General features: G+C 45.4%; 32 protein-coding genes, 1 tRNA gene, 1 rRNA gene and 1 riboswitch (1 of these 35 cut by a window edge). Of the genes, 6 read left to right on the plus strand and 28 right to left on the minus strand.

Features of this window, described 5'->3' with window-relative positions; all coding sequences use genetic code 11:
* The 24 genes from R7P35_RS16610 to R7P35_RS16725 form a co-directional block, all read right to left on the minus strand.
* Positions 1–1590, minus strand: partial view of a YhdP family protein gene (locus tag R7P35_RS16610; protein ID WP_318092368.1) — the start only. 2292 nt of this gene lie to the left of the window's left edge; only the first 1590 of its 3882 coding nucleotides appear in the window; it begins with the start codon at positions 1588–1590; its stop codon lies beyond the left edge, outside the window.
* A 12-nt stretch (positions 1591–1602) separates the two neighbouring features.
* Positions 1603–3072 (minus strand): ribonuclease G, encoded by a 1470-nt coding sequence (gene rng / locus R7P35_RS16615; RefSeq protein WP_005381138.1) that lies wholly within the window; start codon positions 3070–3072, stop codon positions 1603–1605.
* An 18-nt stretch (positions 3073–3090) separates the two neighbouring features.
* Positions 3091–3660 carry a Maf family protein gene (locus R7P35_RS16620; protein WP_025767607.1) on the minus strand — a complete coding sequence of 190 codons (570 nt, stop codon included), beginning with the start codon at positions 3658–3660 and terminating at the stop codon, positions 3091–3093.
* A 4-nt stretch (positions 3661–3664) separates the two neighbouring features.
* Positions 3665–4153 (minus strand): rod shape-determining protein MreD, encoded by a 489-nt coding sequence (mreD, locus tag R7P35_RS16625; RefSeq protein ID WP_005381141.1) that lies wholly within the window; start codon positions 4151–4153, stop codon positions 3665–3667.
* The gene (mreC, locus tag R7P35_RS16630) at positions 4143–5039 is read right to left on the minus strand and encodes a rod shape-determining protein MreC (protein ID WP_005381142.1); all 897 of its coding nucleotides are present in this window, start codon (positions 5037–5039) and stop codon (positions 4143–4145) included. The genes mreD and mreC overlap by 11 nt, the downstream gene beginning before the upstream one ends.
* Positions 5040–5189: 150 nt before the next feature.
* Positions 5190–6233, minus strand: coding sequence for a rod shape-determining protein (locus R7P35_RS16635; protein ID WP_005381144.1), 1044 nt, complete (start codon positions 6231–6233; stop codon positions 5190–5192).
* A 151-nt stretch (positions 6234–6384) separates the two neighbouring features.
* Complete coding sequence (locus R7P35_RS16640) at positions 6385–10908, minus strand: DUF6701 domain-containing protein (protein WP_318092371.1); 4524 nt, start codon at positions 10906–10908, stop codon at positions 6385–6387.
* Between the two features lie 4 nt (positions 10909–10912).
* Positions 10913–11347, minus strand: a complete 435-nt coding sequence (locus R7P35_RS16645) for a hypothetical protein (RefSeq protein WP_033907414.1) — start codon at positions 11345–11347, stop codon at positions 10913–10915.
* Positions 11337–12050: a PilW family protein gene (locus R7P35_RS16650; RefSeq protein ID WP_213874925.1), complete on the minus strand. Its 714-nt coding sequence runs from the start codon at positions 12048–12050 to the stop codon at positions 11337–11339. The genes R7P35_RS16645 and R7P35_RS16650 overlap by 11 nt, the downstream gene beginning before the upstream one ends.
* Positions 12050–12631: a type II secretion system protein gene (locus R7P35_RS16655; RefSeq protein ID WP_025767603.1), complete on the minus strand. Its 582-nt coding sequence runs from the start codon at positions 12629–12631 to the stop codon at positions 12050–12052. The genes R7P35_RS16650 and R7P35_RS16655 overlap by 1 nt, the downstream gene beginning before the upstream one ends.
* Positions 12628–13107, minus strand: coding sequence for a type II secretion system protein (locus tag R7P35_RS16660; RefSeq protein WP_025767602.1), 480 nt, complete (start codon positions 13105–13107; stop codon positions 12628–12630). The genes R7P35_RS16655 and R7P35_RS16660 overlap by 4 nt, the downstream gene beginning before the upstream one ends.
* 115 nt (positions 13108–13222) lie before the next feature.
* On the minus strand, positions 13223–13456 hold the full coding sequence (locus tag R7P35_RS16665) for a type II secretion system protein (protein ID WP_005388453.1): 234 nt from the start codon (positions 13454–13456) through the stop codon (positions 13223–13225).
* 70 nt (positions 13457–13526) lie between these two features.
* On the minus strand, positions 13527–13988 hold the full coding sequence (locus R7P35_RS16670) for a type II secretion system protein (RefSeq protein ID WP_033907416.1): 462 nt from the start codon (positions 13986–13988) through the stop codon (positions 13527–13529).
* 291 nt (positions 13989–14279) lie between these two features.
* A complete protein-coding gene (locus R7P35_RS16675; RefSeq protein ID WP_033907417.1) occupies positions 14280–14741 on the minus strand; it encodes a hypothetical protein in 462 nt (153 codons plus the stop codon).
* A gap of 3 nt (positions 14742–14744) precedes the next feature.
* The gene (locus R7P35_RS16680) at positions 14745–15968 is read right to left on the minus strand and encodes a type II secretion system F family protein (protein WP_318092373.1); all 1224 of its coding nucleotides are present in this window, start codon (positions 15966–15968) and stop codon (positions 14745–14747) included.
* Between the two features lie 8 nt (positions 15969–15976).
* Positions 15977–17701: a GspE/PulE family protein gene (locus tag R7P35_RS16685; RefSeq protein WP_005381188.1), complete on the minus strand. Its 1725-nt coding sequence runs from the start codon at positions 17699–17701 to the stop codon at positions 15977–15979.
* Positions 17698–18792, minus strand: a complete 1095-nt coding sequence (locus tag R7P35_RS16690) for a tetratricopeptide repeat protein (RefSeq protein ID WP_025767599.1) — start codon at positions 18790–18792, stop codon at positions 17698–17700. Before R7P35_RS16690 ends, R7P35_RS16685 begins: the two co-directional genes overlap by 4 nt.
* Entirely contained in the window at positions 18789–19634 is an 846-nt protein-coding gene (locus R7P35_RS16695; protein ID WP_033907419.1) for an ExeA family protein, read from the minus strand. Before R7P35_RS16695 ends, R7P35_RS16690 begins: the two co-directional genes overlap by 4 nt.
* A gap of 44 nt (positions 19635–19678) precedes the next feature.
* Complete coding sequence (mshL, locus tag R7P35_RS16700) at positions 19679–21319, minus strand: pilus (MSHA type) biogenesis protein MshL (RefSeq protein WP_005388471.1); 1641 nt, start codon at positions 21317–21319, stop codon at positions 19679–19681.
* 20 nt (positions 21320–21339) lie between these two features.
* Positions 21340–21672 carry a hypothetical protein gene (locus R7P35_RS16705; RefSeq protein WP_005381196.1) on the minus strand — a complete coding sequence of 111 codons (333 nt, stop codon included), beginning with the start codon at positions 21670–21672 and terminating at the stop codon, positions 21340–21342.
* Entirely contained in the window at positions 21665–22315 is a 651-nt protein-coding gene (gspM, locus tag R7P35_RS16710; protein WP_005381197.1) for a type II secretion system protein GspM, read from the minus strand. The genes R7P35_RS16705 and gspM overlap by 8 nt, the downstream gene beginning before the upstream one ends.
* Positions 22312–23757, minus strand: coding sequence for a hypothetical protein (locus R7P35_RS16715; protein ID WP_047103665.1), 1446 nt, complete (start codon positions 23755–23757; stop codon positions 22312–22314). Before R7P35_RS16715 ends, gspM begins: the two co-directional genes overlap by 4 nt.
* An 11-nt stretch (positions 23758–23768) precedes the next feature.
* Positions 23769–25778, minus strand: coding sequence for an RNase E specificity factor CsrD (csrD, locus tag R7P35_RS16720; protein ID WP_005381201.1), 2010 nt, complete (start codon positions 25776–25778; stop codon positions 23769–23771).
* A gap of 242 nt (positions 25779–26020) precedes the next feature.
* The gene (locus R7P35_RS16725) at positions 26021–26560 is read right to left on the minus strand and encodes a single-stranded DNA-binding protein (RefSeq protein ID WP_005387798.1); all 540 of its coding nucleotides are present in this window, start codon (positions 26558–26560) and stop codon (positions 26021–26023) included.
* Between the two features lie 277 nt (positions 26561–26837).
* On the opposite strand from R7P35_RS16725, the gene R7P35_RS16730 reads away from it, so the two are divergent.
* The 4 genes from R7P35_RS16730 (at position 26838) to R7P35_RS16745 (ending at position 33335) form a co-directional block, all read left to right on the plus strand.
* Positions 26838–27482, plus strand: coding sequence for a LuxR C-terminal-related transcriptional regulator (locus R7P35_RS16730; RefSeq protein ID WP_005381237.1), 645 nt, complete (start codon positions 26838–26840; stop codon positions 27480–27482).
* Between the two features lie 159 nt (positions 27483–27641).
* Positions 27642–28514, plus strand: coding sequence for a UTP--glucose-1-phosphate uridylyltransferase GalU (gene galU, locus R7P35_RS16735; protein WP_005381239.1), 873 nt, complete (start codon positions 27642–27644; stop codon positions 28512–28514).
* Positions 28515–28663: 149 nt separating this feature from the next.
* Positions 28664–31486, plus strand: coding sequence for an excinuclease ABC subunit UvrA (gene uvrA / locus R7P35_RS16740; RefSeq protein ID WP_025767594.1), 2823 nt, complete (start codon positions 28664–28666; stop codon positions 31484–31486).
* Between the two features lie 67 nt (positions 31487–31553).
* On the plus strand, positions 31554–33335 hold the full coding sequence (locus tag R7P35_RS16745; RefSeq protein WP_042523506.1) for a PglL family O-oligosaccharyltransferase: 1782 nt from the start codon (positions 31554–31556) through the stop codon (positions 33333–33335).
* Positions 33336–33394: 59 nt separating this feature from the next.
* On the opposite strand, the gene R7P35_RS16750 is transcribed toward R7P35_RS16745, so the two are convergent.
* On the minus strand, positions 33395–34516 hold the full coding sequence (locus tag R7P35_RS16750; RefSeq protein ID WP_017821323.1) for a pyridoxal-phosphate-dependent aminotransferase family protein: 1122 nt from the start codon (positions 34514–34516) through the stop codon (positions 33395–33397).
* Positions 34517–34736: 220 nt separating this feature from the next.
* Positions 34737–34915, plus strand: a riboswitch (Lysine riboswitch).
* Positions 34916–35016: 101 nt separating this feature from the next.
* On the opposite strand from R7P35_RS16750, the gene lysC reads away from it, so the two are divergent.
* A complete protein-coding gene (lysC, locus tag R7P35_RS16755) occupies positions 35017–36369 on the plus strand; it encodes a lysine-sensitive aspartokinase 3 (protein ID WP_042523508.1) in 1353 nt (450 codons plus the stop codon).
* Positions 36370–36455: 86 nt separating this feature from the next.
* Here lysC and metH read toward each other — a convergent pair whose 3' ends face one another.
* Positions 36456–40136: a methionine synthase gene (gene metH, locus R7P35_RS16760; protein ID WP_213905005.1), complete on the minus strand. Its 3681-nt coding sequence runs from the start codon at positions 40134–40136 to the stop codon at positions 36456–36458.
* Between the two features lie 191 nt (positions 40137–40327).
* Here metH and R7P35_RS16765 point away from each other — a divergent pair, with 191 nt between their 5' ends.
* Entirely contained in the window at positions 40328–41659 is a 1332-nt protein-coding gene (locus R7P35_RS16765) for a cation:proton antiporter (RefSeq protein ID WP_053306797.1), read from the plus strand.
* A 748-nt stretch (positions 41660–42407) separates the two neighbouring features.
* Here R7P35_RS16765 and R7P35_RS16770 read toward each other — a convergent pair.
* A tRNA-Asp gene (locus R7P35_RS16770) sits at positions 42408–42484 on the minus strand.
* Between the two features lie 77 nt (positions 42485–42561).
* Positions 42562–42678, minus strand: a 5S ribosomal RNA gene (gene rrf / locus R7P35_RS16775).
* Positions 42679–42816 lie beyond the last annotated feature (138 nt).

Here is a 42816-nt window from a genome sequence, read left to right on the forward strand (position 1 = left end):
AGTCGATAGGTAATCCGTTAAGTCTTGTCCAAGTGCCAGAGTCGGCAGGTAACGCCATGTTTCACCTGCGTTATAAAGATCCGCCTCAGCATAAAACGATAAAAATGGGCTTTGTTCTTTTGGAAAATCAAGACGGAATGCTCCTAGTACTTGAAGATCCGGTGTCGCTGCCGTCACTTTATCAGACCACAAGCGCCAGCCACTCTCATCTTGTTGCCAGATAATATCGACTTCACCTTGTTTGATATTCAGCGGAGCTTGAAATACATCACCGTACGGAAATACATCATCAATGACGGTTACTTTCGCTTTTGCCTGATCTAAATCACCAGATACACTGCCCTGTACATGATGGAATCCTGGTAGCAGTTCCCATTGCGTCATCGCAAGTTCATCCAGTTCCGCGGAGTAGCGTAACGTGTCTAAACCACCGTTCATGGACAAGCGAACATCTTCAACTCGGCCTTTCGGTGCCAGTTTGTTGATAAGATCACTGGTCGATTCCGACTCTGGAGCCAATTTGATGAGCGGAATAAGTGCTTCGATATCGAGTTGAGAAAGGTTGAGCGTCCAACCATTCGGTTGCCAATCAAACGCTGCGTCTAGTTCCGGCCAAGGGGTGTTGTCGGTTCGGATCCGAAGTGAGTGACCATTTACTTTCCAACCTTGTTTATCTGGTCGAAGATTGAAAATACCTGACTCGATAAACAGCTCATGACGACCGTTTTCATTCCACACCAGCTCAGAAGGTAATAGTTCAACATACGCATCATTCGGTTGGCTGTGTTTCAGCGTCAGCCAAGTGTTTAAGCTGACCTTACCCGACTCAGCACCCGACTCTTCTTGCATGTAAGTGGTTAACCAAGGCGTCACTGAGACATCTTGGGCACTTACGTAAAACTCACCAGACACATCACGCAGCGAACCATGGTCTTTAAAGTTAGCGCTCACTAACAATGAATTCAGACGAACATCGGCAATGTTCACGGTGCCTTCGGCTAAGTGGTGCTTGCCTTGGTTGCTCCAACGGAGCTGCTCGATATCTAAACGGCGAGTCTCACCAGATACCGATTTATACCAAATCCGTGAGTCGGTAATGGTGAAGTCTTCAAACTGACGTAAAAGAAGTGAGTCGAGTTGGTCGATGAGCTTCACTTCGCTCTTGTCCACACTCGGTTCCTGCTCTTGACGACTAGAGGTCGGCAGAATGTCTACGGTGTGAATATCCAGAGCGAGGTTATGGATGGTGAGGTCTGCGACCACCGGTTTGAGTTGCAAAAGAGATTGAATGAGATCGAATTCAATTTGGATTTCTTCAACGGCAAAGCGTGCATCCTGAATATTCGGCAGGTTCGCTTCTAAACCGAGTAGCGCGATGGAGGGGTGATTATTGCGCCACGTCCCTGCGACGTTGGCGATAGAAAAGTCAAAACCTGTGTCCTGCTTGACCCAGGTTTTGATCTCATCTTGGAAGTGGTTAAGTTGTGGCAATGTGACGCGCAGTGTGGTTACTAATATGGCCAATAACACCAGTACAGTAACTAAACTCCACGCACAAAAACGCCCAAAACGGTTAACACCAGAATTCACAAATGTTCCAAATTACATCATTACGACGTCAAACTGTTCCTGAATGTACAGGGGCTCAGCCTGAACTCGCACTTGCTTGCCAATAAATACTTCGAGCTCAGCCAATGCATGAGACTCATCACCCAACAGCGCTTCAGCAACAAACGGCGATGCGTACACAACAAAATTATCGGCGTCGTAAGCACGGTTTACACGAGTAATCTCGCGTAATATCTCAAAGCACACGGTTTCAACCGTTTTCACGCTACCACGGCCCTCACAAGTAGGACAGCCAGAACACAAGATATGTTCAATACTTTCTCGTGTGCGCTTACGCGTCATCTCGACTAAGCCGAGCTGAGTAAAGCCGTTGATGTTTGTTTTTACTCGGTCTTTAGCCAGTGCGGTTTCCAATGAGGTGAGCACTCGCTGACGGTGCTCTTCAGACGCCATATCGATAAAGTCGATGATGATGATGCCGCCGAGATTGCGCAAACGCAGCTGACGAGCAATAGCCTGAGTTGCCTCAATGTTGGTATTAAAGATGGTCTCTTCAAGATTACGACGACCAACAAATGCACCAGTGTTGATGTCGATAGTTGTCATGGCTTCAGTTTGATCGATGATCAAGTAGCCACCCGACTTTAGCTCAACCTTGCGCTCTAAAGAACGCTGAATTTCATTCTCGGTGTCGTACATGTCAAAGATTGGCTTGTCACCTTCGTAAAGCTCAAGCTTGTCTGTTAACTCAGGTACATACTCAGAAGTGAATTCTTTCAGGTTTTCATATTCGAGGCGGGAGTCGACCATGATTTTATCGAGCTCTGTGCCGACAAAATCACGCAGAATGCGCTGGGCCAAACCAAGCTCACCGTAAAGCGTTGAACGCGTTTTGTATTTTGAACGACGCTCCATGACTTTTAGCCACAAGCGCTTAAGAAATGCCGCATCTTGAGAAAGCTCTTTTTCATCTGCGCCTTCCGCTGCGGTACGAATGATAAAACCACCGTGCTCATCACAGTAATGATTCACCACTTTTTTCAGACGCTCGCGCTCTTTCTCACTCTCAATACGCTGCGAAACACCGACATGACTGGCCCCCGGCATAAAAACAAGATAACGCGAAGGTAAGGTGATATCCGTCGTTAAACGCGCGCCTTTCGTGCCGAGCGGATCTTTGACCACTTGTACAACTATGTCTTGTCCCTGACGTACCAGCTCAGAGATATCACGGACTTGAAACTGCTGTTTTTCGTTCTCTGCCACACATTCGGTATGCGGGACAATATCTGACGCATGTAAAAACGCCGCTTTATCTAAACCGATATCGACGAAAGCCGCTTGCATACCTGGCAGTACTCGGCTGACTTTGCCTTTGTATATATTGCCCACAATGCCGCGACGCGATTCGCGCTCGATATGTATTTCTTGTAGTACTCCACCTTCAATCATGGCCACACGAGTTTCACTCGGGGTCACGTTAAGCAGCAATTCTGCACTCATGTGCACACCTCAAAACAATTATAAAAATTCTTGAATTAGCTGATCGGTTTCGAACAAAGGTAAGCCTACTACAGCGTGATAACTGCCTTCGATTCGGGTGACAAATCGCCCTCCGAGTCCCTGAATACCATAACTTCCAGCTTTATCGCATGGCTCTCCTGACTGCCAATATTGTTCGATTTCTTCGTGAGTCAGTGGTTTGAACCACACGTCAGTGGTAACGACCACTGAATGTTGTTGTTCCGATGATACAACGCTCACCGCAGTCATCACTTGATGACGACGACCCGATAAGCCAGTAAGCATACGCTTTGAATCTTCAAAACTTTTTGGTTTTTCTAGCACACGGTCATCGCATACCACGACCGTATCAGAGCCCAATACAACGGAATCAGGCTTAGCCAACGCTAAGCCTGCCTGAGCTTTTTCCAAAGAAAGACGCAACACGTAATCTCGTGCTTGCTCATGAGCCTGTTTGGCTTCCTCAATATCAGGCAATACGATCTCAAAATCATAACCCAGTTGAGCAAGCAGCTCTTTTCTTCTCGGAGAACCCGATGCGAGAACGAGAGATAAGCTTTTCTTCACCGCTTTACCTTACGTGCCATGCACGACGAACTCGTCGCATTAATAAAAACATCCATGGCCAAAGTATACAGTTTATTGCCGCCGTCCACAGAGATAATGGATTAAATACTACGTCCTGGTTCAAATATTCCCCACAGAATATCAAAACTTCCAATAACGCAGTAAAAAAGGCAATTAAAATCGACTGTTGCCACAATGCCATGTTACGAATCAACAGGAAATTCAGCGCAACGAGGTAGATAACGATCGACATCATCATGCCACGAATTCCAAGCGTTGAGCCGATCAAGATATCCCACAATAAGCCTAGCACTAGCGCAGTTCCGACGTTCACTCGGTGCGGTAGTGCCAACACCCAATAACACGTAACAAGGAACAACCATGAAGGGCGTAACACATCTAACACACCTGGCCATGGAATGGTTTGCAGTACCAGTGCAACGAAGAAACTGACGCCAATCACCATTCGGCTACTCAATACATTATTGGCCATCGGTTACCTCTTGTTCTTGCTCTAACCCTTCATCTACATTGGACCGCAGTACTTTGTGTTGACGGTCTTCATTCGGCCAAATCAGCAGTAAGTAGCGTAAGCGATCAAACTCCACAACCGGCTCAGCCTTGATTGAAGCGAACTCTTGACGCGTATCGTGATCCACATTGGTAACCGTCGCGACTGGGTATCCCTCAGGGTAAATGCCACCTAAACCGGATGTCACCAATAAATCACCAACCTGAATATCTGTGCTGGTTGGAATGTGTTCTAGTTGGATTTCATCCATTTCACCATTGCCCGATGCGATCACTCGGATATCATTGCGGATCACCTGGACAGGAATTGCATTTTTCGCGTCCGTTAGCAGCAGAACACGTGCGTTGTGCGCTGCGACAAACGTGACCTGACCAACGATGCCTTTCTCATTGATAACAGGCTGACCAACGTAAACACCATCAATACGGCCTTTATCGATCACCACTTGATGACGATAAGGTGAAGTATCCACCGCCATTACTTCTGTCACGACTTTCTTTTCATCACGGACAAATGAAGATCCTAACAACTTACGTAAGCGTTGGTTTTCTTCTTTATATTGGTCGAGCAAGATAAGCTCGCTTTTCAGGCGTAGCACTTCTCGCTTTAAGCTGCGATTGCCTTCAACCAATGCCTGATGAGAATTAAAACGTTCAAATACGCCATCGAACATACTACGAGGTAAATTCGCTGCGTACTGAATCGGTGCAACCATACTGTTTAGTAGGTATCGAACGTTGGAAAACGTATCTAGACGACTATCGGCCAGCATTAAGCTCGCCGACACGATGACAGCAAAAAACAGACGTAATTGCAGAGACGGACCTCTGCCGAAAATCGGTTTCATCTTGTTTTTGACCTGATTGCTTCCATAATTATTGAGCCTTACTTGGCAACCTAAAAATACTTAACTAAATACTTTTAGGTATGGAGCATGTTTGAATTACAGAGAGAGCAGAAATGAAGGTGAAGCCCGACATGAGCTTCACCTAAACCTTTATTCTTCAGAGAACAGATCGCCACCGTGCATGTCGATCATTTCTAGTGCTTTACCGCCACCACGCGCAACACACGTTAGTGGATCTTCCGCGATAACCACAGGAATACCAGTTTCTTCCATTAGTAGACGGTCTAGGTCTTTAAGTAGTGCACCACCACCGGTTAGTACCATACCGTTTTCAGAAATGTCTGAAGCAAGCTCTGGTGGACACTGTTCTAGTGCAACCATGACTGCTGATACGATGCCAGATAGCGGCTCTTGAAGCGCTTCTAGGATCTCGTTTGAGTTCAAGCTAAAGCTGCGTGGCACACCCTCTGCAAGGTTACGACCGCGAACTTCAATCTCTTGAACTTCATCACCAGGGTAAGCAGAACCGATTTCGTGTTTGATCTTTTCAGCCGTTGCTTCACCAATCAAGCTGCCGTAGTTACGACGTACGTAGTTGATCACAGCTTCATCAAAGCGGTCACCACCGATACGTACAGACGATGAGTAAACCACACCGTTTAGAGAGATAACGGCAACTTCAGTTGTACCACCACCGATATCGACCACCATTGAACCTGTCGGCTCAGATACACGAAGGCCAGCACCAATTGCCGCCGCCATTGGCTCGTCGATTAGGTAAACTTCACGCGCACCAGCACCAAGTGCTGATTCACGAATTGCGCGACGCTCAACTTGGGTAGAACCACAAGGAACACAAACAAGAACACGTGGGCTTGGCTTTAGGATGCTGTTATCGTGCACTTGCTTGATAAAGTGCTGAAGCATTTTTTCGGTTACGTAGAAGTCAGCGATTACGCCGTCTTTCATTGGGCGAATAGCGGAAATGTTGCCAGGTGTACGACCAAGCATCTGTTTTGCTGCGTGACCGACTGCAGCAACGCTTTTTGCAGAACCTACACGATCTTGACGAATAGCAACTACAGAAGGTTCATCAAGGACAATTCCTTGCCCTTTTACGTAAATTAGAGTGTTGGCTGTACCTAAATCGATAGATAGATCGTTAGAAAACATGCCACGAAGTTTCTTAAACATACTCTTCGCTCATCCTGCAAAAATATAGAAGACAAAAATTGCTCTAAATGTACCAATGCCTCGCTGTCACAGCAAGGTATTGGTACACAAACATGAGCAGAAAGCCTCAATTTCTTGCAGTTTCCTAACTTAAGGGCAAAAACCTAAGTTGTTACTGTCCGGTTAACCCTGGCTCACCACGGTAAATCACGCGATCGTTACCACGATGAATACCAAAGGTGACGACGGATGATGGGTTTTCTTCGGAGCCATCATTGTCCCAATCATATTTGAGCCATGGTAAACCATTTTCAGAGTCATCAAGATCTAACCAAACGCGTGTTTGCTGACGGTATGGTTCTGCTTGAGTTGCAGTAATAGAACGAGAAGAACCAGAAGCAACTTCTCCACCAGCTCCTAACGTGACTGCTTTGGGAGTGGCTCCAGCACCTGTTGGCCAAATATGCGTTTCAGCGGCAGTGACACCTTTCACATCGGTTTGATTGTCATTAGGGTTGGCGATAAAGCGGCTACCATTCCAGTATTCGATTCTTAGAGGAATATGTAAGGTCGCCCCCTGATTTCCACCAACATCATCAAGAGCGATGCGACCAAAGCGCACATCCGGTTGTGCCAGCAACACTTGTGCCACGCTGGTAGTCAATTGTTCATTGCCGTTAACGCTACTTTTAAACCTGAATAATGTCGGGTCAACATAGCTACTGGTTTTACCACCAGAATTGCTCAGTGATAGGCTAATCGTGGTACTGGTAGATTTGTCCGCCACCACTTTCGAGTTAAACGGCCCATCGGGCAAAATTGGTTTGCTCCATTGAACCGAATTATCCCACTGCTTACGCCACACCGCGCCGCTCCAGTTTTTATCGCCGAGATCCGCATTCGCGATATTCAAGCGATCCGAATGTTCACCGGACAGATAGAAATCGGCTTTTAATCCACTAGCAAACAAACCGTAGTTTTGTGTCGCGCCGCCACTGGCATTATAGGCGGTCACAGCAAAGCTTACCGAATCGAAAGCCTGCCCCATGTAGGCCGACTCGCCCTGGTTATCCGGATAGTCCCAGTTGGTTTCCGTAACGTTAAAGTAAGCCGGATAGAAGCGACCTATTGTCGCTATTGCATCCTTAATTTTGAACGCGCTACTACCTAAATAGCTTGAGGTACCCAGCGGTTTGCCGTTTTCATCACTCGCAACTGGTGCAGCTACGCTAAATTCAAATGCGCCGACTTCCGAGACCGACTGCGGCAGCATCACCTTACCATTGGCCCATTTGCTCCCCTCCGGCAATGAGGTATTCAACAGCGTGGCTGACGCCCCCTCAGCCGGGTATTTCACGCTGTTGGCGATGGTAATGGCCGGCTCCTGGTAGTTTTTGGCGACCTTTTCTGTATTTTCATCCGCCGCCTGATAGGCGGTCACGGTCAGGTCAAACAACTCACCAGCGGCAACAAAACTGTTGCTACAGCCAGAAATGGCCTTGGTGCAGGTACCGTTTTTATCCGCTTTGGTTGCTGTTAGCTTCAGATACTCAGGGAAGCTGACAAAGCTGGCAAAGCCAGCAGAATCGCCCACACCATCGACGCTCGCATTGAGCTTCACTTTACCTGCTTCCGGATACTTAATTTTAAAGTACGCCTTGCCCTGCGAGTCAAAATACACATTTTTCAACACTATACTTTGTGTCTTAAGTAAAGTTGGCTCACTTGTCCAGTCGACCGTGTTGTTGCCGACCTTTCTCTTGTACCAGATCGACACCGGCTGAGTTTTATCAACCGGTGCAACTTCATACGCCATCGACATTCTCACGTTGCGCGACTCACCGTCCGCATCTGCCTGAGCAGAACAGAACGACAAGTGATCCTCACCCTGGCTCTGGCGGTTGGCCACCACATCGGCCACGTTGACCGCTAAAACATTCTTAACGAAAGTCACCTCACAGTTCTCTGCCAAGAGCTCGCCGCCATTAATACGACAGCGTGCACCTTCAAAACCAAACTGCGGTACCGAGCTGCTGGCCACGCCCATGGTAATAGTGCCAGATTCCGAAGCCTGTAGCGCTAATTCCTTCTGGTTTTGAACAGTTACCTGTGTACCACCGACCCAGTTAGCAATGTCATGCCCCGCCGAAGGCGTCAGCGTCACATTGAGTGGCTTAAGCATCCCGTTATTGTATGCGTCGCGCGGATAGCGCTTGCTACAGTCCGCATTCATGCACGCTCGCAGCTCCACTTGAGAGGCCTGACAAGTGCTGCCTGAGCCCGAATAATCAAACTCAAAGTGGTGGATGCCTTCGGTCAGTGGGATGGCCTCATCGGCACATACCTGGAAGTTATCAATCTCATGAGTATTGGTCGACCAACCGGTTGATGCGGTGACAGAAAGGCGGAAGTTCTCTGGCACCGTATTAAAGCTGCCCTGCTGAAGTACATCAAACTTCTCGATTAGTGTTTTCCATTCTCCTGTATCTATTTTTCTTTCGACCGTGAGATAATATTTACCTGACTCACGTGAGTTGAGCACGATTCTGTATTTATGTAAGCCACTGCGGGGACCATCAATATCTTCAACTGGCAGATCTTTTCGACTAGGTTCATAGCCCTTAATGTATTTATAGCCCTTAAGCCACTGACCATTTGAGTCCGTGGAGCCGGGACCACGAACACCTATCAAGTTCTGTTTTCGTGGTGAATATTTATCAACAACCTCTCCACCAGTACGGTAATAGTTACCGTATTCATCAAGACCGATTCCTAGCCAACCTCCAGCAAAGCCTTCAATGTCTTTAGTCACTTCTTCGCTGTGGTTTTTCTGCAGCTTCATCCCGTAGCCCAGCGGGCCGCCAAAGGCACCGGTTTTCGGCAGCACATTGGCATCCGACAGCACCAGAGCTATACCATCAGCACCATCACCACCAAAGGCGTAATGATCAAACTCAATCTGCAAATAGTTTTGTGCCGATGGAAAGACATAATTGTAGGCCGACGCCGTGGCCTGACGACGTATACTTTCATTCAGCCTGAAACGCCCATTGTTCGTCTGCGGCTGGGTACTGCTTTCAAAGCCCATCACTGACCAGTTGGCCAGGCTGCCGTTATCGAAGTTTTCGGGTGGTAATGGCTTACACTGCTTAGGCTGAGGAGGCGTCCAGCACGGCTGCGGATAGTCCGGTTTGACAACTTGAGTTGAGCCTCGCATATCAAGCCAACGGCTTGTGACTGCACCATAAATTTGTTCGCCGGTATCCAGCACCAGGCTCTTGGCAAGAATAAAGCCTTTAAACTGTTGTGACGTGGCGGTTTTGAAATGCACACTCGCCTGTGGCCCATAGATCACCGGCAATACCAAATCACTTTGTGTGGTACGGTAATCAAAATAGGCATCTTCGAGTTTAAAATCAGCATTGTTGCCGGTATACGAGCCGGGCGTCTGATTCGTACCCACCACATTCCAGGTAACGTTGCTACCAAAAATCAGCTTCGGCTTGGCGCCTATATTTTTGAAAGTTTTCACTGTCAGGTTGGTGTTATCGGCCAAATATAGTGAGAGATTGGACTTAGACTCGTAAACCAACTCTTCTATTTTGCGTTCACCAGCGATCTTCAGCTCAACCTTTTGACTGTTTGCACTTTCAATAATCTTTAGTCGTTTAAGGTCGCGCTTCAAGCTGATGACAACGCGATCGCCGAATTCTTGGTAACTACAAACATCTGAACCATTACCACAAACCTTGCCATAGTATTTTTTTGCACTTGGATTCGTACGAATAACCTGTTGTTTAGTGGCGTTAAAGGTTGCGTTCAGAGCACTCGGTTTTTCCGCTTTGCGTCGCTCTGTCAGGCCATCACCACCCGCCAAACTGCCATCTCCCGCCAAACCATCTTTCGGGAAACAGCCAAACTCGTTATTACAGATATAAGGGGTTTTGTCCTTGTACAACTGTGAGGCCTGCTCACCGCTATCAAAGCCCACGCGCAGGTTGCGCCACTCGCTGCCGCTGTCCCAGTTCTGTTTGTAGGTGTAGAAGTTGCGGCTGTCCGCCAGATATTCGTCAGACCAGCCCAACGCCCTGACAGTTGAATTAGTCACAATCAGTTTGCTTTCTTCCTGCTGCCAGCCTTGGACAGGTTCAGGGAAAAGTTGACACACGTGATCCGGTACAGCAAAGCTTGATGCTGGAGGGATGGGAGGAGTAGGCCTTGCCCCAGGCTCACAATCTAAATCAGATAACCCATTACCGATTTCAAACAAAACGTCAGCGCTATCTGAAACTTGTGAAAAAGATTGGCCTTTAGCGGCAACTTCTTTTATAAGCAAGCCTTCTTTATAAAGCAGATAAGCCAAATCCGCCGTATACGTATGCCCGTGCTTCGTAACGTTATCATATTCAATACGAACTACGTACTTCTGGCCGGGTTCCAGGTCCTGCTCATGGAATATTCCTCGGTAAGAGCTGGGGGAGTAGTTTTCAACGGACCAGAGCGGATAGAGAGTGACGTTGCCCTTTCCCTGCTTTTTCAAGTAAATAACGCCATCACTCACTGCCACCTGGTAATTAGCTTCGACCGAAAACGACTCTTTTAGATGGACCGAACAAGACTCCGTAGCTTGCCAGGTATCCGCGTATGAAAAGGCAGACAGTGATAGCGAAATTAAAAATAGTATGGTCTTTTTCATTATTCTAATCCTTTACCCAAACCTCTTGCTGACGCTGTACCTGTATAACCCCAGAACCACACGTTGCCGTGGCCTGCACCTTAAAAAGAGATTCAGCGTCAGGGGTACCCTCATTGAAAGTACCTATATCTGTACATGCCATCGCATTAACCTTGCACCCACTTCCCACAGCTACCGGCGGAACGGCACCGCTAACCTCCCCACTGCATACGGTCGCGATATCTGTTGTACTTGTATTTAACGGATACATCTTGGTCAGAGCCCACTCATTTGCAGACTGAGCAACAAACCAAGCTTTTGTTCCCAAAAACTCTCTTGTTAATCCGCTTTGGTTCGACCATGTCACCTTCATTAAAGAGGAAGCCAAATATCCCATTACAATAATTACGAATAACACGATGATTAGTACATTTCCGCTGGAGTTTCTTCTATGGGACATTGAGCACCTGCACATCTTGTTGATACACACTACGTTCACCATCCTGCTCAAACTCTAAATTGATATGAACTAAACCACCTCGTTGCAGAGTAGGCTCTAGATAACGCATACCACTTACGGACGTATCGACACTATCTGCAACCGTAATATCATTTCGCGTAACTCGCTTGGTATCAAAACAGTAGCGAATCTCTGACTTCTCTTGATAAATATAAAGACGACTAGAAACTGAGTTGCCCACAACCGTATTTGCCGCCCCACTAACGACAAAAACGTTATCTGTTTTTGCTAAACCACCAATGGCTATATTTTGCGAAGAAGTTGATTTTAAATCTTCATATCGGCTCGGATTTATCACCATCCTGCGATTCGCAGGAATAGGATTAAGCGTTGAGTCATTACCTAGCAAAAACTCTAAATCATTATTCTTAAAAGTGTAAAAACCAGAATACTCAATCGGAACAAATTCTAAGCAATGGGAAGCATCCTTTGGTATATGGAAACTATTAGGTACAGCATGGCGGATTTCACGCGTCATCTTTTCTAAAACAAACTGAGCCTGCGTTTGTATTCGTTGGCGATCGATAGTATCAGCGTAACCTTTCATTCCTAACTGGACATACCCAGCTATCCCCAACATGATGAAGCTGCCGACCACAATCGTAACTATCATTTCCATTAAGGTGAAACCACGATCTTTCATCAGTAGTTCCCCTTAATAGCTGTTAAAGTAAGGGGCTGCGTGTTCCCCGCAAAAATCCTTAATGTTACTTTTTTGTATTCGGTTATTTCATCGGGAGCTTTATCCGTCAGATCATCATAGGCAACGCTAATTTCTAATCTAAAGTTTTTGTACTGCTCAGTACTGTCCGCACCAAGTACATCACTAATATTCCCTCTAGGGATACCATCACACTGAGAAGCCGTTGTAGATGTGCTCCAACACCCGATATAGTCATCGACATCATTGAAATCACTAGGCGTTGTTTCCAAGGAACCGTCTAGTTTTTTATCCGCACCTAATTTATTTACGTCAGTGCAGCTCACTCCATTCTCACCACACCGAACGGTGCCACCATCAAAGTCGCTGTTTTCATCGAAGCCTCGCGCCAATATCTGAGACATAAAACCTTGGCCTAATGCGGCAGCGCGGGTTTGATAATGAGGGATGGCGGAATCTCGAATCTGAGGGACAAGAAAAGAAGTAAACGCCACCATCGCAATACCCATCAAAACAATCGCGATGATCATTTCTATTAAAGTCATGCCACTAGATTTCTTCATGAGCATGTACCTTTAGAAACATAACCTTGAGAATTAATTTCAACTTGGCAGCGGCTTCGACCATGTTTATCTTCAATTAAGATGTTTACAGCACCGCTTACAGGATTGCCGAGAAGGTTAAAATTAACTGTATTTGCGGCACCGCTGATAACAGAAAAATTTGCGGACTTATCGATAACCACGTCACTACGAGCATCTCGTGCACTGCCTGTTAGTGCACAGGCAGCAACCGAACCAACACATGAGCTAGAAACTTGTAAACGAAAGTTGTTATCAGGACTTGTAGCATTCGACTGCATACGATTCACTTGCACTTGGCGAATCACAGAAATCACACGTTCTTGTAATGCATATGCAGAAAAACTGCCAGAGTCCATAAAACGGCTGGCTGCAAAAAGTGAAAGGATGGAGAGGAGAACAATCACGAGGATTAACTCCATTAACGTGAACCCTAATGCAGAGCTGCGAATTTTCATAACCCAACCTTAGGCTTAGAACAAGCGAGATAAGTATACGATGAAATTATGAGATTAATGATAGGTTTATAATTTTTCGATTCAAAGTGTGAACAGACGAACAAATAACCAATGTCTAGTTATTTTGCCCTTTTGAACGACCAATCTCTTCTTCAATTCGATCGTAAGTTTCTTTATTGCTCAGCGTTTCAGAAACGTGCTCGGCGGTCTGCTTGGTTTGCTCCCACTTCGCTTCGTAAGTTTCTGGCTCGAAGCTGATAAATCTTGGTAATACCACATAACCGATCACACCTAAGATAATCAGCACAACCACAAACTCTATCGCACTAAGACCCGATGATTTACGCATATGAGCTATTCCGATATTCATCAAAATAAAGAGATAAAGGCCAGACTAGCTGGCCTTTATATTAAAGAAATTACTCGTCTGTACAGCTAGCAGAGCCTTCAACAATAGAGGTTTTCGCTGGGACGTTTTCTGTAGCTTGTGTGTAAAGCACACAGCTATCAGAAAAACCTTTAATACCGAATAGAACACCCGTATCAGCGCCACTTGAAGCTTTCTTAGCCCAATCAGTATCCAGACCATCAACCACTAATTCTAAATCATCTTTAGTTGCTTTAGGGTAACCATAAACAAGGTTCAAAGTTTTGCCGGCAGCACTGATAGAACCAGTTGGACCATCCTGACTCTCAATTGCAGCTTTTCCAAAAGCAATACCAGAACCACCATCAATGGCACCTTTCAGGCCTTGAAGAGCAGACTCACGAGCATCATCTTGCAGGTTAAGGAAACGTGGTGCTGCAGTGACCGCTAGAATACCTAGGATTACAATTACCACTACCAATTCGATAAGGGTGAAACCACCTTGTCTTTTCATTGTTTACTCTCTCTATGTAAGCATGCAGTACAACTGCAAAGTTTTGTTTAGGTCACGCGACCATTTTGGATATTGTCAAAACGGTTTGGGGCAGCAACGTTCACTAAAACTGACCGTGAAGTGGATACTGTATCTACCGCTTGAGCAGAATGACGATTCGCCATTATTCGGTTCATGCTGCAATGAGAAAAACACATTATTGTTTACCCACTATTACAGCCTGTTACTTATGGTAATGATTGCATTATACCGACTTTCATTACCAATTATAGTGATTAGGTGTCAAAAAATTCACTCCGCCGACATTTCGACGTCTATTTTCAGTTGATTAGCAGTTAAGATAACTACAATCGACTGACCATTTTCATAAGTGTAGTGACAGACATAACGATCAGTTTTGATGGCTCCATTGATATCTATTAACTTGTTGGTCATTATTTTACGTTGGGGGTAATGCACCGCTAGCCAATAACCACAATCTAATACACCTTGCTGAGTAAAGGGAGACACTAACCCGTCCTCAGTCATAGTAAGGTTAAAACCATCCATCAGCATATGTTCTGGCTCGCCTTGTACTAGCCAAGCTTGACGATAACGCTGAACACTATCTTGCATCCAAACTCTCGCCAACTTAGCCCCAGTTACTTGTGCTTGCTCGGTGACAGGACGTAATTTGACCGCCAAACCCACCGCCATAATCGTAGCAATAACCCCAAACACAATAAGCGTTGCTCGGCTTTGATTTTCAACCACCTATTAGCCGCCTTTGATGATGTCGAGCATTCCCCACATTGGTAGGAAGATACCCAATGCCAGCACCATGACCATGCCTGCGACAATCACCAAAAGTAATGGTTCTATTCTTGCGGTCAGCGTTTTTAGATCGTAATCGACTTCTCGATCGTAAAAGTCCGACACCTCCAGCAACAACTCATCAATACGACCAGTTTCTTCACCTACTGTAATCATCTGAATCACCAATGGGGTGAATATTTTACTGTTGATGGCCGTCACTGAAATGGTGCTACCCGCTTCAATTGCGGACTTCATCTCAAGAATTCGGTTTTCTAAAAAACGGTTCCCTAAGGCTTCCCCGGCCAAAGCCAAAGACTGGTTAAGTGGCACACCTGATTTCAGCATCAACGAAAAGGTTCTGGCAAAACGAGAAAGCTGCGCACGATTAACGATATCGCCTACAATTGGCAGCCGAAGCCGAAACTTATCGAACTTCTCCCGACCATCAGCCGTCGCCACCCACGCTCTGAACACCGTAAACGCGCCAATCATTGCCACAACCAGCAACACCCAATAATTAACAAAGAAATTAGAAGTCGCGATCAAAATACGCGTCGGCAGTGGTAGCTCAACCCCAAAGCGCGTGAACATCGATGCAAACTCAGGGATCACCAAGATATTCAATACAAACATGGCGATGGTGATAAAGATAATGACAAACGTCGGATAACGCATCGCCGCTTTAATGCGTTTGCGAGTCTCAAGTTCCTGTTCGTAGTAATTCGCCAGTTGCAATAGCGCTTGGTCAAGCCGACCCGTATTCTCACCGACGTTGATCATAGAAACGAACAGTGGGCTGAATACTTTACTGTGTTGCTGCATCGCAGAAGACAAACCTCGGCCATTACTCAGTTCAGAAACGACATCTTCTAGCGCCTCTTTGAGCTGTTTGTTTTCGCAATTTTGCAACAAGCCACGCATAGAGCGCAACAAAGGTACGCCAGCTTTAGTCAAACTAAACAACTGGCGAGAGAAAAGAATAATTACTTCCAACGGAATAGCAGGCACAAACAGCTTAGACAAGCTCACTTGGCTTTTTGCCGACTCTTTCTCTAACCGTACATTGAGCGGGATGACCCCTTTGTTCATCAATGCTTCCGCCGCAGCTTCTGAGTTCACTGCTTCGATTTTGCCGTTAGTGGATGAGCCGTCTAGCGTGCGGCCTTGATAACGAAAAGTTGGCATTCACTTACCTATATGAAAATGGGATCAGTCTTACCAGAAGCATCGCCCTCACCTAGGGTCATCACTTCGTCCAAACTGACGGTGCCTTGTAGCGCCAGTTCCATTGCAGAAGCAAGCAGTGGCTTATAGTTTTCTGAGCGGCGCGCGGCTTGCGCAAAGCCAACCGCATCATTGGCGCGCAATTTATCCATCATCTCTTGCTCAAGTTCGAGCATTTCAAACACACCGATTCGGCCTCGATAACCAGTCAAATTACAGTTTTGGCAACCTGCGCCTTTATAAAAAATGGTGCTAACTTGATTTGGGAAACGCCCAGCTAACCACTGCTGGCGAGACTCATCTAAGTGGTCTTCTGTTTTACAATCGGGGCAAACTCGGCGCACAAGACGCTGCGCCACCACAGCTCTGACTGCACTAGCAACCAAGTAACCCGGCGCACCCATGTCGATCATACGTAACGCACTGTCGACAGCATCGTTGGTGTGGAGAGTACTCAATACTAAGTGACCCGTTAGTGCAGCTCGCAGACCAATTTCTACCGTCTCTTGGTCACGCATCTCACCAACAAGAATGATGTCTGGGTCTTGACGTAAAAAGGTTCTAAGAACACGCGAGAAAGTTAGATCGATCTTACTGTTAACCTGTACCTGAGTGATACGAGGCAGACGATATTCAACCGGGTCCTCTGCTGTAATGATCTTTTTCCCAGGTTCGTTGAGCTCACTCAATGCGCCGTAAAGCGTGGTGGTTTTACCGGAACCTGTCGGCCCGGTAACCAAAATCATGCCATGCGGACGCGCCAACTGTCGACGTAAGCGAGCAAGCAAGTCTGGCGGCAAGCCCGACTCTTCTAACGGACGCAAACCAGCGGACTGGTTAAGCAGACGCATTACTACAGATTCTCCGTACTGCGTTGGTAACGTCGACATACGAATATCAATTGATTGGCCACGAACTTTGATATTGAATCGGCCATCTTGCGGCAAGCGCTTTTCAGAAATATCTAGGTGTGCCATCAACTTCAGTCGAAGAACCAAAGCCGATGCAATATTCACTTCATTTAAGAGCGTTTCATGCAATACGCCATCAATACGCTGGCGCAAACGCAATACTTGATCGTCTGGCTCAATATGAATATCCGAAGCTCCAACCTGTACCGCATCTTCAAACATGGAATTAACCAGCTTTACAACGGTAACCTCTTCACTATCGGCTTCATCAATACCGTAATCAAAGCTTTGTACATCTTTATGCTCTTCATGCAGCTGTTCAGCAAAGGAGGCTATCTCTTTAGTACGGCGGTAATAACGGTCAAAGCTTGAAATAAGCTGACGCTCTGAAGCAACAATGAACTCAAGGTTGTATTGGCCCAACAAGTTCATCAATGATTCTTGGATGAACAAGTCCGCAGGGTCACTCATAGCAACGCGCAGTGTGTCCCCATTTCGAGCAACGACCATCGCACGTAAGCGACGTGCGTGTACCTCAGGTAGAATCTGCACGGCTTCGGCATCCACAGGCGCACGACCAAGATCGATCAGTGGCAAACCAAGCTGCTGAGACAAGAAGTCCAACATTTGCTTTTCAGTAATAAAGCCAAGGTCAATTAACGCATCCCCTAACTTCTGCCCGGTACTGCGTTGTGCGTTTAGTGCTTGCTGGATTTGTTCTTCAGAGACGATACCTTCCTCAACCAGAAGATCGCCCAAGCGTTTTCTCAACTGAATTTTCATTGTGCGCTCTCCAACTCTTTCAAGATGCTCAAACGGTCACGGATAAATGCTTGCGATTGATTCGAAATGCCAACTTTACCCAGAGCTTGGTTGTAAGAGTTGATCGCGGCAGTAAAAGCCAGGGCGCGCTCTTGTTGAATAGCCAAACCTAACCACCAGCGCGCGTTTTCCGGCTCACGCTGAGTTAGGAGTTGATAGCTCTCAAGCGCAATGTCATTTTGCTTGTGTTTTTGTGCCAATGCCGCACGCATCGCCAAGTAATCTCGACTTGGTACTGGAGGCAAATGAACAAGCGGGCTCAGCGCCGCTTCAGGTTGATTAGCTTTCACTAACAACTTAGACAAGGCCAAGCGAAGTACTTGGTTGTTCGTATCTAGGTTGATACCTTCTTGAATAATCTCATATGCTTTACGCGTGTCACCTTTACCAAAGTACAACGCTGATAGCTTTTGACGCGTGTCTGCATTCATTGGCTCATAACGCAACGCCTCGGCATAAGCCGATAACGCCGTTTGCATATCGTTAGCATCGAGTGCTTTTTCCGCTCGACTAACTGCCTTAAGAGAAAGCTGACGATGTGTAAGCTCAACCTGCTCAATACGCATTGAGCTGTTTTCTGATGTCGTGTGGGTTACGGGATCGTATTGTTCCTCGCTCGGCATCGTTGCTAACTGCGCGAGTAAAACTGCCTCTTCAGAGGCGGTATTTATCTCAGATCTTGGCGTGAACCTATCAGTCTCTTGCATGTGAGGCTGTTGCGCTACTGGCTGCGTGGCTGGTTTGGTGTAAACCACATGAGTTGTATCGGGCGTCATTTTACTCGTTGGCGAGTGAGTGCGCTCCGATGAAACAATTGGTGAGACATTCACAGACGACAGTGGCATAGCGTCGGTTTGAAACTGTGATAGCTCGCCTGAAGGGACAGGACCGCGAGAGACCGCCCAGCTACCAACCGCAAGGCTTAACGAAAAACCGGCGACAAGCCAAAGCCAAGGTTTACTGCGTGAGACACTTGGAATCTCCGCACGAGTAAGCTCTGACGGCGATGTTTTTTCAGCAAGTTCTGATAATGCTTTATTGATGGCACTCAAGGTTGACTCCATCCCCAAAATACGGGTGTTTTAAACTTAGGTTTACGGGCATCAAACGTATCGTGCATAGCGGCGTAAACGTGATGATTTTTCAATAGTGTGCAACGCTCATTAAATGCAGCAAGCAACGACTTGTGGCTAATTTGGTTTATCAAGCGCGGAATCCCCATGGATGAACGCCAAATCGCTTTTTTCTGTTCAATAGAAAAAATGTGCGCCCCATTGCCTGCTTTATCTAAACGATTATTGATGTAAGCCACGCCTTCATCGATAGAGAGAGGACGTAACTGGCAACTAAACGTAATGCGTTGACGAAATTGCCTTAGCTCATGGTTAGCCAATCTTTCATCCAACTCAGGTTGTCCGAATAACACCAATTGAATGAGCTTATCTTGTTCCGTTTCTAGGTTGCCAAATAGACGCAATGTTTCTAAAGCTTGTGGGGAAAGAGCTTGCGCTTCATCAACGATCAAGACGGTTTTCTTTCCCAAGGCATGTACTTGAATCAAGTGCTCTTGAATGAGGGAAACGATACGCAGCGGATCATCGTTCTCGATACCCAACTCTCTGGCGACAGCAAACTGCAACTGTTCCCCATTCAACACTGGATTGGGTAAGTAAATAAGCTCAACTTCAGATTCAATCTGCTCGATCAGCTTACGGCATACCATGGTTTTTCCAGTGCCGACTTCTCCCGTCACCTTAATCACCCCTTCTCCCATTTGCACGGCAGCTAGGATGGTTTGGATCGCCTCATAGTGAGGGACTAACCCCAAGAACATTTCTGTATTTGGGGTTAACGAAAAAGGCTGAACTCGGAATCCAAAGTGTGACAAGTACATACTCGAATCACAAACCTATTGAAAAACAGAACCTTTCCCAGCGCTTATTGCGCATCTGGGAACCACTCTTGCAGCAGATCACGAGAGCGCTCTAGCTCTTTCTGCCAAGAGTTCACGCCAACTACGGTCGGTTTTAGCAAGATGACCAATTCTGTTTTCTCAGTTACGTTATTCACGTTGCGGAACAAATGCCCCAGTGCTGGTACATCGCCCAAAAATGGGACTTTAGAAACAAGCTCACGATTTTGCTGTTTCATCAACCCGCCGATAACCACAACATCGCCATCTTTAGCACGAATAACCGAGTCTGATTCACGAATAGAGCTTTTCGCTAATGGCAGTTGGATGTTTTGGAAATCTCCGCCCAAGTTCAATTGCTTCACTTCTTCCGTGACTTCAATAACTGCGGGGTGAACATGCAGGAACACATTGCCTTTGTTATCAATTTGCGGAGTCACATCGAGGGAAATACCCGAGAAGAATGGCGTCAGTTCCACTTCAGGAACTGCATTTGAGTTTTCACCGTTGCCTGCATTACTCGATAGCTCGGTAACAAAGTACTCATCGGTACCGACCTTGATGACAGATTTTTGGTTGTTGGCAGCGGTAATACGAGGGCTCGAAAGGACGTTCAAGTCACCTTGCGTAGACATAAAGCTCAACACGGCATTGAAGTTACCATCCGAAATAGTCACGTTGGTTTGACCGCCCAATAGCGTGCCAATCGCATCCAATGGTGGTAATGTCGACGCAGGGCGGTTGACTACGATACTACCCGAGTTACCAATTGACGCCGATAAGTTTGACCAGTTGATGCCTTGTTGGTAGCCATCATTCAACGTCACTTCTAGGATTTTAGCTTCAAGAATGACCTGGCGCTGCATGCGCTCCTGCGATACACCTAAGAACTCGCGTACTTCGCGAATATCATCTGGAAATGCTCGAACCGTAATAACTCCCGCTTGTGGCGTTACAACCACACTTTGCCCTTTGCCTGAACCAATTAGATTCGCAACAGCTTGCTGCAGCATCGGCCAGAAATCACTTTCAGTGATGGTTTCAATGCGTGTACCACCCGTAGATGTGGTCGAGCTATCGTTGTTGTTTCCATTGTTAGAGTCTGACGAGTCAGAACTGTCTGAGCTACCACCAGAATTAGACGTACCAGCCGAGGTTACAGAGCCCGTAACAATGCTGGTTAATGAGCGACCAGAACGCTTGAACTGCAGGTAATCGACTGGAATGGTCACCGTACGCATACCTGCTGGGTAGATTTGAATAACTTTGCCAGACTTCACCACGTCATAGCCATACATATTCTGTACGACATTCAGAACTTCATCCAATGTCACATCTGACAAGTTGACAGTGATATTACCTTGTACCGATGGGTGAATCGCCACACTGTACTCTGTGCCTTTCACCAACGAAGCGAAAAAGCTTCTTGCATCGACCGCATTCGCTTGAATACGAAAACGCTTCGAGGTGCCTTGCTCTGATGCAACGTTCGAGTCTAAATTTGGCATCAAGTCTGCCTCAACAGAAGAAGGGATTTCTTCCAATGTGCGGCTGTTCGCTTGATTGATCGATTCATTGAGCGCTTCTTTAACTTCCACTGGATTCCGATGACCCATTGAACATCCCATTAAAGAAGCAATCGTTATTCCTACAACTAATTTGCGCATATCTGATCGGGCTCTGGTTATTATTGTTTTACGTTTAAATCAAAAAGCTCTAGGTCCCACTGACGGTTACCACGCTTTAAAGTTACAAATTCACTATTAATGCTCGCGACGCGATAACCCTTAAATAGCTCGCCTTTTTCGACAAGTTTGTTATCCATAATCGCGATACAATCAGTACTTGGCTTACACACAATACTGTTGAGCTTAGGCAGTCGATACCGTTTAACTTTTGGTTTCGCTGACGTTTCAACCGCTGGCTTTTCCCAACCAAGTGGGGCCGTTGGGTCCTGGTTTGCCCAAGCGGTTCCTGCCGCTGCCATAACAAGCAATGAGATGATGAGTTTGTTAACCACCAATAAACTCCTCTCTAGATCCTAGTGTGTAGACTTCTAACACAAGCTTCGCTTTCGGGTACTCTTCGACTTTATAACTAAAGCTGCGCCAGTAATAACTCGCAGGAAGGCTCTCCAATTTATTCAGATAATTAGCAATAGAAAAATAGTCACCAGTCAGTTCCATACGAACAGGATGCACGTAGTAACCAGAGTATTGCGATGCTTCTTTATCTTCCGTTATTGGCTCAGATGGCAAGGTTTGCAGAGACAAAAGGTGAATGCCACTTTGCTGCTCCAACACATTTTCAAGCAGCTCAGCCATTTGCGAAGGTGTAATAAGATGCTCGATGATCTCCGCTAATTGCATCGAAAGATGCTGACTCTCAGCTAACAGATTAGATATCGCGCGATCAATCTCAGCATTTGGATCTTTCTTAAGTTGCGCCTGAATACGTAGCGTATCGATTTCAATCTTTTGATTGGCTTGCTTTAAATTACTTAGTTGCCTCTCATTACTGATGATCTCGTTAAGCTTTGGCTCCAATACCAGCGTAAAGAGCAACATGATCACGACAACTAAACCGCACAATGCGGTGAGCACTTTTTCACGCGTACTCATTTCGCCAAAGCGCCCTTCTAATGAGAGCCAGAATTCGTTCATTTCTCTTTATCCTCGCGCGTTTTTAGTTCAAACGTCACAATATCCTTATCATTTCGACCTATTTTGACGTCGTCAAACGTTCGGCCAACCAAGCTAATTTCATTTTTAAATTGGCTGACCCAATTTGGCACTGAGCTCGGTTTTTTCGCTAGTCCCTTCAGGTCTAAGGTATGGGTATTGATTCGAATTTCGGACAAAGAAATTTCTTGGTTTCCTAGCTTCGCTAATGATTGCATCACGCCAGAGTAACCCGTGCGTTGCGAGTCATCGTATTTCCCGACAGCTTTAAGCGAGTCTCGCTTCGCCTTGACTTCACGCTCTAAGCGGGCTTTAGCTGCCAGCTTATTATTGTCAGGTTGATGCTTACGTAGCTTGACTTGATAACGTTCAAGCTCTGACTTCATGATATCGCCTTTACTTTTTACAATAGCAATCTCATCTTCCAAACCGCTGCTCTGCCAAGTGACATAACCGTAAGAAAATAGAATTGCAGCCGCCGCAACGCCCCAAGATAACGCGATATTTTTTAGCGTCAGGAGCTCTTTTTTCGGCTTTAAGTAATCGGGATATAAGTTGACGCGTCGAGTATTTGAAGTAGCCGCAGTGTCAGCCAAAACATGTCCTGATAGCTCATGTTCTGGTGGTAATAACGGTGAAACCTTAGTACTTAAACGGTAGTTCAGAGCCTGAACAAGCTCGCTCTCATCCTCTTCATCACAGCACACTTTCAATTGATGTAATTGCACGTGGCGTAACTGAGATGAAAGATAGTCAATCGAACGTTGCAGTTCTAACGACAGACTGTCCATCTGTAAATCGCTAGACGGAACCCCCGTTAACGGTGGCGTCACACTGCGAATAGAGCGGTGGAACGCAATAGTATTTTCGACAAAAGCGCTTATACGGAAATGACCACGCACACTGCGTTGTAATAATAGGAAGTTTCCTAGTTCACCCGCAGTCTCTCCCCAAATATCGTCTTCAGGAAGAATGGCTTCTAATGGTAACTGGGATCGACTGGCCAGTAACACAATCTTATCCAATATTTTTCGCGATAAGACGTATGCTTGCACTTTGGTTGAATTCGGTAACTCGACCGCATCGGCAATAATGTCGATGGCGCGCTCAGAGATCAGTTCTTTCAACAAAAACGGTAATGCGGCTGGCCATTCTTGACGCGGCATGACCGGTTTGTCGATTTGGTACATCTGGTAATAGTTATGAGAAAGAACAACCGTTAATGAATCATACGCACTCGCTGCAACGCTCAATGCTTGCTCAACGGCTTTTTCCCAATTGGACTCAGAAATATCAAATTGGTATGGACGACTACTTTTGATTGAAGATGATAAATAAACGGCGTCTGGCTGAATAACCAAAAAGCAGGAGCGACCACCACTAGATGATCGCTTAAGCTTGTCGAATAGTGCTTTGAAATCCATGATTATTATCTTTATTTTTTCCGCCAGCGATTTCGTCTTCCCAATTTAACTTGGGATTCTGATTGAGAATTCGGCAACGCTTGGGGACGAGGAAGAAACTGCTGCTCCGCAGAAAAGTAACGCCCTTGCCCACCATAAACCCCGAGCTCAATTAATGTGTTGAGCTCGTTCTGATTCTCAATTCCCACTGCTATAATTTTAGTTTTACTGTTTGCCGCCGCACCTAGCATACTGCGGACAAATAGCTGGTTTTCATGTCGTTGGTCGATTTTTGCTACTAAACTGCGATGAAGTTTAAGGTAACGAATGTCCACCTCTTTTAAATAGTGAGTGCTGACGATGGTACGCCCAGCCTGCCCAACCATTAAGTGGCACCCTAAACCGGCCAGCATTTTAGCGACTGGTCGCATAAAGTCTAAGTGTCTTACAAATTGTGCTTCAACAAACTCAAAACTGAGACACTTTCTCTGCTCACGTGACAACTGTAAGAGTTCATCACGAAACCATTTAAAGTACTCTCGGTTAGAAAATGGCGTTACATTCAAATTGAGCGCATACGATCTTGAGTTATCAAAATTATCCTTAAACTCTCTTAAGAATTTATTAATAACCGACTTATCCATTTGCGCTTCATAACCAACCTGTCTGATCGCAGAAATGAACCGAGACGCTTTAACAATCCCATTCTCAGGATCGCGAATCCGACATGTTAACTCTTCATATAATGATTTTTTATGCGTCGCGTCACTTATTGGGTGCACAGATTGTGCGTAGAGTATCACACTTTCAGGTGTAAGTGCTGTGTCAAATAACGTTCTCCACCTCACACTTCCGCGAGCTTCTTCATCGTGGTTCCATTTTTTGAAGCGACTCCAATTATTGTTATTTTGTAGTTGCGCACTACGCAAAGCAGTCTCGGCTTCATCAATGATTTGGCTGTGTCGCTCACCTTCTTTATAAGTGGTGATGCCAATATGGCACCAGTTGTCTGGATCAAGTGGCTCTGGCGGCATTAACTTTTCTAACTGGCGAATGCATTGCGAGGCGAGGTTAGCCACATCTTTCGCACTTTGGTGCGGTAGAAAAAGCGCAAAATCAGCATCGTAATAACGGGAAAATACAACATCTGGGTATCGTTGAACTAAATTGGACAATAAACTCCCAACTTCAACAATAAACTCATCCGTAATTTGCTTATCTTGCTCTTCCTCAACCAGTTTCCAGTCTTGAATACGCACTAGCAACACGGCGCCGCGAGCCCCACTTTCTAGTAACGCCGATTCCAACTTGCTATCAAATAACACTCGGTTAGCGGTACCGGTTAGCTTATCAAGGAAGGTTTGAGTTCGAATAAAGGTATCAAATCGGCTTCGCTCTTGACGCGCATCTTGTAACTCTTCGATTAATACATCGAGCGCTTCGCTGGCGGTGTAAGGCCATTCTTTTTTGTCACCTTTGGCATACTGCTCCACCCTACCAGCCAGGATCATTCTGCCTCGCTCTTCGAGCATTTCGGAGCCTTCTAATTGCTCCTTAAGCCATGCCACGCCGCGCATTAAGCAGAAGATGATCAATATAACGGCAAGCGTGATCGACCAAAGCGCCTGCATTGAGTAGCTGTAACCTAAGTAAGGGGGAATTGCTTTAAAGTGAATCGTGTAATCTTGATTGTGAGTCAGCTGATACTCTGCCTCAAACAAGACTGACGCTTCCATTTGATGAGAAGTATCTTTGAAGCGATAAACAACGGCGTTGTTGGTCGACAACGTCATTTCGACAATATTGGAAGCCTGCAGCATTTTCGGCATCCAGCGCTGCATAGAATAAGCGGCGTCAGGATCTTCCATCTCCTTGTCGACCACCTCTACGATCCCTTCTAAATAATGGGTGAGATATTCCTGCCCAAGACGTTTAAAAGAGAGGGTGCCACCGACAAACAAGATAAACATGGCGCAGATAACGATCATGGTGACAAAGGCCACCAGCCGTGTGCTTAACTTAAGAGTTGGGGTATACCTCATGAATACCAAATTCCTTTTTTATTCATCATATACCTTATTGAAATATTTATACTTGATAAGAGTTCATCAAACAATCGGATTAGTCTGATAGTGAGAGGCTGGAGCATAAAGAAAATCACACTCATTGATAAGTTTTATTGTTACGCCTAACCTTGCCAAGAGAAGCCTGTGAAATCATTAGATTGCGACAATAAAAAAGGCCGCGATATTCGCGGCCTTTTCGATTCAAGCATAAGCAGAATTTAGAACGGGATATCGTCGTCAAAATCCATTGGTGGCTCATTGTACTGCTGCTGTGGTTGCTGCGGAGCCTGTTGTTGTGGTTGCTGTTGCTGAGGCGCATTGTACTGCTGCTGAGCTGGCTGTTGAGGCTGACCCCATCCACCTTGTTGCTGCTGTTGACCGCCCATTGGTGCGCCGCCACCTTGAGCACGACCGCCAAGCATTTGCATAACACCATTGAAGCCTTGAACAACTACCTCAGTTGAGTAGCGATCTTGGCCACTTTGATCTTGCCATTTGCGAGTTTGCAGTTGCCCTTCAATGTAAACTTGAGAGCCTTTACGCAAGTACTCACCTGCTACTTCCGCAAGTTTGCCGAATAACACAACACGGTGCCATTCCGTTTTTTCGCGCTGTTCGCCAGTCGCTTTATCACGCCATGAATCAGAAGTCGCAATAGTAATGTTTGCTACTGCACCGCCATTCGGCATGTAACGAATTTCAGGGTCGTTACCTAGATTCCCCACCAAAATAACTTTGTTAATTCCACGGCTGGCCATGATGTGCTCCGTTTCACTCTGGATATATAAAATTTTAGCGCATTAGAATAGCACGCTTTAATGTTTTGATTAAAGTCTAATACCATTGTGATCTATTGAGTCATCCTCTAGAACCCAAATCGTATTTCAACTTACGTGTGTAGCATTTTTGATTCGCGTTGCAGACATCGTTTCGTGAAGCTTTGAATTCGAACGCATTTATTCAGTAAAGCGATGGTTATGGCCTCTCTTTAATGCCAGTTTATGGCTTCTATTGAACCCAGGGAGATTGGAACACGTGAGAAAGTCGGCTTACGCAAGAAAGCTATTTCTGATCAGTATGGAAGATAATGCGCAAAAAAAAGTGGCGGCACTCGAAAAGTACGTTGATATGAGCATCCCGGTGATTTCAACCGCAGCACTCATGGAAGCCAAGCCACAACACCGTAATAAAATTCTACTGATCGACTTCAGTGAACATAAATCACTTGTTCAATCGATCAAAAACTTGCCTCTTGTATGGAAAAACTTTGAAACCGTTGTCTTCAACGTGCCTAAAAGACTAACCACGGATGAACTTCTTTCATTTGGTCAATTAAAAGGTGTGTTTTATTCTGAAGATACGCTAGAGCAAATTGGAGAAGGGTTAAAAGGCATTGTTAACGGTCAAAACTGGCTGCCGCGTAATGTAACCAGTCAACTTTTACACTATTACCGCAATGTCATTAATACTCATACTGCACCAGCTACGGTAGACCTAACCATTCGTGAGCTACAAGTACTGCGTTGCCTACAAGCTGGCGCCTCGAACAGTCAGATGGCCGAGGAGTTATTCGTCAGTGAATTCACCATCAAATCGCACTTGTATCAGATATTCAAAAAGCTATCCGTAAAGAACCGAGTACAGGCAATCGCCTGGGCAGACCAAAACTTAATGTCATGATGCAATGTGAGCGGCTCTGATAACTGAAATGACGAGTCGCTCATCTTTTTTCCGCACCGAGTCTCACATTTTTTCCTACTTTATTCATGATTCATTGATACCTCTCGTGTTAAAGTTATGCGCAGATTCTTGATAAAAACGAGATAGGATATTCCCCCAATGATAAAAAAATGTCTGTTCCCTGCTGCAGGCTATGGCACTCGCTTCCTACCGGCAACGAAATCTATGCCAAAAGAGATGATGCCAGTCGTGAATAAACCGCTTATTGAATACGGTGTCGAAGAAGCAATCCAAGCTGGTATGAACGGCATGTGTATTGTGACAGGTCGTGGCAAGCACTCGATCATGGACCACTTTGATAAGAACTACGAACTGGAACATCAGATTAGCGGTACCAACAAAGAAGAGCTGTTGGTAGATATCCGTGAAATCATTGAATCTGCAAACTTCACTTATATACGTCAACGCGAAATGAAAGGCTTGGGCCACGCGATTCTAACTGGACGAGAATTGGTAGGCGATGAGCCATTTGCTGTTGTTCTTGCTGATGACCTTTGTGTGAACGAGCAAGAGGGCGTACTGGCTCAGATGGTGGCACTATTTAAGCAGTTCCGCTGTTCTATCGTTGCAGTGCAAGAAGTACCAGCCGAAGAAACGCACAAATACGGCGTTATCTCTGGTGAAATGATCAAAGACGACATCTACCGCGTAGACGACATGGTAGAAAAACCAGAGAAAGGCACGGCACCTAGCAACCTTGCTATCATTGGCCGCTACATCCTGACTCCCGATATTTTTGAACTGATTGAAAACACTGAACCAGGTAAAGGTGGTGAAATTCAAATCACTGACGCGCTGCTAAAACAAGCAAAAGCGGGCTGTGTATTGGCTTACAAATTCAAGGGCAAACGCTTTGACTGTGGTAGCGTTGAAGGTTACATCGAAGCAACTAACTATTGTTTTGAAAACCTGTATCTAAAAGATGAAAAAACCTCTGAGCTAGGTAAGCACGCAACACAAAAAGCAGTATAAAGCATCGTCGTAGTACGAAATTACTGTATCGAAAGCCCAGTACAACGCTGGGCTTTTTACTTTACTGTTTTTTTATCCAGTAATTTTCTTTGCACATTTCTCACACTATGTAATACTTGCCCCACTTGGTTATACATAGAGCAAAAACGATGGATAAAATAGAAGTTCGCGGTGCCCGAACCCATAACCTTAAAGACATTAATCTTACAATCCCTCGCGATAAACTGATTGTCATTACTGGACTAAGTGGCTCCGGTAAATCCTCTCTCGCTTTCGATACATTGTATGCAGAAGGCCAACGACGCTACGTAGAGTCTCTCTCTGCCTACGCTCGTCAGTTTTTGTCTCTGATGGAAAAACCCGATGTCGACCACATTGAAGGGTTATCACCTGCGATTTCTATTGAACAGAAATCTACTTCTCATAACCCGCGTTCAACCGTCGGTACAATTACCGAAGTCTACGACTACTTACGTCTATTGTATGCTCGTGTGGGCGAACCCCGCTGTCCAACGCACCATGCCCCTCTTGCTGCGCAAACCATCAGCCAAATGGTGGACAAAGTCCTAGAGATGCCGGAAGGCAGCAAAATGATGCTATTGGCGCCTATTGTCAAAGAACGTAAAGGTGAGCATGTTAAAACGCTTGAGAACTTAGCGGCTCAAGGCTTTATTCGTGCGCGTATTGATGGAGAAACTTGCGATCTTTCCGATCCTCCAACCCTTGAACTACATAAAAAGCACACCATTGAAGTTGTGGTAGACCGCTTTAAAGTTCGTCCAGACTTACAACAGCGCTTGGCCGAATCTTTCGAGACAACACTCGAATTATCAGGCGGAATTGCAGTTGTCGCGCCAATGGATGGCGACGGTGAAGAGATTATTTTCTCCGCCAACTTCGCTTGTCCACAATGTGGTTACAGCATGCAAGAGTTAGAGCCGCGACTTTTCTCATTCAACAACCCTGCTGGTGCATGTGGCACTTGTGATGGTTTGGGTGTGCAGCAATACTTCGATCCAAGTCGAGTCATTCAAGATGATTCATTAAGCTTGGCACAAGGTGCGATTCGCGGTTGGGATCAAAAGAACTACTACTACTTCCAAATGCTCACCTCATTGGCCGATCATTATGGTTTTGACCTCCATGCCCCTTTTAATTCTCTGCCAAAGAAAACACAAGATGTCATTCTAAAGGGCTCAGGTCGTACTGAGATTGAGTTTAAATACATCAACGATCGTGGCGATATTCGCGTTAAACGCCATCCATTCGAAGGTATTCTGAATACCCTAGAACGTCGCTATCGTGATACAGAATCCAACTCTGTCCGTGAAGAGCTTGCAAAATACATCTCCACTAAATCTTGTTCAAGCTGTGGCGGTACTCGTCTACGCCTCGAAGCACGTAACGTGTTTATTGCTGATACGACACTACCTGAGATTGTTGAACTCAGCATTGCTGATGCATTGGAGTTCTTCCATTCCTTGAAACTGGAAGGTCAACGAGCCCAAATCGCTGAAAAAGTGATGAAGGAAATCAACGACCGCCTGCAATTCTTAGTTAACGTCGGTTTGAACTACCTAAACTTATCACGCAGTGCTGAAACCTTATCAGGCGGTGAAGCTCAACGTATTCGTTTAGCAAGCCAAATTGGTGCAGGTCTTGTTGGTGTGATGTATGTTCTGGATGAACCGTCGATTGGCCTCCACCAGCGTGATAATGAACGACTCCTAAAAACACTGACTCATTTGCGCGATTTAGGTAATACCGTACTTGTGGTAGAACACGATGAAGATGCGATTCGCTGTGCAGATCATGTCATAGATATTGGTCCTGGTGCTGGCGTACATGGTGGTAATGTTGTTGCGGAAGGCACCATGGAAGAGATAGTCGCGAATCCGAATTCTCTGACAGGTCAGTACTTAAGTGGTGTTAAAGAAATCGCAGTACCGAAAGATCGTACGCCGCGAGATCCGAAAAAAACGGTTGAGCTATTAGGCGCTACAGGTAATAACCTTAAAAACGTTAACCTTTCAATTCCTGTTGGGTTATTCAGCTGTATTACAGGAGTATCTGGCTCAGGTAAATCAACGCTGATTAATGATACTTTCTTTAAAATTGCGCATACCCAACTTAACGGAGCGACAACGGCTCAGCCTTCACCTTATAAATCGATTAAAGGTCTAGAGCACTTCGATAAAGTCATCGATATCGATCAAAGCCCAATTGGTCGTACACCTCGCTCTAACCCTGCAACCTATACGGGGATCTTTACACCAATCCGTGAACTGTTTGCAGGCACACAGGAGTCGCGTTCTCGCGGTTACAAGCCGGGCCGTTTTAGTTTTAACGTACGCGGTGGTCGTTGTGAGGCCTGTCAGGGTGACGGTGTTATCAAAGTAGAAATGCATTTCCTACCAGATGTTTATGTGCCATGTGATGTGTGTAACGGTAAACGCTACAACCGTGAAACGCTCGAAGTACGTTACAAAGGTAAAACTATTGATGAAGTGCTAGAAATGACGGTCGAAGATGCACGCACCTTCTTCGATCCAGTTCCTGCCATCGCTCGCAAACTACAAACACTGATGGATGTGGGTTTGTCGTACATACGATTGGGTCAAGCGGCAACAACACTCTCCGGTGGTGAAGCACAGCGTGTGAAACTGGCGCGAGAGCTATCCAAACGTGATACAGGAAAAACCTTGTACATTTTGGATGAACCAACAACCGGCTTGCACTTCCATGATATCCAGCAGTTGCTCACTGTACTGCACAGACTTCGCGACCACGGAAATACTGTCGTGGTGATCGAGCATAACCTGGACGTCATTAAGACTGCGGACTGGATTATCGATCTTGGTCCTGAAGGGGGTCAGGGTGGCGGCGAGATAATAGCTCAAGGCACTCCGGAAGATGTGTCGCAAATCGAGGGTTCGCACACAGCTCACTTCCTCAAGCCTATGTTGAAGTAGAAAAAACAGGTAAAGTATCGAGACCAGCAAGTGCTGGTCTTTTTTCATTCAAAACAACGCAATAACTATGGCTACTATACATGTAAGTGGAACAAAGCTTTCTCCCGAAAAAGTACAGGTTCCCCTCAATCGCAAGTTTCTCATTGCCTTGGCAACACTATTTGTGTTGGCAATGCACTTTTTCATGCCCAACCCCGGCGGTTCGGGGCTTTCGCTTTCGTTCAATGCGACAACTTGGATTGCTTTTAGCTTTGCATTAGGCATTGGGTGTTACCAACTTGCGAATAATCGAGTACTACGTTACTCAAAACTAACCATCGGCTTGTTCATTAGTGCTCTTATCATGACGGTGCCCATTCTGTACCCAAATGCGAATAGCAGTTTGGCAGCCAATAAGCTCATTGGCCTGTGGTGTGGTGTCCTGTTCTTTATTGTCTTACAACAATTTCATTTCAGTAATAAACATCGCCAACGCCTATTATGGTTCATTGTCCTTGCGGTTGTTATCGAAGCCATTTTTGGTTTGACACAATATCTGTATCTCAAACCAGGCAATCCGTTTGGTTACGACACGGTGGCCAATCGTCCTTATGGTATTTTCCAACAGCCCAATGTAATGGCCAGCTTTCTTGCGACAGGGTTGGTGATTGCCAGCTATTTACTTGCACGTCAGCCCTACAAATACGACCGTAAGTTAAGCGATGTTTACCTTCTCTATGCCGTACCAGTTTTAACTTTACCACTAATTGTGGCGTTGGCTTCACGCACTGGTTGGTTAGCCTCGGTCATCGCCGTGTTGTTGGTCATTCCATACATGTACCGCTTTGCAACCAAAGGGCGCTTTATCCGCTGGGTTGTGTCACTTGTAAGTGGGCTCTTACTCTCAGTCGTTGTCATGCATCTTGCCTTTCCTGATGGAGGTGGGTTAGCCGCAGAAAAAGTAAATATGGAGTCTCCTCGAGCGTATACTTTTCCACAAACATTAGACATGGTGATTGAAAAGCCTTTTACTGGTTATGGATATGGCAAGTTTGAATCTGAGTACATGCTGTATACGGCTCGTCAACATGCCCTAAATGAGAATTACCCAGCTGGTTTGCCAGCCATGGATCATCCGCATAATGAGCTACTTTACTGGGGAGTAGAAGGTGGCTTGCTGCCAATACTCGGCATCTTCTTAGCGATGGCACTGGTACTGTATCGAATCTATCAAGCCAAACGCGGAACTCGTCTTGCGTTGCTGGCCTTGTTTATACCTATCGTATTGCACTCGCAACTGGAATACCCTTTCTACCACTCTCTCGTGCATTGGTTGATCTTCGTTATCCTGCTGTACTGGGTAGATCAGCGCGTCTCTCGTTATCGACAAGTCGGCTTTAGTAATGTGACCAAAAGCTTGCTGCGTGTTTTTAGTTTGGTACTTCCCGTTGCGTTTACGTTTTACATGGTAAGCGCATTGCATACGAACTATGTATTGACGAAGTTTGAGACCACTAGGCCAACTAACCCTGATATTCTGAATCAAGTCAGTAACCCTGCGGTTTGGAAAGACAGGTTTGATTGGGATGTCTATAGCACGTTTTTAAACCTTGGGCTGTACCAACAAGACGCAACCTTGATTCAGCCTTATATCGATTGGTCGCTAAAAATCATCAAAGATAAGCCTCGCCCTGCATTTTATAATAATTTGATTTTGGCCTACCAAGGCTTAGATGACTCAAGTAAAGCGGAGCAAATTAGAGCTGAAGCGCAGTTTTTGTTCCCGAAGATTGATTTCAGTGACGTCAATTACCAACCACCTTCTCAAGCAATCTCTGCCTCACCAGCCCCCACTTCAGGTGCAGAGTAATAAGTACAAAAAAGCGAAGGGATGACCTTCGCTTTTCTTTATCTCATTGCTGTATGATTTTATTCAGTGAGTGACTCTTCTAACGCTTTTAAGCACAGCGCAACGTTTTCAGATCGAGCGCCGTAACCCATTAAGCCAATACGCCACGCTTTACCAGCTAATGCCCCAAGGCCTGCACCAATTTCTAGGTTATAGGTTTCTAGCAAGTGAGCACGAACTTTTGCTTCATCAATTCCTTCAGGCACGTAAATCGCATTTAATTGTGGCAACCGATGGGCTTCGTCCACAACAAATTCAAATCCTAACTTTTGTAAGCCATTTTTGAGTTTTTCATGCATCAGTTGGTGACGAGCCCAAGCGTTTTCTAATCCTTCATTTTTCAGTATCAATAAAGCTTCATGAAGCGCATACAAGCTATTAACTGGCGCCGTATGATGGTAACTACGCTTGCCTTCTCCACTCCAATACCCCAAAACTAAACTCTGATCGAGGAACCAACTCTGTACTGGTGTTGTTCTTGCTTGAATCTTTTCAATCGCGGCAGGAGAAAACGTCACTGGTGAGAGTCCAGGTACACATGACAAACATTTTTGACTACCAGAGTAAACCGCATCCAGTTGCCATTCATCCACTTTTAACGGCACACCACCAAGCGATGTCACCGCATCAACAATAGATAATGCATTATGCTGTTTCGCGAGCTTACCCAATGCTTGAGCATCACTGACTGCACCAGTTGAGGTTTCCGCATGCACAAAAGCAAGAATTTTTGTATCTGGGTGCTGTTCGAGTGCTTGCTCGACTTTATCAATGGAAACAGGCGTCCCCCATTCATCATCGACGATAACAACTTCACCACCAGCACGGACGACATTTTCGCGCATGCGTTCACCAAATACACCATTACGGCAAACGATCACTTTATCGCCTTTCTCGATCAAGTTTACAAAGCAGGTTTCCATCCCTGCACTACCTGGCGCTGAAACCGCAATAGTGAACTCATTGTCAGTTTGAAAGGCATACTTCAATAGCTGCTTGAGCTCATCCATCATACCGATAAACAGAGGATCAAGGTGACCTACCGTAGGACGGCTTAGTGCTTGTAACACTTGAGGATAAATATCAGAAGGACCAGGTCCCATTAAAATACGGTGAGGCGGAATAAAGCTTTGGATCGACATGTCAGCTCCTTGATTATCTTTTATCCTGAGCATTCTAAAAGTTCTATTCAATAACATGGCTCAGGTGTAGGGTTCTTCACCCTAATAGATTTTTCCTCTATCAGCAATTAGCCGTAAGTATGGAGGTCAAACCAGTGTCACAAAATCGTTAATAAAAAACACCATAAAGGTTGAAATATTGATTGACATTAAGGCCTCAAAACCGTTCAATGTTTGAGCTTTATGTAGAAGAGGAGCGCTACCCAGGTAGATGATTTGTGGAACCGCAATTCCAACACCAATCATTGAGGGGGAGTAGTGCCGAGGTAAGTCAAAGTTGCAGGATTTGACTTGTCGGTTGAATTGGGCTGAATCCCATCAACTGTCATCAGCGCAGTCTGATGAAGGGCTTCTGAGGGTAAATTTTTCAAATAGCATTCTAAATACCTCTCTTTTTGCTCTGTTCCTTTTCTCACTAAACATTGGATGTACAATTTTTTAGGAAGCCGTGGGAGAACGCAGTGAGCGCATTTAACGTAGCTAAATTCGGTGGAACCAGTGTTGCCAACTTTGAGGCAATGAGTCGTTGCGCCACCATTATCGAAAACAATCCAAATACTCGCCTGGTCGTGAGCAGCGCTTGCTCTGGCGTCACCAACCTATTGGTAGAACTCGCCAACGGTGTTCAGGATCAAACGCACCGTACTGAGCTGCTACAAAATTTGGCCAACATTCATGACGCCATTTTAACTCAGCTCGAAGACAGCACGAAAACTGCTGCCGAGGTGTATGGCATATTAGATACCGTAACCAGCCTGGCCGAGGCTGCATCTATCCAAGCTAGTGCGAAGTTAACCGATCATTTAGTCGCATGTGGTGAACTCATGTCGACGCATATTCTAACTCAGTTAATGTGTGAGCGAGGCATTCAAGCTGTGCGCTTTGATATCCGCGATGTGCTGCGTACTGATGACAACTTTGGTCGCGCGGAGCCAAACATTGAAGCAATTTCGACGCTTGCGCAAGATAAACTCGTACCACTTTGCCAACAATCCGTTGTTGTTACTCAAGGCTTCATAGGATCTGACGAAGCCGGTAATACAACAACATTAGGTCGAGGGGGCAGCGATTACAGCGCCGCCTTAATTGCTGAGAGCGTTAAAGCGGCAGGGCTAGAAATCTGGACTGATGTTCCGGGCATCTACACAACAGACCCGCGAATTGCGCCAAAAGCCTCACCAATTCCTGAGATCAGCTTTAGTGAAGCTTCAGAAATGGCTAACTTTGGCGCTAAAATCCTTCATCCTTCTACGCTAGTACCCGCATTACGCCACGACATTCCGGTATTTGTAGGGTCATCGAAAGAGCCAGAAAAAGGGGGAACTTGGATTCGCCACCAAGTCGAAAGCTCACCGTTATTCCGTGCGCTAGCTTTGCGTTGTAACCAAACCATGGTAACGCTACGCAGCGCCAATATGTTCCACGCATACGGCTTCTTAGCAAAGGTCTTTGAGATCCTTGCAAAGCATAAGATCTCTGTCGATTTGATCACAACATCTGAAATCAGTGTATCGTTAACACTTGATCAAACCGATACATCCGGCGGCGCGCCGCAGCTGCCGCAAGCTGTACGAGAAGAGTTAGAAGAGCTATGTAAGGTAGAAGTTGAACATGACCTATGCCTCGTTGCTCTCATTGGTAACAACATGAGTGAGAGTAAAGGCTACGCGAAACAGGTTTTTGGCACGCTAGAAGATTTTAACCTACGCATGATTTGTTATGGCGCTAGCCCTCACAACTTATGCTTCTTGCTCCATGAATCGGTATCGAAACAAGCCATACAAAAACTCCACACGGAGTTGTTTGAGAAGTAAGTTCAACTCAATAAAACAAAGGGCTGCGTATCTGCAGCCCTTTGTTGTTTCATTAGTTGTTATATTTGGACGAGGTAAACATCAATTTAACCATTAATGTTTGGCCCTAACCATTTTTCAGCCTCGATCCTATCCCACCCCTTACGATCGGCGTAACTCTCTAGCTGATCTTCTTGGATCTGTGCGATCGCAAAGTAACGTGAGTCAGGATGAGAGAAGTACCAACCAGATACTGACGCACCCGGATACATTGCATAGCTGGAGGTTAGAGTCATGCCAATATTCTCTTCCGCATTAAGTAGCTCCCAAAGCGGTCCTTTTTCAGTATGCTCAGGGCACGCTGGATAACCTGGTGCAGGGCGAATACCTTGGTATTTTTCACGAATGAGATCATCGTTAGATAAATCTTCATCCGCAGCATAACCCCAAATTTCTTTACGGACACGCTCATGCAAATACTCAGCAAACGCTTCGGCTAGGCGATCCGCCACCGCTTGAATCATAATTGCGTTGTAATCATCTCCCTGTGCTTTGTATTCATCAGCAAGCTCTCGTTCACCAATACCACCAGTGACAGCAAATGCCCCTATCCAATCATGTTTACCCGACTCTTTAGGTGCGATGTAGTCGGATAAACAATAGTTGAATCCTTTTGGTTTCTCGGTCTGTTGTCGCAAGTTACGTAATACTTTCACAACGTCGGTACGAGTTTCATCAGCATAAACTTCAATGTCGTCCCCCACGCTCGCAGCAGGGAATAAGCCACACATTCCACGCGCTTTTAACAGGCCTTCTCGCTCAACTCGATCAAGTAACTCGTTGGCATCTTCGAATAAACGTTTTGCTTCTTCACCAACTTCTTCATGTTGGAAAATTGTTGGATACTTACCCACAAGTGACCAAGTCATAAAGAATGGTGTCCAATCGATGTATTGACGTAATATAGCCACATCAAAATCATCGAAGATATGAATGCCAGGCTTAACAGGCACTGGAGGAGTATAAGCTTCCCAATCGATCGCAACTTTATTCGCTCGAGCCGCTTCTAATGTCACTGGTTTGGTTCTCGGTTTCTTTCGATTATGTTGATCACGTACTCGTTCGTAATCAGCTTGAAGTTTTTCAACAAATTCAGGGCGACGTTCATCTGACAGAAGAGAAGTACATACGCCCACTGCACGTGAGGCGTTGTTCACGTAAACCACTGGATGCTTGTAATTTTGCTCAATCTTAACTGCTGTATGGGCTTTTGACGTTGTTGCGCCACCGATGAGAAGAGGTAAGTTAAAGTCGAGACGCTCCATCTCTTTTGCAACATGCACCATTTCGTCTAATGAAGGCGTGATCAACCCTGATAAACCAATAATATCGACGTTTTCTTCTTGCGCTACTTTTAAGATCTTTTCGCAAGGAACCATGACACCAAGATCGATAATTTCGTAGTTATTGCACTGCAATACAACGCCAACGATATTTTTCCCGATATCATGTACATCACCTTTGACCGTCGCTAGCAAAATCTTACCGTTTGTTTGTCCCACCTGCTTTTCTGCATTGATGTAGGGCTCCAGATGCGCGACTGCTTGCTTCATCACTCGTGCAGATTTTACGACCTGAGGAAGGAACATTTTACCTTCACCAAACAAGTCTCCGACGACGTTCATCCCATCCATTAGTGGGCCTTCAATCACCTCTAATGGCTTTGAAGCGTTGACACGAGCCTCTTCGGTATCATCAACGATGAACTCAGTTATTCCTTTCACTAACGCGTGCTCTAAGCGCTTTTCAACAGGCCAAGTTCTCCACTCAAGTGCAGAGGCATCCTCCTCTTTACCTACCCCTTTGCCTGCATATTCCGCCGCGATATCTAACAATCTCTCAGTGGCGTCATCACGACGGTTAAGAACGACATCTTCCACAGCCTCACGCAATTTTTCAGGCACGTTATCGTAGATTTCTAACTGACCCGCATTCACAATCCCCATATCCATACCATTTTTAAAACAGTGGTAGAGGAACACCGCGTGAATCGCTTCACGTACATAGTTATTGCCACGGAAAGAGAATGAGACGTTAGAAACACCACCCGAGATCATCGCATGTGGTAAATCACGTTTGATATCGCCAACGGCTTCAATGAAATCCACCGCGTAGTTATTATGCTCCTCGATCCCCGTAGCAATGGCAAAAATGTTTGGGTCAAAAATGATGTCTTCTGGTGGAAAGCCCACTTCATCAACAAGAATTCGGTAAGCGTTGGTACAAATTTCTACTTTGCGCTCACGTGTATCTGCTTGCCCAATCTCATCAAACGCCATCACAATCACAGCCGCACCGTAACGGCGGATCAACTTAGCTTGTTCAACGAATTTCTCTTTGCCTTCTTTGAGAGAGATCGAGTTAACAATGCCTTTGCCTTGGATGCACTTAAGACCGGCTTCAATAACCTCCCACTTGGAAGAGTCAACCATGATTGGTACTTTTGAGATTTCAGGTTCTGACGCACAAAGGTTTAAAAAGCGAACCATACAAGCTTGTGCATCCAACATGCCTTCATCCATGTTGATATCGATAATTTGAGCGCCATTTTCAACTTGTTGACGAGCCACATCGAGCGCTTCATCGTACAGCTCTTCTTTAATCAAGCGCTTAAAACGCGCAGAACCGGTTACATTCGTACGCTCACCGACATTGATAAATAAAGAGTCTTTATCAATCGCGAGCGGCTCTAAGCCAGACAAGCGACAAGCAACGGGAAGTTCAGGTAATTGACGAGGGGCGATATTTTCAACCGCGAGTGCCATTTGGCGAATGTGCTCAGGAGTTGTACCACAACACCCACCAATCAAGTTTAAAAAGCCACTTTGAGCCCACTCTTTAACATGCTTAGCCATATCTTCTGGCGACAAATCGTATTCGCCGAATGCATTCGGAAGCCCAGCATTTGGGTGAGCGGAAACAAAAGATTCTGATATACGAGAGAGCTCTTCAACATAAGGACGCAGCTCATCTGGACCAAGTGCACAGTTCAAACCAAACGAAATCGGTTTAACATGACGTAATGAGTTGTAAAACGCTTCTGTGGTTTGACCGGATAATGTCCGACCGGAAGCATCAGTAATAGTCCCCGAGATCATCACAGGTAACTCAATACCCATCTCTTCAAACACACTTTCAACAGCAAATGAACAAGCCTTAGCGTTAAGCGTATCGAAGATGGTCTCGATAAGAATAAGGTCTGAACCACCTTTAATAAGCGCTCGAGTCGATTCAGAGTAAGCCTCAACTAACTCGTCGAAAGAAACATTTCGATATCCGGGGTCATTTACATCAGGAGAAATAGAACAAGTTCGGTTTGTTGGCCCTAAAACCCCTGCGACATAACGTGGTTTATCGGGTGTTTTTGCGGTCCATTCGTCTGCAACTTCACGTGCAAGCTTGGCAGCTGCAAAGTTAATTTCTTCACTTAGGCTTTCCATCTCGTAGTCAGCCATCGCAATGGTTGTTGCGTTAAAAGTGTTGGTCTCAAGAATATCTGCACCCGCTTCTAAATATGCAGCGTGAATTTCCTTGATAAGTTGAGGCTGACTTAGAACCAACAGGTCGTTGTTACCTTTTAGATCACAATGCCAATCCGCAAAGCGCGTTCCTCGATAGTCTTGCTCTTCAAGTTTGTACCCTTGAATCATGGTTCCCATACCACCATCAATCAAAAGAATACGTTGCTTCAATTGAGCTTCAATCTGTTGTCTTACGTTACTTCCCACAGTACAGCCTCATTCCTTTAGTTATCTTTCCATCCTATCACACAAACTTCAGGAGTCTAGACGTCTAAACGTGGAATTAATGATTATTTTATCTCCTTCTTAACTTACAAAATAATCACGAAAAAATGTTTGCTATTTAAGCAGCATCAGCCGAGAATTCCATTCATAAAATGTTACAAATAGAGAGCTCTATGTCGGTCTATCATACTTTATGTTTTCTATCCGCAGCTGCGATGCTAATTGCTTTTGTAAACAGCAAGATAGGAAAGATGCAAACCACCATTGCGATTACCGCAGGTTCAATGGTGCTTTCACTTCTAATCTTAATTGCGGGTCAAAACAACTGGTTCCATCTCACCGAAATTGCGACGGAGACGGTCACAAGGATTAACTTCGAAGATTTCTTGCTCAAAGGCATTCTTGGCTTCTTACTATTTGCTGGTGGACTAGGCATCAAACTCCCGAACCTTAAAGATCAAAAGTGGGAGATCACTGTTTTAGCCCTTGGAGCCACACTGTTTTCCACGTTCTTTATTGGATTTGCACTGTATGGGTTTTGTCAGTTAATTGGCATCCAATTTGATTTGGTCTACTGCTTACTATTTGGTGCTCTAATATCGCCAACTGACCCAATCGCTGTATTGGCTATTGTGAAAAAACTAGATGCTCCTAAACGTATCTCCACTCAGATTGAAGGAGAATCGCTCTTCAATGATGGCTTCGGTTTGGTTATCTTCGTCACTCTATTTACGATTGCATTTGGCACTGAGGCACCAACTGTAGGTAGTGTCACCTTACTCTTCATCCAAGAAGCTATCGGTGGTATCACATATGGTTTCGTCCTCGGTTTGCTATTCCACTACTTGATCAGTGCCACCGATGATCACTCAATGGAATTGTTACTTACCATTGGTGTCCCAACAGCAGGTTACGCATTTGCTGAATACATCCATGTATCAGGCCCACTCGCGATGGTTGTATCCGGTATTATGATTGGCAACTGGACACGCTTTATTGGCTTTTCAAAAGAGAGTGAAGATCACCTTGACCATTTTTGGGAGCTTGTTGATGAGTTCTTGAATGGCGTGTTATTCCTACTGATCGGCATGTCGATGCTGCTATTTGAATTCCACAAAGAAGACTGGATTATGATGGCTATTTCAGTCCCTCTTGTACTAGCAGCTCGCTATTTAAGCGTATTTCTCTCGTACATTGGCTTTAAGCGTTACAGAAAATATAACCCGTGGTCAGTACGTATTTTGACGTGGGGCGGCTTACGCGGGGGCCTTGCATTGGCAATGGCACTTTCCATTCCATCTGGTATTTGGGTGATTCAAGATAAGTTAATCGATGTAAAAGAGATTATTCTTGTAATGACCTACTCCGTCGTTGTTTTCTCTATCCTCATTCAAGGCTCAACAATCACCCCAATGATTGAAAAAGCAAAAGCAGAAGAGAAGAAGATGGAAGAGAACAACCAAGCAATAACCACTCCGGAACATACGGAGCCAGTGGACTCTTAAAGACACGTAACTTAATAAATAAAAAGCAGCTACCTAGCTGCTTTTTTCATAACTAATTTTCAGACTCCCCTTCAAAGACGAGTGCTCCTTATTCTTTGATATACCTTCAAATATACTAAGAATCGCTACGCTGCATTTTCATAGATACTAACTATTGCCGATAGATAGTATTCATAGACGAGCCTTTTAATTTACCCATTTATCACTTCTCTTCTCTTCTCTTCTCTTGGCAATATAGGCTCCTCGCAAATATCAAAGCTAAACTTCCACAATACTTAGCAATGAGCGAGTTTGTATTTTTATGAGAAAGATACATTTAGGGTGATTGCGTTCAGAACCCAAACAGGTTAGCAATCTCACCAAGATAAAACTGAGCTAGCATTCAGGTAGATCAAAGCCTTAACAGAAATTTAGTCCCCCTCTCTCTTGATCTCAGTGAGACTAAACTTGTATTCAAAGTCATCCTATTTTCAAATTAGAAACAAGCGACACTTCAAACAATTAAACTCTGTCACATAACTAGATTTTCTAATATCGAATAAAAGGAGCTTTGGTTAGAGCTTGGTATCGGAATAAGACTAAGACTAAGGCACAGAGTTACGTGCTAGCTCGTTCACGACGTATTAAAACCATGTGAAGAGGGTAGTGTAACTCGAGATGCAAGATTTAAATATGAGAGTGGGTTTAAGGTAAGTCAGGTAACCAAAACGAAAAAAGCCCCAGTCTTTCGACTGAGGCTTAATATAAGTGGCGGAGTGGACGGGACTCGAACCCGCGACCCCCGGCGTGACAGGCCGGTATTCTAACCAACTGAACTACCACTCCGCAGTGGTATCACTCGCTTTAATAAGCAAGCGTCCGCTTTTGTCTTCACTTTTCGAAAAAGTGAAAATAAAACTAAAGCCTGGCGATGTCCTACTCTCACATGGGGAAGCCCCACACTACCATCGGCGCTATTTCGTTTCACTTCTGAGTTCGGCATGGAAATCAGGTGGGTCCAAAACGCTATGGTCGCCAAGCAAATTCTTTAATCTGGAAAGCTGTTTTTTAATTCTCGTTCTTACACATTCAATGTTCTTTCATTGAGTCCATCAAAACCCCTTGGGTGTTGTATGGTTAAGCCTCACGGGCAATTAGTACAGGTTAGCTCAACGCCT

The sequence above is a fragment of the Vibrio sp. Vb0304 genome, from assembly GCF_033338995.1.
Lineage (GTDB): Bacteria > Pseudomonadota > Gammaproteobacteria > Enterobacterales > Vibrionaceae > Vibrio > Vibrio alginolyticus.

Coding starts and splice junctions, on each gene's coding strand:
- rng (WP_005381138.1), bottom strand. CDS start 3,072: ATGAGTGCAGAATTGCTGCTTAACGTGACCCCGAGTGAAACTCGTGTG.
- mreD (WP_005381141.1), bottom strand. CDS start 4,153: ATGGCCAATAATGTATTGAGTAGCCGAATGGTGATTGGCGTCAGTTTC.
- mreC (WP_005381142.1), bottom strand. CDS start 5,039: ATGAAACCGATTTTCGGCAGAGGTCCGTCTCTGCAATTACGTCTGTTT.
- R7P35_RS16635 (WP_005381144.1), bottom strand. CDS start 6,233: ATGTTTAAGAAACTTCGTGGCATGTTTTCTAACGATCTATCTATCGAT.
- R7P35_RS16640 (WP_318092371.1), bottom strand. CDS start 10,908: ATGAAAAAGACCATACTATTTTTAATTTCGCTATCACTGTCTGCCTTT.
- R7P35_RS16645 (WP_033907414.1), bottom strand. CDS start 11,347: ATGTCCCATAGAAGAAACTCCAGCGGAAATGTACTAATCATCGTGTTA.
- R7P35_RS16650 (WP_213874925.1), bottom strand. CDS start 12,050: ATGAAAGATCGTGGTTTCACCTTAATGGAAATGATAGTTACGATTGTG.
- R7P35_RS16655 (WP_025767603.1), bottom strand. CDS start 12,631: ATGAAGAAATCTAGTGGCATGACTTTAATAGAAATGATCATCGCGATT.
- R7P35_RS16660 (WP_025767602.1), bottom strand. CDS start 13,107: ATGAAAATTCGCAGCTCTGCATTAGGGTTCACGTTAATGGAGTTAATC.
- R7P35_RS16665 (WP_005388453.1), bottom strand. CDS start 13,456: ATGCGTAAATCATCGGGTCTTAGTGCGATAGAGTTTGTGGTTGTGCTG.
- R7P35_RS16670 (WP_033907416.1), bottom strand. CDS start 13,988: ATGAAAAGACAAGGTGGTTTCACCCTTATCGAATTGGTAGTGGTAATT.
- R7P35_RS16680 (WP_318092373.1), bottom strand. CDS start 15,968: ATGCCAACTTTTCGTTATCAAGGCCGCACGCTAGACGGCTCATCCACT.
- R7P35_RS16685 (WP_005381188.1), bottom strand. CDS start 17,701: ATGAAAATTCAGTTGAGAAAACGCTTGGGCGATCTTCTGGTTGAGGAA.
- R7P35_RS16695 (WP_033907419.1), bottom strand. CDS start 19,634: ATGTACTTGTCACACTTTGGATTCCGAGTTCAGCCTTTTTCGTTAACC.
- mshL (WP_005388471.1), bottom strand. CDS start 21,319: ATGCGCAAATTAGTTGTAGGAATAACGATTGCTTCTTTAATGGGATGT.
- gspM (WP_005381197.1), bottom strand. CDS start 22,315: ATGAACGAATTCTGGCTCTCATTAGAAGGGCGCTTTGGCGAAATGAGT.
- R7P35_RS16715 (WP_047103665.1), bottom strand. CDS start 23,757: ATGGATTTCAAAGCACTATTCGACAAGCTTAAGCGATCATCTAGTGGT.
- csrD (WP_005381201.1), bottom strand. CDS start 25,778: ATGAGGTATACCCCAACTCTTAAGTTAAGCACACGGCTGGTGGCCTTT.
- R7P35_RS16725 (WP_005387798.1), bottom strand. CDS start 26,560: ATGGCCAGCCGTGGAATTAACAAAGTTATTTTGGTGGGGAATCTAGGT.
- galU (WP_005381239.1), top strand. CDS start 27,642: ATGATAAAAAAATGTCTGTTCCCTGCTGCAGGCTATGGCACTCGCTTC.
- uvrA (WP_025767594.1), top strand. CDS start 28,664: ATGGATAAAATAGAAGTTCGCGGTGCCCGAACCCATAACCTTAAAGAC.
- R7P35_RS16745 (WP_042523506.1), top strand. CDS start 31,554: ATGGCTACTATACATGTAAGTGGAACAAAGCTTTCTCCCGAAAAAGTA.
- R7P35_RS16750 (WP_017821323.1), bottom strand. CDS start 34,516: ATGTCGATCCAAAGCTTTATTCCGCCTCACCGTATTTTAATGGGACCT.
- R7P35_RS16765 (WP_053306797.1), top strand. CDS start 40,328: ATGTCGGTCTATCATACTTTATGTTTTCTATCCGCAGCTGCGATGCTA.